The 57671-nt window shown below is 40.9% G+C and carries 41 protein-coding genes (1 of these 41 running past the window's edge); 7 read left to right on the top strand and 34 right to left on the bottom strand.

The window, feature by feature from the left end; genetic code table 11:
• On the top strand, positions 1 to 272 hold the 3' portion of the coding sequence (locus RR877_RS00205) for a hypothetical protein (protein WP_332627269.1). 55 nt of this gene lie to the left of the window's left edge; only the last 272 of its 327 coding nucleotides appear in the window; its start codon lies beyond the left edge, outside the window; its stop codon occupies positions 270 to 272.
• Between the two features lie 221 nt (positions 273 to 493).
• Positions 494 to 1252, top strand: coding sequence for a S80 family phage morphogenetic serine protease (locus tag RR877_RS00200; RefSeq protein ID WP_332627268.1), 759 nt, complete (start codon positions 494 to 496; stop codon positions 1250 to 1252).
• Between the two features lie 171 nt (positions 1253 to 1423).
• Here RR877_RS00200 and RR877_RS00195 read toward each other — a convergent pair whose 3' ends face one another.
• Together RR877_RS00195 and RR877_RS00190 are read right to left on the bottom strand one after the other, a co-directional pair.
• Positions 1424 to 1732 (bottom strand): hypothetical protein, encoded by a 309-nt coding sequence (locus RR877_RS00195; protein ID WP_332627266.1) that lies wholly within the window; start codon positions 1730 to 1732, stop codon positions 1424 to 1426.
• 13 nt (positions 1733 to 1745) lie between these two features.
• The gene (locus RR877_RS00190; protein ID WP_332627265.1) at positions 1746 to 2264 is read right to left on the bottom strand and encodes a hypothetical protein; all 519 of its coding nucleotides are present in this window, start codon (positions 2262 to 2264) and stop codon (positions 1746 to 1748) included.
• Between the two features lie 151 nt (positions 2265 to 2415).
• Here RR877_RS00190 and RR877_RS00185 point away from each other — a divergent pair, with 151 nt between their 5' ends.
• Positions 2416 to 2799, top strand: a complete 384-nt coding sequence (locus tag RR877_RS00185; protein WP_332627263.1) for a hypothetical protein — start codon at positions 2416 to 2418, stop codon at positions 2797 to 2799.
• Between the two features lie 41 nt (positions 2800 to 2840).
• Here the strand turns inward: RR877_RS00185 and RR877_RS00180 are convergent, their stop codons facing one another.
• The 15 genes from RR877_RS00180 to RR877_RS00110 all read right to left on the bottom strand — a co-directional run bounded on the left by RR877_RS00180 (position 2841) and on the right by RR877_RS00110 (position 32495).
• Positions 2841 to 3257: a hypothetical protein gene (locus RR877_RS00180; RefSeq protein WP_332627261.1), complete on the bottom strand. Its 417-nt coding sequence runs from the start codon at positions 3255 to 3257 to the stop codon at positions 2841 to 2843.
• Positions 3258 to 3259: 2 nt separating this feature from the next.
• The gene (locus tag RR877_RS00175) at positions 3260 to 3511 is read right to left on the bottom strand and encodes a hypothetical protein (protein ID WP_332627259.1); all 252 of its coding nucleotides are present in this window, start codon (positions 3509 to 3511) and stop codon (positions 3260 to 3262) included.
• 109 nt (positions 3512 to 3620) lie between these two features.
• Positions 3621 to 5006 carry a hypothetical protein gene (locus RR877_RS00170; protein WP_332627258.1) on the bottom strand — a complete coding sequence of 462 codons (1386 nt, stop codon included), beginning with the start codon at positions 5004 to 5006 and terminating at the stop codon, positions 3621 to 3623.
• Positions 5007 to 5078: 72 nt separating this feature from the next.
• On the bottom strand, positions 5079 to 6299 hold the full coding sequence (locus RR877_RS00165; protein ID WP_332627257.1) for a hypothetical protein: 1221 nt from the start codon (positions 6297 to 6299) through the stop codon (positions 5079 to 5081).
• A 3-nt stretch (positions 6300 to 6302) separates the two neighbouring features.
• Positions 6303 to 7454 (bottom strand): hypothetical protein, encoded by a 1152-nt coding sequence (locus RR877_RS00160; RefSeq protein WP_332627256.1) that lies wholly within the window; start codon positions 7452 to 7454, stop codon positions 6303 to 6305.
• A 96-nt stretch (positions 7455 to 7550) separates the two neighbouring features.
• Positions 7551 to 9056, bottom strand: a complete 1506-nt coding sequence (locus RR877_RS00155; RefSeq protein ID WP_332627255.1) for an SPRY domain-containing protein — start codon at positions 9054 to 9056, stop codon at positions 7551 to 7553.
• Between the two features lie 3 nt (positions 9057 to 9059).
• Positions 9060 to 10292, bottom strand: a complete 1233-nt coding sequence (locus RR877_RS00150) for a hypothetical protein (protein WP_332627254.1) — start codon at positions 10290 to 10292, stop codon at positions 9060 to 9062.
• Between the two features lie 3 nt (positions 10293 to 10295).
• Complete coding sequence (locus RR877_RS00145) at positions 10296 to 11462, bottom strand: hypothetical protein (protein ID WP_332627253.1); 1167 nt, start codon at positions 11460 to 11462, stop codon at positions 10296 to 10298.
• Positions 11463 to 11559: 97 nt separating this feature from the next.
• Positions 11560 to 20355, bottom strand: a complete 8796-nt coding sequence (locus RR877_RS00140) for a LamG-like jellyroll fold domain-containing protein (RefSeq protein ID WP_332627252.1) — start codon at positions 20353 to 20355, stop codon at positions 11560 to 11562.
• The gene (locus RR877_RS00135; RefSeq protein ID WP_332627250.1) at positions 20345 to 25228 is read right to left on the bottom strand and encodes an SPRY domain-containing protein; all 4884 of its coding nucleotides are present in this window, start codon (positions 25226 to 25228) and stop codon (positions 20345 to 20347) included. The genes RR877_RS00140 and RR877_RS00135 overlap by 11 nt, the downstream gene beginning before the upstream one ends.
• Positions 25229 to 25232: 4 nt before the next feature.
• The gene (locus RR877_RS00130; RefSeq protein ID WP_332627248.1) at positions 25233 to 28577 is read right to left on the bottom strand and encodes a hypothetical protein; all 3345 of its coding nucleotides are present in this window, start codon (positions 28575 to 28577) and stop codon (positions 25233 to 25235) included.
• 6 nt (positions 28578 to 28583) lie between these two features.
• Positions 28584 to 29390 (bottom strand): N-acetylmuramidase family protein, encoded by an 807-nt coding sequence (locus RR877_RS00125; protein ID WP_332627247.1) that lies wholly within the window; start codon positions 29388 to 29390, stop codon positions 28584 to 28586.
• Positions 29391 to 29442: 52 nt separating this feature from the next.
• Positions 29443 to 30318 (bottom strand): hypothetical protein, encoded by an 876-nt coding sequence (locus RR877_RS00120; protein ID WP_332627246.1) that lies wholly within the window; start codon positions 30316 to 30318, stop codon positions 29443 to 29445.
• Positions 30319 to 30327: 9 nt separating this feature from the next.
• A complete protein-coding gene (locus RR877_RS00115) occupies positions 30328 to 31626 on the bottom strand; it encodes a hypothetical protein (protein WP_332627245.1) in 1299 nt (432 codons plus the stop codon).
• The gene (locus RR877_RS00110) at positions 31623 to 32495 is read right to left on the bottom strand and encodes a hypothetical protein (protein ID WP_332627243.1); all 873 of its coding nucleotides are present in this window, start codon (positions 32493 to 32495) and stop codon (positions 31623 to 31625) included. Before RR877_RS00110 ends, RR877_RS00115 begins: the two co-directional genes overlap by 4 nt.
• Positions 32496 to 32593: 98 nt before the next feature.
• Here RR877_RS00110 and RR877_RS00105 point away from each other — a divergent pair, with 98 nt between their 5' ends.
• The 3 genes from RR877_RS00105 to RR877_RS00095 all read left to right on the top strand — a co-directional run bounded on the left by RR877_RS00105 (position 32594) and on the right by RR877_RS00095 (position 35201).
• Positions 32594 to 33151, top strand: a complete 558-nt coding sequence (locus RR877_RS00105; protein ID WP_332627241.1) for a hypothetical protein — start codon at positions 32594 to 32596, stop codon at positions 33149 to 33151.
• Positions 33148 to 34758, top strand: a complete 1611-nt coding sequence (locus RR877_RS00100; RefSeq protein ID WP_332627239.1) for a hypothetical protein — start codon at positions 33148 to 33150, stop codon at positions 34756 to 34758. Before RR877_RS00105 ends, RR877_RS00100 begins: the two co-directional genes overlap by 4 nt.
• A 71-nt stretch (positions 34759 to 34829) precedes the next feature.
• Positions 34830 to 35201 (top strand): hypothetical protein, encoded by a 372-nt coding sequence (locus RR877_RS00095; protein WP_332627237.1) that lies wholly within the window; start codon positions 34830 to 34832, stop codon positions 35199 to 35201.
• A 544-nt stretch (positions 35202 to 35745) separates the two neighbouring features.
• On the opposite strand, the gene RR877_RS00090 is transcribed toward RR877_RS00095, so the two are convergent.
• The 17 genes from RR877_RS00090 to RR877_RS00010 all read right to left on the bottom strand — a co-directional run bounded on the left by RR877_RS00090 (position 35746) and on the right by RR877_RS00010 (position 56274).
• Positions 35746 to 37332 carry a hypothetical protein gene (locus tag RR877_RS00090; protein ID WP_332627236.1) on the bottom strand — a complete coding sequence of 529 codons (1587 nt, stop codon included), beginning with the start codon at positions 37330 to 37332 and terminating at the stop codon, positions 35746 to 35748.
• A gap of 120 nt (positions 37333 to 37452) precedes the next feature.
• Entirely contained in the window at positions 37453 to 39459 is a 2007-nt protein-coding gene (locus RR877_RS00085; RefSeq protein WP_332627235.1) for a hypothetical protein, read from the bottom strand.
• A gap of 38 nt (positions 39460 to 39497) precedes the next feature.
• Entirely contained in the window at positions 39498 to 41663 is a 2166-nt protein-coding gene (locus RR877_RS00080; protein WP_332627234.1) for a hypothetical protein, read from the bottom strand.
• A gap of 475 nt (positions 41664 to 42138) precedes the next feature.
• Complete coding sequence (locus tag RR877_RS00075; RefSeq protein WP_332627233.1) at positions 42139 to 43467, bottom strand: hypothetical protein; 1329 nt, start codon at positions 43465 to 43467, stop codon at positions 42139 to 42141.
• A gap of 14 nt (positions 43468 to 43481) precedes the next feature.
• Positions 43482 to 45068: a hypothetical protein gene (locus RR877_RS00070; RefSeq protein ID WP_332627232.1), complete on the bottom strand. Its 1587-nt coding sequence runs from the start codon at positions 45066 to 45068 to the stop codon at positions 43482 to 43484.
• Positions 45069 to 45091: 23 nt separating this feature from the next.
• On the bottom strand, positions 45092 to 46669 hold the full coding sequence (locus tag RR877_RS00065; protein ID WP_332627230.1) for a hypothetical protein: 1578 nt from the start codon (positions 46667 to 46669) through the stop codon (positions 45092 to 45094).
• A 116-nt stretch (positions 46670 to 46785) separates the two neighbouring features.
• Positions 46786 to 47832, bottom strand: a complete 1047-nt coding sequence (locus tag RR877_RS00060; RefSeq protein WP_332627229.1) for a hypothetical protein — start codon at positions 47830 to 47832, stop codon at positions 46786 to 46788.
• Positions 47833 to 48061: 229 nt separating this feature from the next.
• Positions 48062 to 48922 (bottom strand): hypothetical protein, encoded by an 861-nt coding sequence (locus tag RR877_RS00055; protein WP_332627228.1) that lies wholly within the window; start codon positions 48920 to 48922, stop codon positions 48062 to 48064.
• Between the two features lie 13 nt (positions 48923 to 48935).
• On the bottom strand, positions 48936 to 50078 hold the full coding sequence (locus RR877_RS00050; protein ID WP_332627227.1) for a metallophosphoesterase: 1143 nt from the start codon (positions 50076 to 50078) through the stop codon (positions 48936 to 48938).
• On the bottom strand, positions 50071 to 50652 hold the full coding sequence (locus RR877_RS00045) for a hypothetical protein (RefSeq protein WP_332627226.1): 582 nt from the start codon (positions 50650 to 50652) through the stop codon (positions 50071 to 50073). The genes RR877_RS00050 and RR877_RS00045 overlap by 8 nt, the downstream gene beginning before the upstream one ends.
• A complete protein-coding gene (locus tag RR877_RS00040; protein ID WP_332627224.1) occupies positions 50652 to 51080 on the bottom strand; it encodes a hypothetical protein in 429 nt (142 codons plus the stop codon). Before RR877_RS00040 ends, RR877_RS00045 begins: the two co-directional genes overlap by 1 nt.
• A gap of 3 nt (positions 51081 to 51083) precedes the next feature.
• Complete coding sequence (locus RR877_RS00035) at positions 51084 to 51449, bottom strand: hypothetical protein (RefSeq protein WP_332627223.1); 366 nt, start codon at positions 51447 to 51449, stop codon at positions 51084 to 51086.
• Between the two features lie 9 nt (positions 51450 to 51458).
• Entirely contained in the window at positions 51459 to 51689 is a 231-nt protein-coding gene (locus RR877_RS00030) for a hypothetical protein (protein ID WP_332627221.1), read from the bottom strand.
• Positions 51689 to 51940, bottom strand: a complete 252-nt coding sequence (locus RR877_RS00025; RefSeq protein WP_332627219.1) for a hypothetical protein — start codon at positions 51938 to 51940, stop codon at positions 51689 to 51691. Before RR877_RS00025 ends, RR877_RS00030 begins: the two co-directional genes overlap by 1 nt.
• A 55-nt stretch (positions 51941 to 51995) precedes the next feature.
• Entirely contained in the window at positions 51996 to 52628 is a 633-nt protein-coding gene (locus RR877_RS00020) for a hypothetical protein (RefSeq protein ID WP_332627218.1), read from the bottom strand.
• 11 nt (positions 52629 to 52639) lie between these two features.
• Complete coding sequence (locus RR877_RS00015) at positions 52640 to 54091, bottom strand: hypothetical protein (protein ID WP_332627216.1); 1452 nt, start codon at positions 54089 to 54091, stop codon at positions 52640 to 52642.
• Positions 54092 to 54279: 188 nt separating this feature from the next.
• A complete protein-coding gene (locus RR877_RS00010) occupies positions 54280 to 56274 on the bottom strand; it encodes a hypothetical protein (RefSeq protein ID WP_332627215.1) in 1995 nt (664 codons plus the stop codon).
• A gap of 625 nt (positions 56275 to 56899) precedes the next feature.
• On the opposite strand from RR877_RS00010, the gene RR877_RS00005 reads away from it, so the two are divergent.
• Positions 56900 to 57661: a hypothetical protein gene (locus RR877_RS00005; RefSeq protein WP_332627213.1), complete on the top strand. Its 762-nt coding sequence runs from the start codon at positions 56900 to 56902 to the stop codon at positions 57659 to 57661.
• The last annotated feature ends 10 nt before the right edge of the window (positions 57662 to 57671 follow it).

Genomic DNA, 57671 nt, shown 5'->3' with positions numbered 1-57671 from the left:
ATGATATGGCTACGGCTTTAATCAATGATAATACCGGCGATGAATTAACATCCGCTGAATTTACCGTCACCCCTGGTACTAAGTTCACTATTACTGGTCACTCTAGGACTGGTAGTAATTGGCATGTCTACATGCAAAAGAAATTTAGTAACAACGAATGGTACAACGTACGACAAATCAACAGTGCTAACCCAATGGTAACACTGGAAGATGGTGGTACTTTCAGGTTGTTTAAACCTGCTGGTGTGGTTTGTTTGGTTGATCGTGATTAATCAAAATAAAGAAAGACTGTAGTGGTCTTTCTTTTATGACGTACTTTAAAAGTATGGTACTACGTACTTAACTAATCTTGTTTATTTAACTTGAGTTAAATAAAGTATACACACATAAAGGACCCCCTCTCCATAAGGTTCTCCCCCTTAAGTTAAGTATCTATTTTTTAACAATTAATCATGTGATCTTCGTACGTGAAAATTACAGTAGAGGTTGTATAATGGATAAGATTAGATTTACATGTACTAGACTAGCTAACACAGGTAAGAAGGGTATTATCACCCCTAATGCAGATGGTTACTACGATCTGGTTATCGGTGGTCTGAATATGTATAACTCAGCGGGTATGAAGTACACTGCTGTGAAAGACGTGTTAGACCTGTTTCAAAACAAGAGTTCTTCTTTCCGTAGAAAGATTGAGCGAGGTGCTTTACGTGGTGAGGTAGGTCATCCCAAGTTCTTACCTGGAATGAGTAAGGATCAGTTCATTGATCGTATTATGACGATTGATGAAAAGAATGTCTGCTGTCATTTCTCCGAAGTTTACTTGGACTTCGATAGCTTCAAGAATGAGGATGGTTCACCTATTATCACTATTAAGGGTTTGGTTAAACCTAGTGGTGCACAGGGTGCTTTCCTCAAGGAACAGCTTGAGAACCCTAAGGAGAACGTTTGCTTCTCTATTCGTAGCTTCACTGATGACTACTATGAAAAGGGTGTCTTGTGCCGTGATATCAAGAACATCATCACATTCGATTATGTGAATGAACCTGGTATCCATATTGCCGAGAAATTCAAGAACCCAGCTTTGGAAGATCTTCAGTTAGTCACTCTGTCTAAGAGTGACTTTGACAAGAGCCTTCAAAGACAAGTTGTTGGTGTCGGTAAGGAATCAGCTATGATGAACATGACTGAACTCTTTGCTTCTTTCGGTTGGTCTGAAAAGAAGAAGGGTTTACCAGCACATCGTAACTGGTAAAACAAAAAAAAAGACTCTCCGAAAGGGGAGTCTTTTATGATGTCTTAACCCAATACTGAGTAGAACACCATAGCAATACCGAAAGTGGCATTAGCGAGTATTAGAAATAGCAGAGGAATAGCGAATGGATTAGTGTTCTTGGTCGAATAGATTGTTCGAAGAAAAGACATTTTATTCTTTCGGCAGACGAATACCTTCCATTGAATCAATCTTTATATATCCAACAATCGTTACCTTATCTTTAGCAAAGAGTATGAGATCACCTATTTCGAGATCACTAGGTTTATATCTTGGATTAGAAGCTACTGGATCTTTGATGATCGTATCGTAGATAATTCCCTTCAATGTTCTTTCATCGATAGAGAGTAATTGACGATCAGTACGGCTACTCAAATGGAATTCACGATTACCAGGATCATACATACTGGAGCTAGTAGCTACAATGGGATCATAGTAACCAATTACATGGTTGTAGAACATATGCTTTCCTTTATTAAGCAGGTTGATAATTGTTGAAGTAGAAACGCAGAGCACGAATAGCTCGCTTTTGGCTTTGTTTCCAAAAGCAAACATTGTGACTGAATTTCAATTCATTGTCATTGATTGCAGGATTGTCTTTGAAAACATCAAATAGACTAACTACATAATCGATAGCAGGTTGCCAACCATTAACTTCAGTGAAGATAATATCTGCTGTATCTTGATCGACATTCAAGTTAGCAGCCAAGTCACTGCGTCGAATACAGTTGATTCGACGACGGATTAATTGATTACCTGGAACGATAACCAAAGTCTTGCTATAGCCGTCCTCGATATTAGTTCGAACTTGGAAACCAATATAGCCAACAGCCATGGGGAGGAAGGGTTCACCTTCTACATTCACTGCAAGATTCAAAGCAGCTTGTTGTTCATCAGATACTTTTTGATCACCCAAAAGCAAAGCAATAGCTTGTTCCCAACGAATGTCGCCAAACAGATTATCAAACAACTCTTGATTGAGTTCTTGATTCATGGTGTGTTCCTTTAAAAGTTACTATAACCTTACCAGAGCTATAGATAGGATAGATGTGTTAAATCACAAGGGTGACTCACATTAAGTATATATCGCTGAAATGTTTTTATTAGTACCTTCTGTAAACTATGATCATCACAAGGAGATTATCATGCCAATGGAAAAGGTCAGAGAAATAGAAATGATTGATAGCCATCATGTTAAAGGCTATGCTTTCAACATTGAGATCAGTGCTGTACCAGTTGATCGTTATGGAATGGCGTCTTATACGTATAACCTTACTAAATCTTACGATGGTAAACCAGGTTATCAATTCATCAAGGATCTGAATTTCCAAATTGGAGATCCTAAAATCTTCGGTGTTAACGGTGTAACCAATGAAGCTTTATTGGCTATCATGATTCATCGTCTTCAAGGTTTCCAAAATAACCCAACTGCTAATTGCTCTGAAAACCAAGAAGCAATTAACCACATGGAGCTTGCTATGGAAGCACTCTATAGTCGTACTCGAAGAATACAAGCTAGTAAACAATAAAAAAAAAGACTCTCCGTAAGGGGAGTCTTTTATGACGTTACTTAATCGTCGTAACCATGATAATGGGGATCATAACCATCGTCATCATCGACAAAACTACTAAGGAGCGCAGAGCGATGTTTCTGACAGAGATAGTAGAGACGACCACACGTCCCCTCTTCTGGATCACGCATAGGTCGTACGCCCTTAGTCTCTGCTTTGCAGTGATCGCAGTATTTCAATTCATCTTCTGAATTGTCTTTCTCTCGTTCCTCTTCAATTGCCTTGATGCAATCTTCACAATAATGGTGAACTTCAGATCCGAAAGAATCTGTCTCACCAATCATTGCAGCCACTGCTGGTTTCTCGACAGATGGTTCTGCATTAGAGCATTGGTCACAAGTATGACCTTTGATCATGTGTTCGCTGCGCAGGATACGTCCAGGAAGATAGCTATTTGGTCCAATTACATCAGCCATGATTACCCTTCGTTTGGCATTACGAGATCAACAGACCTCTTGATTTTAACATTAATAGTGGAGCCTAATTGATAGACATCTTTCTTGAATTGCTCAGAGTTAAGATAAGCTTCGAAGAGGTTTCGAAACAATTCTTTTTCTGCCTCCAGAAAATCTTTCTTATCTTTGGCGTTACCATACTTGTTACTCTTAAAGTTTCCCTCAACAGTAACGGTACTGATACTACCATGAACACCTACGGATTTCAATGACATAAATAACCTTTCATAAGTAGGATAAAGTCAAAGGGTTAACTCACTATTGTAATATATGGTTGAAACAATTTCATTGCGACATAAAAGGACAGCCCTAAGGCCGTCCTAATTATGGTTTTACGATACCTTCAAATTGAGGCATGAGTGTTGGGTATACAGGACCCATCATTACTGCGTTATAATCTTCATCTGAATCATAGGTGAAAATGAGATATGGTTTACGCATAGCGATAAACTTAAACTCATATTGACCAGATAAAGAATCTGACCATACCTGCTGCATTACTTTACCGTCAACGATACTGTATAAGACTACTCTCTTACTAGTAGGCTCTTTAGGTGGATAGTCAATGAATACCGAATTCTTGAAATATCCATAACCTGCACCAGTTTCAGTTGAATCTGACAACCTATACTTACCATAGGCTGTAACGGTTTTGTAATCGGTAGGTCTATCACCTTTTCGTTTTATCAAGGTATTATCGTTAGCCAACAATCTAAGACCAGTCTTCCTTGTTGAAATGGCATCGTACCTAATCCACCCTTTTTTACTTAGGAATAAATCAGTATTATATTCCGATGTAAGATCAGTATATTGATAAAGAGGTATTGAATTTATTCTATGTTTAAAATTTGCACCTAGATTTCTAAACTGTATATAAGGATAGAAACTAGCATTTGCATTAGATTTAGTAATATCAAACCAGTTGGTGTGAAACATACCGTTGAATACTATTTTAATCTTATTGTTATCTAAATCAATAAAGAGTCCGGCAGTCATCTCAGGCCATTGAACATTATTTGCCTGTCCAGTCCCTACAGTTTGTAAAACGCTGTAAGAACCATTGGTTATTTTCTCTAAAAGAAAACCACCAGTATTTGCACCAACTTGATAACAGTATCTTCCTGTATCAGCGAACTGATTTAGAATAGACGTAGTCTCCATTATACCGATTGGACAATTCCATCTACTACCATCACTGTTTATGAAATCAAGAACAGACACTTCAACGAAGTATTTACCAGTTTTAATAGGTTGTCTAGCTCTAGCAATATAGTTATATGCTAATGTATTGGCATTCATAGGAATGAGTTGATCCTTAAAGAAAGGATCGATTGCTACCGAAGCTATAACAAAAGGTATTGATCCGGTTTTAACACTAACATCATTCGCTTTGAAATCTGGTATAAAAATACTATCATTGAATCTAACCCAGTTACCAGAACTGGACTTTGTATCAATGGCTATTTTTCTGAAGTGATTCTGTTTTAGTGACCCACATACACAACGTATAGAATCTATATCGATCTCAGTAGCGAAATCAATGATGATCTCTAGATTCTTCAAAGATGACAATGAATACTCTATATTAGTTAACGTAGAATAATCAACACCATCGACGATGATGATTCCATCTAAAGAACCTTTACTTGGTGCAAGTCCTTTAGACACTGTGAAAGCAGGACTTAAAATAACATTGTTTTTCGATACCACGAAACCTTTAAACGATAAAAGATTCGAAGAGATCTCAATGTTATTAAATCTAAGTTGCTTAACTAACATCAGTTACCTCCAAGGGCCAGTGATGTCGTATGCTACACAAACAGGATCACCATATTCGTAGGGTCCAGAAGCACTGGATGATTTCTTAAACATAATCAACCTACCAGCCATATCGCCAGATCCTTCTTCAATGACAAGATCAGACATCCCTTCCAATGAAGTACCAGAGAAGAGAATACCAGGATACTCACCTCTGATAACTCTTTCCGTTACTGCTTTCATACGGAATAACTCTATGCCACCAATAAGAGATTGATCCATTGCAGTACCACCCCATGCTGACCAATCACAGATAGTTGCTCCATCTTGGACTCGCCCAGCAAACTCATTCATTGAATCACCGAACACATTCCCCAAGAAAGTCTTATAAATGTTATTACCAGTATTATGATAATTGACATTCAGTGTAGACTTAAGCGCCATAGAGTCACCAAAATAGGTAGAACTTATACTGTTAGGATTGGTAGTGTATGCACACATTAATACAGCAGCATTTGGATCACCAGGATAAGCCCTCAATATATCCCCACAGAACATGATCTTACCATGTTGAAGGCTATCGTAGTTGTTAACTACTTCAGTACGACACCACTGATAAAATATAGAACTACCATCACCTATGAGGAAGTTAGCCCGCGCCTCTGCCCCGGTTGTGTAAGACTTAAACCAACATGAGTATAAGTTTCCAGATTTTGGAACATGATCAATAAGTTGATCAGCACCATAATTTGCTAGATTCTCCATATTACTAGCACCCTTACATATCTTCACGAAAGCAGCGCTATCATAGTTATCGTTGACATATAACTTAAAGTTGCTATGGGAAGTCTTTGGTATATAGAGACATGTATTAACTGCTGTAGTCGGTTCCTGTTTACTCCAACCCAATGAAGCATACTTAACAAACATACTAGAAGAGAATACCTGGTCAGGTAAATCTACATTGATCTTGATGTATGAATTAGTAGACTCTATTACTCGGTATTCACCTTTTAATTGATCATCTCCTGAAATCTCAATTACTGAATATTTCAGGAATGTTTCACTGTTGGGTATTACAATGGTAGCAATTTTATTACTAATAGTAACAGAGTTAATGGTTATCTGACCGAAACCATTTACGAGTACAGCGTCAAGGAAGAGTTTCAATCTTCCTTTAACACCAGCTATTAAAGGTATCCCTCTCATCATCGAGTGATACCATTTCACAGGTAAAGTTGCCATGTCTTATCTCCACGGTCCTGTAATGTCGAAATAGTTATATATGGTCGGGTTTGTATAAGGATAGTTATCAGGAGATGATCTAGAGTATATTAGATCTTTCCCTAGATTATTATCCTTAGCTTCAATGAACGATTCAAAAGTATACCCTTGCTTATAACCCATCGCAGTTACAACACCAGGTATCTTTGTAATGCGTCGGCCATCGTCGACAAAGAAGTGTTCGGTAAGTAGAATACTATCACCATCACTATTGTAGTGAAGTGCCTCTGTGAAATACGTCCAATAGTTTGTATTTCTAAGTGTAGGAATGAACGACTGATTTACCTTAAGACCGTTTGGTGGTCTTAAGGTTGTCTTCGGGCTGTTGTTAGGATCATTGATAAATACGTTACCGTTATAATACATCGGTTGACCCTTGTCCAATTGACCGGTAAGATAGACAGCAAATAAATCAATCGTTTTTGATAATCTTACACCTTCACCAACAAAGTTCCAGCATCCGTAGTCTTTATTTAGAGCAGGTATTTGATTTAACATACTACCTTTATAGTAGAAACAATACGGATCACCAATAATACAGAAGCTATTTCTATTATCAGTATTAGCGTAGTAAGACTTTAGCCATCGATAAGTATTGTTATATGGTTTCTGATCTATTCTGCTATCAAGAGATGTTGCATTCTCACAAATACAAACTTCAGAACCTTGTGCCTGAGTGTCATCCACATAGAACATCCACTTCAGTGCGTCCACTCTACTAGGCTTATAGATACCTCTAGAGACGCCACTGAAAGGTTTAAACCATCCCATAGGGGCATACTTCACACTGACATTCGAAATCGTTATCGGACCGTCTGGTACGTCCATCTCAATAACTAATTTACCTATATCTGAAGACACTACTCGGTATTCTGTATTCAGTGCTTGGCTACTCATGTTACTGAGAGCAACCACAGCCTTAGGAATGAATTTATTCCCGTCTTGAAGAATCAAAGTTGCTTTCTTATCAAGTACATTGATACTAACAACATTGGTATCTCCAAACCCATTAACCAACACAGCATCTAATAAAGCTGTAAAGGCTCCAGGAGTACCAGACAAAAGTGGTATCCCGTGAAAGCGGTTATCGAACCACTTTATTGGTAAGTTAGCCATAATAAGTCCTCGATTGTTATATAGTACTTCCAAAGAAGTACAGCATAAGATTCACTAGCCCTGTTTTTCAGGAACTAGTGAATCTTTTTTATGACACTATAATTTTACAGTTAGATCTAAACCTACATACCTTGGCATCAAGGTAGGATAGACAGGCCCAACAACTACAGCATTAAAGTCCTCATCACTATCGTAAGTGAAGATTAAATAAGGCTGCTTCATCTTTACATTCTTGAACTCGAACTCACCAGTTAACGGATTAGACCAAGTTATCTGTTGCATCTCGTTATCATTAATGCTAAACAACATCACACGTTTACTAGTAGGTTCCTTAGGAGGGTAATCAATAAAAACAGAGTTTTTAAAGTAACCATAGCCCCATCTAGATTCATCATGTTCAGATACACGCCAGATGTACTGAGGAGAGTTGTTCTGATATTTAACATCGTTGTTTAACAGACCTCTGGCTTTCATAGTCCAAGGCCAGTCAATATAACTTCTTCTGACTTTTGTCTTAGAAGACTTTCTAGACGTAATAGCTGGCTTTCTCTTCCAACCATCGGTCGTAATGAAGTGTCTATTATTCCAGTCTGGTGTAAGATCTGTGTAGGTGTACTTATGAGGATAGTTAACACTAAATTCAGCGTTAGCGCCCATGTTCCTTGCTTGAGTTACTAAATAAAACTCTTGACCTGCTTTAGTCTTAGTAAATGTAAACCAAGCTGATTCATAGATACCATTTACCACGAACTTGATCTTGTTTGTATCGAAATCAACAAACATTCCAATAGTACATTCTGGCCAATTAACGTTATCAGCAAAACCAACACCAATTAAAGCTAGTTGTGTTTCAGCACTACCAGTCATTTGCATGATTCTATGGCCATTATTGTTTCTACTGATGTAGACACCCTTTTGACCACCAGTTGTAGCATAAGTACCATACGGTGTCTCAACTTCAAATATACCAATAGGTACTGCATAGCTAGAACTTGTAATTCTATCACTATTTAGTAAACTGATTTCTACAAAATGCTTACCAGTACTAATTTTGGTCGCATTCTTTGAAACGAAATCCCAGACTATACTACCAGTAGTTGTAGTAGCACCGTAAGTGTTTTTAATCGTGTCTGATCTATATCTGGTAATGTTCGTGTAAGTAACGAGATCCATATAGGTAGAATATCCAGATCCGACATCATTCTTATTGTAAACTGGAATAGAGCCTGGTTTATTAAACCTAAACCAATCACCAGTCAAACCTTTATAACTAATATTCAAAGCTTTAAAGTGATCTTTCTCTGTATCACCACAAACACATTGAATATTATCAAAGTCAATCTCAGTAGCGAAATCAATAATGATTTCAAAAGATCTTTTATGTACTTCAGTTCCTGAGAAAACAATACTCTCTAAAGTACTGTAATCAATGTTAGGTTTTATGATGAGTTGCTGTAAGGTTCCACTTACAGGTAGTTGTGATTTAGTTACTGTAAAATCAACATTAACTATGTTACTACCATTTTTGATAATGAAACCTTTGAAAGCTAACTTATCAGAAGAGACCAAGATGCTCTTGAATCTGAGTTGCTTAGCCTTCATTACTTATCTCCACGGTCCTGTAATGTCGAAAGCCATAACAGATGTAGCACCACTTGGTGATGAATTATCATAACTGGTGTTACCAGAAGACATGCATTTAAACATAATCAACCTACCAGCCATATCGCCAGATCCTTCTTCAATGAGCATATCGTCAACACCTCCAAAATCAAATGGAAGCGTATAAATACCAGGATATTCTCCGCGTACTACTCTCTCACTACAAGCTAGTAGTTTATTGAGTTCTAATCCAGTACCATTAACAGCCCAATCAACCCAGTTGGTTCCATATCCTGACCATGAACCAAAAAAGGGACCGTCTGGTGTTCTGAAAGCTGTATCGTTTCCTTTTTCACCACGTACATTTCCTAAGAAAGTACTGTGGCCTGCACCATCATTCCAGGAATTTAAAGTGGACATTACCTGCATAGATTGTCTTATAGAAGAACTACTTAGACTTGGTAAAGACGAGGCAGCTATCATTCCACATACTAAGAAAGCAGACAACGTATCCTCTTCCATATACCTAATAATATCGCCGCAACCTACCATCTTACCAGTGCGTAGATTATCGTAACCATTAGTACCGTTTGTCTGACCCCATTGGTAGTAAATGGTACTACCATCACCAATGAGGAAGTTGGCCGTAGTAGCTGTGTTATTAGTGTAATTCTTAGCCCAATAAGAACGATCAGTTGCACTAGTATAGATGGGAACAGAATCTATTAGTGTATTGAAATCGGCAAAGTTCGCTGGATTAGTCGCTCCTCTACAAATCCTAACGAAAGCAGCAGATCCATAGGTATCGTTTACAGCAAGATTAAAACCACTATATGAGCTTTTTGGAACATAGAGTGCCATATTAGGTTGTGCTGCCATCGTCAGCTTACTCCAACCCAATGAAGCATACTTAACATAAAAAGTACCTGTAAAGGTTTGATTTGGTATGTTAAGTGCAATCTTAATGTAAGTATTGGCTGACTCAATAACACGATGATCTCCTTTTAATTGATCATCGCCAGTAATATTAACTACAGTATACTTCTGAAACGTCTCACTGTTAGTAATGTTTAGAGTCAATATACCATCTACTACGTTAGCGGTAGTTACAGTAGTTTGTCCAAACCCATTAACCAGTACAGCATCGAGATATGTGATAAGTCTACCAACTTGTCCGTTCATTATTGGTATCCCTCTCATCATCGAGTGATACCATTTTACTTGAATATCCGCCATGTCTTATCTCCAAGGCCCCGTGATATCAAAGAAATAACCACGGTCCGATGTATTATAAGGATAGTGTGTAGTTGAGCTTCTCATGAAGATTAAATCTCTACTCATGTTGTTGTCTTTAGCTTCGCAGAAGAAATCGAAAGTATCGTAACGTCTAAAAGAATTACATGTTACAACACCAGGTATCTTAGTCATTCTTCTATCGTTACCATAAAAATAATTATCAGTAAATAATTGCACTACATTGTCGTCGGTATAGAAGTAACTGTTATCAAAACCTTGCCATGGTCCAGTGCCACCTCTCGCTGTCGTTAATATAGAAGCATCAGTCTTCGCACCACTAGCGTGACGGAGAGCATAAATTGTTCCTGTATAAGCTGCAAAGATATCGCCTACATATGAAGATAGACTACCTTTGTTTTGTTGTCCAGTCAAATATATTGCAAAAGGATCTGGTTTGTTAGAAAGTCTAACTCCCTCGCCGACAAACATAACGCAACCTTGTTGTAATGTCTCTCCTCCTGCGGAGATTTCATTAGCGTTATTCATCGATGAGCATTTGAAGTAAAAACAATACCCGTCACCAATGATAGACCAAGGACGTACAGTCGTGTTAGCGTTATAAGCCTTCATCCATCTTAGAGTATTGTTATAGGGTCTTCCAGCTATGTGGTTATCTAGTGAAGTAGCATTCTCCATAATGCGGACTTCCGCAGTTTGAGCAGTGGTATCATCTATATAGAACATCCACTTTAAAGCATCAGCAGGAGATGGTTTATAAATACCTCTGGACACCCCGCTAAACGGCTTGAACCAGCCAAGCGGTGCGTATTTAACAAGGATGTTAATATTGGTGTTCTCTAATTGTCCATCAGGTACATCTAATGTAATAGTAAGCTTACCAGTATCGGATTCATCTACACGATACTCACCATTGAGAGCTTGGTTAGTGAAACCTGTAATCTTAATGACAGATTTCTTAAAGAACTTCACTCCATCTTGTAAGATGAAGGTAGCCTTCTTATTTAAAACGTTAATTGTGACTACTTTAGTGTCACCAAATCCATTAACCAGGACTGCATCTAAAATCGTTGAAAGAGATCCTGGAGTGCCTGATAAACCAGGCAAGCCATGGAACCTCCAATCGAACCATTTCACAGGTAAAGTTGCCATTTTTCGTAACCTCTTAATTCTTCCATAATGCTTCAAAAGCACAGCATAAGATTCACTAGCCCCTACCTAAAGGGTACTAGTGAATCTTTTATGACGTTTACTTAAGTGTCAATGGTACTTTGTAACTTGTACCAGTGTAGAGTGCGACACCTCTCTTTATACGAACAGCATCTACAGTACCAATATAGCCATAGCTTCCGCCACGAGCTACACCAATGTCTGAAGTACTGGTGATATTACCAAGGTCAAATTGCATGGAAACAGTCACTCCATTACAGGAGATGAACACTGTACCACCAACTCTACAAATAGCAATATGATTAACTTTAGTAGTATCTATTGTTACTCTTTTAGTTCCTCTATTATTTAGAGAGTTCCTTATCTCTAAATATCCGTCCCCAGATATCATGATTCCTAAACCACTACCACTATTAGCATCTTGCCAATAGATTATACAATCACCGTAGTTTGCAGTAATCTTAGTAGGCTTGAGCAGGAATTCGAAAGTGAATGGGTCTTTACCGAAAGCAAAATCCGTAGGATTAGTCGGAGTTAACGCATTAGTTTCGAAAGAATTCTGAGAACATGTTAATACACCGTTACCTAATGTTCCATGGTTTACTGTCCAATTTCTTAAGCCAGTAGAGTCAACCAAAGTGGTTGTTCCAGCAGCTTCATTGAGTTGAAGTAAAGCCACTGTTGACTTATCTTCATCTTGTTCAGCTAAACTGAAAGATTTCCATGTACCACTGGACCAGCCAGTAACATTAGTGAAGTCTCTTATCTTATCCCAGACAATGTTGTCGTTACTACCAAGGAGCCTAAAGAACTTAGGACCTCGTTGGCTATGTGGACTTAATTGCGGGATCATTCTGAGTTGATCGATCTCAGTAGCTATACCGAAGTCATGGATTATCCATTGCGGTAAAGTCTGATCTGACGACGCCCAAGCATCATCACCGTTCTGAGGATCATTACTCTTTATTAAGTTACTAGCAGGATTAGCCGGATAGAAGGAACTAACACTTACCTTAGTATTCAGACTAGTGGTAAGTATTGCGTTACTTAAACCATATAAAACTCTACCAATACCTGAGTATCCGCCACCATTTTCGGTGTCGTATATTTCTAATTTGTAGTAACGATACTTTATAGGAGCCATTCTATATCTCTTATAAGTCAAGGACTTGTAAGAATCAACAGTATTGAATGTCTTCAGTAATGACCAATTAGAATTGTCATTACTTCCATGCATTTCAAACTGCTTAGGGCCTCTATCGAAGTAACCTGATTTGTTTCTACCCATGATACGAATTTCATCGAGTCTCAGAGCAGAACCAAGGTCGAACATTACCCATTGAGGATAGCTTGAATTAGAATGAGACCATGAACCTTTATCTGGATCGGTGAGATTGTTATCCACCAAGCCTTCAGGTTTCATCACCTCAGCACCGTTACTGTAATAACCTATAGCAGTTACTGGAGTTGCAGGAGTTGTTACATCCTTACCGTTTACGGTTGTTGCAAGTTCCATTTCTTGGAGTTCAGTCCAAGATACCATAGGTGAAACAATATTCATCTTGTAGTACCTAAACTGATTCCTATCAGGAGCATTAGGTAAAGAGTAAGTATTGTTGTTATACAAATGTTGGCCAATGTAAACCTTCAGGTTAGAGAGTTCACCTTGAAGTTGATAACTTCCAAGGAAATTACCGACTCGTATAGGTTTACCGATATTACCAAAATCTACCGTTAGAGTATGGAAGCCTTCTGTTTCAGCACCCTGAACAGGAGAGGAACCCCACGGGGTGAATTTATATTTAGTACCACGTTTACCATTAAGGTAGCAAGATACTTTATTCTCAGTATCTCTTTGTAATACGATAGTGTATCTAGTACCTGGCAATAACGTAGTATTGTCAGGGAACAGTAAAGTAACCTCTGAGTAACCGCTACCTCGTGTACCATAATACAATTTAATATACGCATTACCGATGCCTACAAACCACTCGTAATTTAATCCATTCGTGTTGGTAATGTTTGTAATGATTGGAGCTTGTTCAGTTCCGTTGACCGATCCAAAACCAGCAGTAAGTTTCACATCAAACTCAACAGCAAAAGGTTTGTTACCCAAATTGAATACATCTGGATAATCAAAGACTAAAGCTGAACCATTTACAAACTTAATAGAGTCAGTATCTTTACCACCGTTAGGAACTATAGAAACAGTTCCTTCAGTTGTAATAGGTAAGAAGTTTTCACTAGACTCGAAGTCCAATGAGTTACCACTTAAGAACATCTTCAAATTACTCGCTGATAGTTCTTCCTTATCTGGGAGAACAGCAGGTCTATCTAATAAATTGTAGAGTTCTTCAATTTGAGAGTCAGACAATGCTTTATTAAAAATCATTACATCTGACATATAACCCAACGCTGGATAATGGGTATAACTCGAATCACCCGATCCTGGGAACATCAGAGGATAAGTAAAGCTACTTCCTGTAGAACTAACATTTACGTTTTGTGATGATTCATACCAGATACCATTAGATAAAGCTTTATATTTACCGGCCTTGAAATCTTTCTTCCAGGCAACAAATTGCGTATCATTTATAGCCAACGCAGGTATATTTACACTACCAGCAGAAGCATCTAAATTTCCATTAAAAATGGCTCTGATTGCAGCACTACCGGCACCAGGATCAGTGAAACCATGAATACCTCTGTTTTGGGAAGTATTAGACGTTTTCTTATATAAATAAATGATTGTAAATTCTTTACCGGTCTGATCAAGACCTGATATCAATGAACCAGCTTGTGCGATTGGTACTTGTACACAAGTAGTCCCTGTCAAGAACCCCATTGATTTACTACTACCTGGCTTTAATCTGCCTCCATTGAAAACAGGAGTACCCCAAGTAATATCACCATGGAAACCATTACCACTAATGTCTCTAGCTTTAGTACCAGAATTATCATCAAGTGGCCAATAGCCAAAAGGTTGTAATTCCAGTGCACGAGATCTGAAATCTCTATTGGTAATATTATTAGTTCTAACTCTGTAATCCGCTACATCTGTAGGCGGCTGGAAGTTAGTTTTATGTCTAACGATACCCTTAGTAATTCTGAAGTACTTCAGATAACCTTGGAGACCAGTCACGTATTGTGGATAACCAGGATTGTAATTTCTACCAATCCTAAATGGTAAACCAGTATCTTGCCACCCTAAGGTATTGTCTAAAATAGAATCAAGAATACCATTAATGAATAGTCTGAAAGTCTTTCCATCAAAAGAAAACTCAACGTGATTCCATTGATTATCGACAACATTTAAACTAGACTTCATATCGAATGGAACACTCAAACCACTTTGTCTAGATAGGGTCGCTTTTCTACTATTACTACTATTGAAATCAATAGATATAAATTGATCTTGAGCACCACCATTACCGGATTGTCCAACTATTGCGTGGCCATATTGACCGGTAGCATCACTCAGGATATGTACCCAGAAGTCAATAGTAAACATCTCGTAGTTTCTAATGACAGAGTTAGCATAGATAGAGGAACTCGTTCCAGTGAACTTTGCCGAAGAGTTACCCAAAGTGGCTTTCTCTTGGCTAATAGCTGGAGTACCTTCAACGGTCCATGTGTTGCCCTTGACATCTAACAAATCGCTTTCAAATGGGAACAGTGCGTAAACGTTCTCATAGTAAGGATCGTATTTGTCAGTTGTAGTCGGTGCTGTATTTTTATATGGATGATCATTAGGAAGTAATCTAGTCAACGCATAATTGTGCGCAGCCCATCCTACTAGCTTATCCATTTCATCTGAAGATAAGGAACGATTACCTGAGATAAAGGTAGCTATATCGCCAATGAATCCATAGCTAAGGCTACTTCCATCTGGATGATTACCAAGAGCCAGGTAATGAGCACTATCTGTATCTGGTGTCATACCAGTAAGAGGTAGTGGGTATTCTTCCTTAACACCATTAAGTATCATGTAATTCTTACCACTTACAAAATCTACCATTGTCAAAGCAATGATCCAATCTGTATCTAAAGTAGTAGAATGTGTACGTCCGATCCAATCACCACTGTCGGCCACTCTGGAGCCAGTACTAAACTTGTTTCGGAAATTCATACCGTTCCAGTTAGAGCTGTAATTACTTCTTAAACCAAAACGTTCATAACCACTACTACCAGTGTAAGCACCAAAGATAATTCTATCTGTGTCACCAATGTCGACTGTAGTTTTCTTGAAGACAAGTAAACCCCACATGTAACTGGTTTTTCTAAAGATAGAATTAGCAGACCTAGTATTGTTATATAAAGCCTTACTACCATCGAATCTGATAGTACTCATGTTGTTGAGTTTATCAGGTGAAGCTATCGGTCTTCTGGCAACTACTCCGGTATCAAAGGTATGTAAGTTATTTATATCAATCCAGTTAGTGACGGTGTTGTCACCAGCAAAAGTTGCTCTGGATGAATCTAAGTAGATAACCGGTTTATTAGCCAAGCTATTCGGAGTGAAAGCTGAACTTCCAGCAGGTTTATCTGCGTCCTTGAACTCAGTATATGACTCTGTATTATAGAGAGCAACACCTTTCAAGACTCTGAAGTGTCTAATCTTACCCTTGAAATATCTATCTGTTTTAGAACCACTATTGAGAACACCTAAGACAACAGGGTCTTGAGTAGTCCAGAACATGACGTTATCAGGTACATCTATTTGTTGCGCCAGAACACCATCAATGTGGAGATATAGTTTCTTATAAGCTCTAGTAATAGAAATCTTAATATACTTATCTTTCGTGATAGGAGTTTTAACTTCACCAATCAATGAAGAGTACTCTGAACCACTACTATTTAAGTTAAAGAGGAAGTTATTGTAATTACCGGAACCAGTACTATTATTAAACATAGTGCTGAACGAACAGCGGTTATCGGTAGCGTTACGTTTATTTAACAGACCTTGGAAAGTTTGATTATTAGTAGAATCAAAGTAAACTTCATATTCCATTGTGAAAGAAGAAGCACCTAAATTCCAATCATTACTAGCAGTCGTTTGTAAATGCGAAGAACCATTGAAGATCAATTCACCATTGTTAACAACTACACCAGATACTCCCTGTGTCCAAACATTGTTACTATTGAAATCAACAATAGATCCAGATGTGGAGTTCTGTAAATCAAACCAACTTACAATGTTTTCTGGCTTAATATTGGTACTAAAGAGATCAGCACTATTGGGGACATAAATCCTCAAGCTACCCAGATAACCATTGAACAATCTATTAGTAATCGAAGTGTTGTTCAAACAACCAATCATTAGATTTTGATTACTATTGAAAAGAGTGTAATCAGCAGGTATTGCAACAGATTCCATTAATCTGTCATCTACATATAACCTGATCGTTGTACCTGATCTTACAAACTTAACTTTGTAGACCTTGTTCTTTTCCAGTCCTCTTCCTGAACATTCGACTGAGCCAGCTACGTTTACAGAACCCACTGTCGTTGTCGAAATACCAACAGACATCTTGTTGTTAAGATCGTAAGGTATTTTATCATTACCACCAGTTGAATATCCAGTAGCCAACCAAACAGAAAATGCATGTTGAGAAGAAGCATCAGCTCTTTGACTGATAATACCAGGGTAGCTACCACCATTAGTTAATGGTTCGGTAGTTGCTTTGAAATCAAACTCTATAACAAAATCTGATTTACTTAACTTAAAGATTTTATCTGCTGTAATGGACAAGTAAGAGTCAGTACCGTTAAAGTAAATAGATCTTCCTGAAGCGAAGCTTGTATCTGCCTGAATGGTTGGAGTACCATTTACAGTGAAGACGTTTCCTCGATTATCAATTAGAGTACCATTTGTGATGGTATTATTGAGATTAAGATCTAAGATATATTGAGCAATTGTCAGATTGACATTAATATTCTCAATCGTAGTACCTTTAACTGCCGTAAGTGTAATCGGATAATCACCATTCGTAACTGTACAAATACCAGTGATTTTACCGTCTGCGGACAAAGTTAAACCAGGAGGTAAAGAACCAGCTAAGATACTTACAGTGTGGCCGTTAACGCCTACGAGTGAACCCTTATAAGCTTTATTAGGCTCCACAATTGGGAACTCTGGATAAAGGTTAGCTTTATTAATCTCTGGAATGAAATCTTTGGTATAGATAGCATTACCTTGATAGAGATTAAAATTATCTATGAAACCAGTGAAAGCAGAAAACCACCCAGGATATGAATAAACAAACTGCTGACCAATTTCAAGATTCTGAGTGGAGATATTAGACCATCCTCCAGGCCAGTCAACCGCTTGTAATAAAGTACCGTTCAAAAAGAATCTCAATTTATCGAGATCGTAAGTGAAGGCAATGTGGTTTCTCTTACTAGTATCAAATGTAATAGGAACATTAACGTTCAGTGGATTGGAATGTGCTCCACTAGTAAATAATCCTAGAACATAGACTCCATTACTCTCCTGGATAGCGAAGCCTTGCTCACCGCTAGCCCCATTATAGGACTTAGAGAATAACGGCTGTCCGAAAGTAGGGGATGTTCTACTTCTACCAACGGTTGAATTGCCACCATTGAAATAGATCTCAGCTTCCATACAGAAAGCTTTGTTTGTCAATACAGCTTCTGCATTTGGAATGGATATTACGGAGTCATATGCAGTGTATGGATTTTTAAATTCCAAAGAGAGCATGGGACCGACCTCAGTCATAGTCGGTGACACTGACGTTGTGGTTATGGTATTAGAACTCTTTACAATCTTCAAACCATCAGCACTGTTAGCTGATGCTTTTATGCTGTGTGTTAAGAAGCGACTCTTAGCACTAACCATAATGTCGTATGTCAATTTAGCAGTATGGTTTAAAGTACCATTGATGTAACATTCAATAATAGTCTCACCAATACCTTCGTTAGTAACTGTTCCAGTTAAAGTACCGTTAGCAGCCAAGGAAATACCTAAAGGCAACGCACTAGTATCTTTGACTTTATAGGTTACACCCTCATAAGGCCAAGTCGTTTTAAATAATCTACGAATGTCGGTGTTGATTTGCTCAACAATACTGATATCTTGAGTAGACCATTTTGTTATCACTGGTGGAATAAAGGGTGCCCAATAATCCAACGTATAACGTGACAGTTTCATATCGAAGTAATTACCTCGATAGTTTTCAGTATTAGAATCATTACCGGCAATGTAGACACCCTTAGCTGTCACATTGAAAACGTAGTAAGATTCTAGAACGACTTTACCATTCACTAGCAAGCGCCAAGTATTATCTTTTCTAGCTAAGACGACATGGTTGTAAACATCACTATTTAACTTAATAGCCTGTGGTGTCAAAGTGGACACCCAACTACCATTTAACAAAAGGTACAGAGTAATATTTGGACCTGCGTTGTCGTAACCGTTATAGAGAATGAATGTACCAGTACCAGTATTAACGCCATGGTTAATAATTCTTCGACTGCTGACAGTACCACCATTCGCAATAGGCTTTAACCAAAAGCTATAACAGAAGTCATCATAACCTAGAGCAAAGTCATCACTTGTAAACGACAGTGTGTCACCAGCACCATCAAAGTAAGTCGCTACTAAATCTCTGAAGTTATCAGTATCTTTAACAACCTTAACGTCACCACGTCTAGTCCATTGTCTTGATTGTGTATCACCAAAAACGATATCGTTTTCAGCACCAATCATTGGAAGTTCGAACAGTCGATATGGTTTACCGATATCAATGATGTTAATTGTTACTTCATCATTAACAACACCATTCACCAATAACTCAATGGTGGTTGAAAGATTATCTGTTAAATCACTGTTACCAGTAATTCTGTTACTTCTCAGAGTCAAACCAGTAGGTAAGTAATGACCTTCCTTAACTCTGGTAGTGTAATTTCCAGCAAAGTTACATTCTACCAAGTAGTTATTTCTTTCGGTTGATTTCAAGAAATATCTAACTCTCTCGGTTAACTTATATCTCCAGATATCAGTAACCAAAGTAGGATTCATAAAGTGCGTGTTATCATACACTCTAATCTGTAAACGCTTCACTCTGCAATAGAACTTCTCAGTGTTACTATTGTTAGCACCGATATAGATTTCTCTTCTATCCATATTGAGTGTGAAAGAACCTTCTTGTTCTCTTACACCGTTGAGGAAGTAAGTCAATACACCATTCTTTCTAACTAAGAGAATATGGTTCCAGTCGTTATTAATGAGTGGATTGCTTACACTAGGAAAAATATTGGCGTAAGAAGTACTACCATTAGGACAGTATTGAAACAGAATTGTTGGTGGTACTAAGTTATTGTTTCTACAGAAGTAGAACATACCTGATGTACTATTAGGTCCTATCATTAAGATACGACCGTAGGTGTCACCAGTCCCGTTATTAATGGGTTTGAAAATGTAATCTATTTCAAAGTCTCTAGTACCAATAGCTTCTGGTAGATTAATCGTAAGTCTACCATTGACTTCATAACACTCACCATCAAAAATCCCAGGATCAGTGAGAATCTTAGTAACTGTTCCAGAGGTAGTCCAAGATAGATTATTGTTATCTACCAGTGATTTGAAATCAGTTCTATGTAATGTCCAGTCTGTGACTTTGAAAGTAAAGTCTTCTGACCCCTGGATACGGTCTTTCTTCTTACCAGCAATCGTAACATCGAAATCTCCCTTCTGAGAAAAGTTACCCTTTATCTCACCAGTTGCTTGATCGAATGTGGTTCCTGTGGGGAGGCTTCCCTTGATAATAGCAAAAGAAAAAGGACCGGGGTCCCCCAGTCCTTTAATTGTGATATTACTTTTAGAACCAACATCTTTGTTGATATTAATAGTCATCGTACGATACCTGTATTGGCCTAATTAATCCATGTTTCTCGAAAGACTTAGGTTGCTTGATAGGATCTTTATAGACTAAAGAACCATCATGGCCAACCAAAGCACGATTATAAATAAGACCATCGATGTCATTAGGAGGTAAATTAGGATCTAACTCTGGTCCTGAACCGGGCTCAGTAGTCCCACCAGATCCATCATCATATCCACATTCTCTACTATTCGTTTGGATCAATTCATTATAAGAACCGAACTCACCATCCGAATAGACTCCATATTTATCGAAGCCATCACAGTATATACTCAAGAGCGTACCAAAGGGTTTATAACCACAAATAGTGCTTCGAGGCTCCACCAGTTCATTAGTAGATCCACCCACACCATCAGCCACACGCTTCCAACGTTCAACACCCACACAGTAGTAACCTAGAATGGTTCCTGCTGCTGGTGGAGGAACGTAACCGCAAGCTGTAGAGTTTACTTCGAATATCTCACCGAAGTATCCACCGTTACCATCATGCAGTCTTCTGTAACGTGTTGTACCAGTACAGTAATAAGTATTGAATGTATATTTCTTAGTACGTCTTGTTCTTGGTGTACCCCAGCCTTTTTGATAATCAGCGGAGATTACTGTTGAAATACTCTCAGGAGTAAAGCGTACTTTTACTGTTGTACTCTTCGTAGGATCATAATTACCAAAGGCAAGATAGTAAGTATTACTTGGAGTAGGGAAAGGGAATGTATAAGCGATAACGTTTCCGTTAACAGTAACATTCATCTTCTCATTAACGTAATCGAGATAAACACCAACTACGTCTCCAACCTTTACAGGTACTTCCTTTGTCATTGGAGTTTCAACACCATTCTTGATGAATAGGTTCTTACCAATGGCCCAGCCAAAACTAGTAGCTAATCTACCAGGGGCTTGACTGTAATTAGTCTTAGTCTCTGTAATACCAATGATAGTATTAAGATCTTTGATCTCTACTTCATAGTACCACAAACCAGAGTAGTTGTTATCAGCACTAGTGATAACACCTTGAATGGTTGCAGTAACTTCATCTTCTTCAACCCACGTATCTGGTCCAGCAAAAGCTTTATCGAAATACGCAGTAGTCATCTCAGGTGGAGGAGGAGGCACATAACCACAGTCTTTATGGTTAATACCAATCAACTGATTCGTAGAGCCACCGGCTCCATCAGCCACGATAGCATATCTATCGTATCCCACACAAGTGTAGCCAAGGATAGTACCAGTAGGTGGTGTTGGGTCTGTCCAACCACACTCCCTAGCATTGTCTTTTATCTTAGCATCGTAAGTACCAAATCTGCCATCAGCATACTCACCCCATTGTTCGAATTCCTTACAATAGGTAGTAAGTAAAGTACCTCTAGCGGGTGGTGGATTCTTCAATACACCAAAGCCAGGATAATGATCAGTAGGAACTGGATACTTAAAAGCATTCTGTCCAAAGTTTGCAGACAGATAACTATCATTTACAGCATTGAACGTAAAGTACAAAGGAGTAAGTTGAGGAAGGTTGTCATAGAGAACACCAATTGGTACTCCGTTAACCCAGAACTCTATCTTACTGTTGTCTTGTAAATCAATGAGAACACTGACTACATCCTTGTCTTTTAGTTTCAATCCTTGGTTATAGAAACCTTGACTATCGTTGGTATATTTAGTACCTTCGTGTGTCCACCATGCCCAACTGTATCTATCACTACCCAACCAGTTAGCTGGATTGTAATTGACAGTACTGACACCTAAAGCAGGAGCCTTCTGAACCTCTGCTGGAATGAACACTGTAATTTCAAAATACCATTTACCGAAAATGGTGCTATATTCGGTTTGAACACCGTCACGTTTAAGTGCACTAGCATCTCTTCTACCATTAGATAAAATAACAGTACTATTACTACCAGGGATCTTCCACATGGTAGGTGTTAAGATATCTTGACCGTTTGAAGTAGGTGGAACATATCCGCAAGACGGACTATTCTCTTCAACAACGAATCTATAGTAACCACCTTTACCGTCAGCTTTGTGTTGTACTTTGGTGTAACCAGCACAGAACTCACGAAGAACAGTACCGGCAGGAATAATTGGACTACCGCAATCGACAGAGTCGTACTCAACAATTGCAATATAGAATCCACCTGCACCGTTAGAATACTTACCTAACTTAGTGTAGCCTTGGCAGTACCATTCCAGTAATTCACCGTAAGGCACATATCCACATTGTCTACTGTTAGCTTGGATAATTACGATCTTAAACTCATAATTACCAGTAGCGATCTTTTGTACTCTATCGAAGTTAATACAGTACTCATCTAAGACAGTTCCAATAGGAGGATCGGGATACCAACCACACTCTACGCTATCTATCTTTTTAAGAACACTATAGTTACCACCGTTACCGTCTGCATAGATAGTCCATAGTTCCCAGTCTTTACAGAACTCGTGTAACGGAGTGCCGCGCTTAGGATAGACTGTAGGACTAGGGCCAAAACCAGGTACATGATCTAGAACACTATTCGAGAAGATCAACTGACCAAAGTTAGCCTTTACGATACTGGAGATAGTATTGTCTTTAGTACAAGCAGCGAAACCATATTTCTTACTAACATCGGCAGGGTAGTTAAGCCCTGTCTTTATGGTGCCTATTTTTACACCATCGATATAAATACACGACTCTTGTTTCTTAAAGTCTAAGCTAATACCGATTATCTTGTTAGCGGGAATAGGATCAGAGATCTTGGTAGTACTTCCATCCTCTCGTATCACAGTACCAGTACTTGGATCGAAACCAAAGAAACCAGTAAGCAAAGGAGAGTTAAAGAAGTTGTTGTCGTTGTAGATACCGATATAGGACTTAGCATCCCATCTAGTAAATTCAACATACCAGATACCGTGATCTACGTTATGCTCGGTATAGACTTTGCCTTTGAAATCGGCCTGAGTCATTGAGACATCAAACGTAGTGTAGTTGTGTGCTTTAGTTCTATCCCAGATAGTAGGTGTGAAGTTACCTACGATGACAGGTTTTGTGTAACCGCAATCCGGTGAATTGTATTCGTGGAATTGTTCGTAGCTACCACTGTTACCGTCTGCAACCATCTTCCATCTATGAAGACCCTTACAGAAATAACTGAGAATAGTTCCTTTTGGTGGCTTAGGATCGACCCATCCACAATCAACACTATTGTCTTTTCTAGTCGTATAGGTAGAGCCTCGTCCATCAGCAAACACACTAACTAAAGTCTTACCTTCACAGTAAGTTCTAATGAGTGTATCTTTTTCTAATGGTGGATTAGGAATCTCACCGAAACCCTGATAGAAATCAGCAGGTGGAGTGTACTTGAAACCTCTGTGACCAAAGTTCACATAAGCCCAAGAATCATCTCTCGCACCAATGACAAACATCAAACGTTCTTTAGATAGATTATTGAAGACTGGACCTAAGTCCCTGCCATTTAACCATAAGCTAAAGGTAGTCTTTTCATTATCTAAAAGAACACTGATAACGTCTTTGTCTTTAACCTCTAAACGACCAACATATGCGTTCTTAACGTTGTTGGTGAACTTACGTTCTTCGACAGTTTGGTAACTCCAACCTTCTTTATCACTACCAACAATGTTATTCAGATTAGCTAATTCAGTGGCAAAGCCTAATGAGATTGCCTTGTGAACACGTTGAGGTAAATACAGTTCAACTTCGAAGTACCATTTACCATACATAGTTCTGAAACTAGTAGATGCTTGGTCTCTATTCAAACCCGTAAAGACATTACCTGTTACGTTAAGCTTTACTGAGCCGTCCTTACCGCTACCAGTGAGCTTTGTAGGTGTAACGGTAGTCGTGATAGGTCTATTACCATAACTGTCCGTACAGAGGCTGCTATCGTATCCATCAATACGCTTGGTATAGTTACCATTACCGTCGGCAATATGAGTAACTCTAGTAGTACCCGCACAGAAAGTAACTAAGACAGTACCAGCCGGTGGATAGGTGAATCCGCAATCAAAGCTATCTATCTTAATCAATTCAGTGTAAGTCCCCCCAGTACCATTGGCATACAAACCCCACAGATCCAAACCAATACAGTAGTTTCTAATCAGAGTACCGTACGGAATATCAGAAGTATCACGGATACTGACTGTGATCTTGTTATTGGTATTGATGTTAGTAGTCTCTGGCGCAGTTTGTTCAGCGAAGATAATCTCAAAACGCTTGTCTGCTGTAGTTACTACTTTGTCATCCAGTGTAGGTATCCTCAACTTAAATGTCGAGATACCTTTAGGGATCGTTATAGTCTTATTCGATCCTAAGTCAATCCAGCCAACACCACCATCAACACTCAGTTGAAGATTATTAACGTTGGTACTATTCGTAGTGATGTGTGCAATACGAATCTGAAGACTTAAGTCGTGTTGTAATGGATAGCTGAAATTACAATCAACCTCTCCAACATCCTTCTCAGCGATGATCAGGGTAGTTGGTTTGGTGAAAGTATTTACAATGAAGCTATCTCTAAAAATCAGATTGGTTCTAAATGCTGTCTCTAAAAACCAAGCTTTATTTGTAATAGGAACGACACTGACAACTACGTTACTATTACCCTCAATGATTCTCTTGAATCTTAATCTGAGGTTGACTCGGCGTTTACCTTGCGCTACCGTAAAACGCATATTAGAAGAGAGGGTAGCGTAGGTGCTACCCTCAATGCTAATAGCTGGTTCTGCATCAGTGATAGCCTCACCAAGACTATTGGTGAGGACTATCTGTAGATCCGTAGCGCTAGTAATACCCGGTGGTAGCTTGAATTTTAGTTCAACGCTATCATTACTAGGATTACTAGCTGTGGCCATTTAATTAACCTCCTGCGTTAACGTTAGCACCACCATCTTCGACATCACCTGGGACAGGTGGAATATAACCGCAATCAACACTGTTAGTTTCAATAACGGCTTCATACTTACCGAGCTTACCGTCAGCATAGATACCGACTTTATTGACACCACGGCAAACCGTGTCAAGTAAAGTACCTCTTGGAGGAATAACAGGAACCTTCACTTCACCATATGGCTCAACCGGAGTAGAATCCACATAGCAACCCGTGATGAAGTCCGTGTCACTGATACCAGCTAAATCGAATACCTTGGTCAAACCAACCGTGGATACACGTTCGATATTGTCCCAAGTATAGTTAAACTTAAAGATACCGTTACCCTTTTGATAAACCAAGATATCTCTACGGTTATCATTAAGCATCGGGATGATCTGCAAGTCAGCACTGTTGTTATTCGGAATAGTCAAAGCATGGCGAGTAACGCTATAGTTACCATCCACATCGACACGTTCGAACAGGATCACTTCCTTAGCACCCAGAACAATGTAAGGGGTGTAGAGGTCAACGTCATCAGTGTAATCCCACAGATGCGTAGAGACTCTAGGAGTGAAGTTATAAAGTGCATCACCAGAATCAGACATGTCAGAGACCACTACTGTGTCGTCTTCCTTAACTGCATACATCTTGAAGAAGTTACTATCATTCTTAACGATAGCTACATGCTTCAGACCAATGTACACTAAGTCATAATCGGCAATGGTAATCTTGAAATCAGGATCAGCAATAATGTCAGCATTCACTTGATCCATGTTAACGGATTCAGTAAATGGGGTATCTCTACTGCTGCTGTAGTTAGCCAGAGCTAACACACCGTTATCAGTGTCAGTATCCCAAGCCAGTAGTTTACGAGGACTGAAGTTACTCAGTACGTTCATACCTCTAGCGCTGTAGACAGAGTTGAATTGGATTGCTTCATCTCTAGGGTCAGCAGCATCCACTTCATACAGAACTGTATCCTTGACTTCGATCACTTCATTGAGTTCACGAGTTTCTGGATTGATCACTTGGAAACTATTAGAGTAACCAATTTCGAAGATCAACTTGTTGTTCTTGAGACTGGCTGATTTAAAGAACTCAGGCTTGAGAGCCAAGTTAGCAGTTCCATCAAACTTCTCATGTCCATCGATGTAGTAAGTCAATGTAGAAGCGTATGGCTTCCAGATCTTACCACCAACTTCAGACACATGAATCGTTCTACCGTTTTGTGACCAAACAAAGATGTTACCTTCCATCGATGCAACAACCAATGGAATCTTACCCATGTGACCGTACAGAGGATCGAAAGTACGGGCTACTAATGGTTTATTAATAGCGTCTGCAACGTACCAACCACGTTCACCAGTATCTTTCTTAGTAATGAAGCTGTAACTGATCAGATCTTTGTCTTCCTCAGTATTGTGAATAGCCGTCAGTGTATTAGTACCAGTGACATATTCCATTACCTTGATAGGTACATGTTGACCGCCAGCAGTCACCGAATGTAAGTTGTAACCGGTCTGTGCACCGCTCTTGAAGAGATGTTCAAAAGTCGGAGTAAAGTAACCAGTGGAACTTTCATTGAACTTAGATCTGAACAGACCTACTTCACCTTGGAGGATGTAGCTTGAGCGAAGACCCTTATGATCAACAGTCAAGAACTTAGGAGTAGTACCATAGCCAAGCTTAGAAGTAGTAGCAGACCACTTACTAATCCCAGCAGCCCCAATGACAGTAGCAAAAGTTTCAACACCATGATTGAAGAAACCATTCTCTGTCCTCTCGTTACTATTCATGAACAACTCGAAGTCAATTTCATTCGAATCGATTCTAGAAATGATATCAACAGCCAACATGTAGTTAGCTGATTTAACTAACTTCTGCTTATAGCCAGTGATGTCATAGTAACCATTGCGAAGAGCTTCAGGTTCAAGATCAGTCTTAGGAATGATCATGCCATCGTAAGTCTCTGCACCCAATTGATAATAAAGGGCAACTGGAGTCTTGGTTACTTCAGTAGAGAACATAGCTACCAGATCAGGAGCTGCACCATCATTGTTGTTCGAGTTAACGAACTTGATGATACCATGATCAAGTACTAAGCCATATTCCAGTCCACGAATCTTGCGATCACCAATCGGATAGAATTTAGACTCACCAGTGATGGTGTTAAATTCTTCGACGGCAGGTGGAAGCATATCAGTAGTAGGACCATTAGAGTAAGGCTCAACACCCCACACTAACATATAGACCTTAGTACCTACAGCAACCATGTCTGTAATCTTGGTGTCGTCCCAAAGACTATAACGGCTAAACTGTTCATCACCAGGGGTGAGAGGATTGATAGTCCAAGTCAAACCGTTATCGGTAGACTTCAAAACTTCAACAGCATTACCAATGTCATCGCGTTTGAGAACAAAGATATCCCCATTGGTAGTCTGTACACCACGTTTGAAGACTGGACGGTTCTTAAGAGTAGTCAGGGTAGCCTCTGGAACGCTACCAGACAGCCCCAGAGCGTTCGAAATGAATGTCCACTTCTCTCCGCCTGCATCAAGCTCTAAAACGTCTCCAAAGATGTTTAAACCACGAATAGCTTTACCGTCATTTACAGTCCAAGTACTCACAAAAGGAAGTACATCCTTGAGTTTAGCGTACTGATCTTCTGTCAATTTAGCCTTGGCACCTCTGGTGAAGATATCATCGGCGTCACTGTAGATTCTTGCACTACGTTGACGAATGTAATCGCTAGCCAAAGCCACTGAGCTATATTCAGTATAAAGCTGTCCACCAGCAGGATAAGTACTGTGAACAAAGAACACAGTCTCATTGGTGAACGGAAGATTGATAGGAGAATCGAATTCGATACTCGGATCGTTAGTACCGATGATGATCTTATCACCACCATAGAACACCAAAGACTCAGGTCTGAACTGAAGGTCTAAGAGAATATCATCTCCAGGGTTAGCAGGAGGTGCAATAATCTGTTCGTAGACATCCTCAGGCTTAATCAAAATACCATACTTGATATTGATCTTAGGCAGAACTTGAGTCAAGAACTGTTCATCAGCATAGGGAACTTTAATAGTCCCTAACTCACTGACGTGAATTCTGTTGTAATATACAGTCCTGAAACCATAATAACCAGTATGGGCTTTAGGGCCTAACTTAACATAGCTGTTATGGGTAGGATTCGGGGTGACTACAAACTCAGGCTTACCAAAGTCAAAGTCATCCAGTGTGAAGTTCTTACCATAGATGGTGTTGATGACCAATAGCAAAACGTCTTTGCCATCACCACCAGCATCAATGGTTCCTAATTCGCTGCTCATGTTTGATTAACCTTTTCTTAACAGTGTGTTATAGATGTTCATCAGATCAGTATCATAACGGTTGATCTTGTAATTAGATCCGTTGTAATACAGAGCGATCTGCTGGAAGTTCCTGCTCTTCATTGCACGATACAATGGTGGGTTGTTTGTGATGAAGTTGCAAAGTGCCTGAATGTGATATCTCTCACTCTCAGACATATCGGATACGAAATCACCAACGTTCTCGTAACCAGCCAAACCAAAGTTGAAACCCATGATCTGGAACATACCCCAACTGCAACTAATGAGTGCAGTCTCTGCATCCCAGTTCTTTGCAATATTCAGACGATCCCATTCTCTCTCACCACCCATATAAGCTTTTGAGTCTTGTGATGGATAGCAAATGTTAGGATTCTTTTTAGTCCATTCTGAAACTCTAGCTTGACCGAACTTACGGACGGCGTAACGATAGAAGATGTGACGCTCATAGAGAATCAAACATCTACCACTAGGTGTAAACCCACTAGCCTTAGCTTCCTTAATAGCCAAAGCCTTTAAGATGTTACGGTCAACACCGATTTGGTCTGCATAATCATCGATCTCTGCAACACGGATATACTTCTTACTGATGAATGGCTCCAACATGAACATAGTCACAGAGTCATACACACCAGTAGGAGTGATACCGTTGAGTTGTTGATATTGCATCAACGTTTTTCTAGAGAGTTCACCGAACTGACCATCGAAAGATAATCTAGTACCAGTTAACTCTGATAAAGCTTTTTGTAGTAACTTGACTTCTTCGCCACTACTACCTAATTGAATCATTTCCATATTAAACTCCTAAGACGGCATAATAGAGGCACCCGAAGGTGCCTCCAAGCTATCAGTTAACTAGACTGACGTAACGTTCCTTAACCTCAGCAGGAATTACTGGGTTGGTTAAGCTACGGCTTACGTCGACTGATTTCTTGACATCCTTCAAATCATTTACCGAAGCAATGATCTTGAAGAGTTGCAGATACGTATAGAAAGCCTTACGATCATCAGCGCTCAGTTGCAGAGCTTCATGGCCACGGTTGATACGAGTATCGTGGAAAGCACCGTCTGCATTCTCTTTGAAGAAGAAACGAGCCACCACCACAGCCTTGCGGAAGTCATCGGTACGACGACCAATGTTCTTGAACATGGTGTACAGACGAGTTTGCTCACGAACAATGCTAGCACTGTCCAAGGGCTTACCAGTACCCATCACTGCCAGATAAGCTTCCATGGTCTCAACAACCATCTTCTCACCAGCAGTGCCATCCTTCTTGATACGATCAATATAGATAGCCATAGCGCCTTGAGCTTGTTGCTTAGCCATCTCTTGAGGGGCTACGCTAGTCACAGGCTTTTCTTCGACCTTAGCAAGTTCAACGGGTTCCTTGGTAGGATTATGAATTGCTTGAAATTCGGCTTCGCTACGCTTACCGTCTTCAGTTCCAAGGACTTGATGTTCCACAGTCTTTTGACCATCAGTGAACGTCGTAGTAGTTTGAGCCAACAGCTCACCCTTCTCTACTTCCTTGGCAGTATCCAGTGGCTGTGCTGTTGCAGCATCGCCGTTAGGAGCATCTGTAGCCGGTTGTTGACTGGCTTGTTGTTCAGTATCAACTTTTTGTTCAGCTTGGGCTTGTCCTTGGACTTGTTCCTGAGCTGCTTGTTGGCCTTGAGCTTGTTGCTCGGCTTGTGGCTTTTGAGTGTTCTTTGGTTTCGACATAATAAATCCTTAAGTAAAACAAGTATTGAGGTCCATTTCTGCGACCCTAAGTTCTTTAGCGTGCATTGAGGACATGAAAATCCCCAAGAAGATACCGCCTAGTTCGGTAGCTGCCATTGAGGCACCAGTCTCAGTGTCGGCTAATCGTTTACCAACACAATATTCACAGAAATCTGTTTTTTCTAATTTACAGAACATCGGTGAACGTTTGTTAATTACCTTACCAAGATAAGATTTAGCATCAGCTTCATCTTGAACTTGTTTAGTACCAGTGCCTTCCATGACTCTAAGACCGACCAGACCTTTGTAGTTATCATCAGTAACCACAATCTGAATACCCATCTTAGTTCCGCAGTCACCTTTAATAATTCTGGTGTTACTAGTTGCACGGAGAATTTCCTTTGCAGAGACACCACCCAACTGTGTTTCGGAACCACGGTCAAACGAACCAGCACGAGAGACGTTATTGAAAGTAGCAAACTTATCATTTTGCCAACCCTCATAGAGAGAGTTAGTAACCAGATCAAGTTCATTACGATTACCTAAGCCAGGCTCAGCACCTTGCATCAAATAAAGCTTACGTCTAACCACTTTACGAAGCTTATTACTAATCAGGAAATCTTCGCTGGCATCGCCCTTAAGATATTCAGAGTCGTACTTAATGAGTTGATCATAGATGTTAGCAATAACCACTGGGTCATGTAACTTATCTTTATTCTCTTCAAGTAACTTCTTCTTGAGTTCCTTAATACCTGGAGGAGGTGTAAGAGCTTTCTCAGTAACACCCCAAACAGACATGTTGCTTAGCTCCGTTAGGAACTGAATACCATCTGAGTACTTAATGTACTCATCGCAGTATAAAGCTTTAGGATCTCTGTTACCATCCTTAGGTGTATCCTGGAGTATCTTAGCAATCTCTGCCTCAATCTTCTTAACAGAGATTAAACCAGTGATGAAAGGGAACTTACTTCCGAATCCATAAACCAATGAACACATGTTGAAGATACAGTTACCATAAGTAGTAACAACATCATTGTGAACGTTAGGTAAATCACCTGCTTTCAGACTAATACCGCGTCTGAAGTTAAGTAACGGTTGACCTGGAACTACATCCTCTGGATTGATACTTACCATTGCGTCAGTATCTTTATCGTAGAAGCTAATTCCAGCAGCAGTTTGAACTAAGTCAAGATGCTTTAAGTTCTTCTCATCTACATTAGTAGTAATAGAGAAGGCACTAAAGAGCCAAGACACTTCCATGTGTTTGTTGTTCTTCAGTGCTAATAGGAAATACTCTTTACGTTTCATTCTGGTTTCCTAGTCGCTTTGTAGTTTAAGAACTTACTCACTAACTGTGATACTTCAGAATCAACTTGAGTAATCTTCTTGAGATCATCAAACAAGTACTCACTATGAGTCTTGAACCCCATGATAGGATCTACAGTAGTATCTGATGAGAAGTATAAGATACCTACGATCTCAGTGACTAAGTCTTCAGGCTTTGCAAACTCTAAGTGATTTCTAATGTATTGTACATTAGTCTTGAAATCAGTATCAAGATTATGGCCACGACGGATGAGTTTAAAACAAACCAATTGATCATTAGCTGTAAACTCACGATAGAGTTTAAGATTATTGATCTGATTGAGTTGAATCTTATCATCCTTAGTTTGCTCTGGCTCTACGTCTTCCATAGCAACAGACTTAGTGTAGTGGGTATCTCTAATCTTAGTCAGTAAAGCTGCTTCGATAGATAGGATTCTAGAGAATGTCCATGAAGTATTCAAGTTACTAACAATCTCGAAGATGTTAGCAAGAGTCTCTAAAGGTTCATCTTCAGCTTCGATAGCTCGAAGGATCTGATCGTGATCCAAGTAGTACTCAACTTCCAGTAAAGTCTGGAATGTAGTTACAAGATCGTATATGTCTATCTCTTCATAAAACGATAAACCAAAGTTCTCACCTAGCGTGAATAAGAAGTTCTTAATTGTGTTTACGAATCTATCTAATGTTTCACTAGGATCGATATTATCTACAGAACCATACATCAGATTCTGTAGAGGAAATTCATGGTCATTTACGTTGTATGAGTCAAAGATAACCAATGCGTCTTTTAAACAATTACCAAGGATCTCTTGATAATTCGTTTCAATGAATTCGACGAAGTTATTTTGCATATTTTCTCAATTAAAAAAATAAATAAGAAACTCATTGTCTGAGTGACAATTATGTCCGTTCAAATGATTTAATCCAGAAACTGGTAAGGAACAGGAAAATGACAAAGAAGTCTTATGGTCGTATGCAACGTGACTTGCAAGAAGCGAAAACCAAGAGCGCTCAAAAGATGCGTGCTGACTATTTTAAAAAGAACACTGGTTGGGATGACGCAAAAGAACTCTACGATAGCAATTGCCGAATGGTGATTGGTACTGGTGAGACTATTCGCCAAGGTTATTCTGATAAGAATATCTTCAGATTCTTCAATAGTCAGGAGACTATCGAGGTCAATGCCGCCATCAACGGTATGAACAAAGACCTGCAAATGTTTGCTGATGAACTGGCTCGAATTGGTCAGCAGCATATTAGTAAGACTGGTCAAGTAACTAGTGACGACGATTTTAACTTCATCCTTGAACTTGGACAAAGTTATTCTGATTTCGCCACTCGTTTCTCGGCTGTGGTGTCGCAGAATCAAAGGTTCCTAACTGATAAGCTGGGTATTGCCCTGGGTCGCCGCCAAGAGGCTGAAGCAGCCGCCGCTCAAGCTGCTGCTCAGGATGTTAACGTGGTTACCGATGTGGAAGCCAAGCCTACTGAAGAGAAAGCACAATGAGTGAACAAGAATCCAATCAACAGCCTAGTTTGAAGAGAGAACAAGTTCAGATTAATACTGAAGTTGTTGAAACTGCTGATCCTGTAGTGAAGAAGGATGAGCACGGCACTCCAACCATGGATGCATTCTTTCAAACAGAGGAAGTAGATGGTCAAGGTGAGACCATTGACAAGACTAAGGTTAAGGAAGCTAAACCTAGAGTCACACGTAAGCCCCAGAACACTGTACTGACAGAACCTTATAGTAAGGATCTAGAAAAGTTCGATGAACGACGAGAAACTATTGCACTACCTACAGTGACTGTGGAAGAATTGTCGGATATCATCGAAGATATTCCACAAGTCAATCTGGGTTCTTCTGAAGAAGGACGTAAGTGGGTCGGTGCTCTCAATGATGGTCTTCGTCATCTGAGAATTGATGACTCTGGTCTGGAAGCTCTGGAAGATCCGAGTGCTGAATTCGGGCAAGCAGTTCACCATGACTCAGGTAAGATGCGCCCAGCATTGCAACGTGCCACTGTAGCCGGTGGTATGGTGGTCTCTGGTGAGAAAGCTATTCTCGGACTTCGTTCCAAGACTGGCCTGGGTATGATGGTTCGTAAGCCTTACTGGCACTCTGGTATCTGGCTCACTGCCAAGACGCCTCAGGAACCTGATATTCTGGAACTGCAACGTGCCATTACTACCAGTAAGGTAGAATTGGGTCGACATACTTGGGGTCTGGCATTGTCAGCCGTATCAGGTATCATTCATGAGAACTACTTTAATCTGTTGCTGGATAACTTCTATAGTACTTCAGCGAAAGAAAAAGAAGATCTTCTGGATCTGATCCTGTTGCCTGATCTGTCAACAATGGTTTGGCATCTGGCTTGTGCTGTGTATCCTAATGGATTCCAGTATAGCCGTGCTTGTACTTGCAATCCCGATAAGTGTAATCATGTTTCACAAGAACTGATTAATCCTATCAAGTTGCAATTCGTTAACCAGAAGGCACTGACACAAGAGCAAAAGAACCACATGTCTAACAAGGCATCTGGATCGATGGATTCTGATAGCATCCGTAAGTATCAGAACCAAATGCTCAGTGGTCAAAAGCGTGAACGTATCTATAAGCTCTCCAGTGGCAATGAGATCAAGATCGTCTTCAAGATTCCAACTCTTCGTGAATACTTCAACTCTACTCACAAGTGGGTTGATCGTCTGAACGAACGTGTGATCGAAGCACTGGGTATTGATAGCAGCACCAAGGATCGAAATGCTTACATCAATAAGCTCTCGGTCTCTACGATGCTCCGTCAATATTCTCACTTTATTGATTCCATCGATTACGGTGATATCATTAAGGATGCTGAAACGATTGATCAAGCACTTGATAGCCTCTCTACCGAACCAGACATCACCGAGAAGTTCTCGGAAGATATTAAGAAGTATATCAACGACATTACCATTAGTGTCATTGGTATCCCTGACTATATCTGTCCTGTTTGTAAGGGTGAGCAAAGCAAGGCTTATAGCGACGACGCACCTTTGGGTACTAGCGTTCTACCTATCGATCCTCTGATGACTTTTTTTACGCTCCACTCCCAGAAGCTGAGCCGACTGGGCTAAGTGGTCCGATAAAGAACGTAGGCTTACATGTAGATCATATTCGATTTGGTATCGATGTTGATGTCAACAACGTGGCCGGGGACTTAATAGATCGTTCACCAGCCCTGTCATCTATTGATGCGGGGCTGTTAATGAATGACTTCTATGAGTCTCATTTCGGTATCCACAACCACCTCCAAAGAGATCCTAACAGACCTATGGCTAGTGTGGGGATGTTTCAGAACGAAGCTAATGGTTATAACAGTCGTTTATATGCACTGTTTAGAAAATACCATGAGTCTAAGATACTTAAATACTTCGGTTTGAATCTTCTTGAGTTTATCAACAACCCAAGAGAGCAAATTGAATGGATGTTTAAGTTAGCTGAAGAGTTCATTAAACAAGATGCCAAGCTCGATAAGGAAGCAGCAGATGCGTTAAAGCAAGGACTGAATCCCTCTTAAACAAAAAAAAAGACTCTCCGTAAGGGGAGTCTTTTATGATAGCATTACTGCTATACTATGAACAAAAGATTTATTAACCTCTTAAGCAGAGACGATTGTATTCGAAGATACTCATACGTCTGATGTTCTTAATCCCGTTCTTGGATAAGAAGTTTGCTACTTTGTACGTGAACATTTGATAGTTCTCGCTGTAGTGGTTGATAATACTAAATCTTAAGAAGCTGTAACTTCTTAAGAGATAGGGCATATTTGGCAGGTCTTGCGACCTGCCTTTTATGTTGCCTATTTTCAAACCTGTCTATAAACTCTCCTGTAGAAGAAGCAGATTATAGCCGCGAGTGTCCAAACTCCAGTGAGTGCAAAGATACCCAAAGTGAGATACACATATGTGTTGTTGTTAGTCTTTTTATATATGTAGTCTGTCAGGAGTACAAATATGTAGACGGCTGCAATAGTAGACAATAAGAATGCAAAGATTTTCATGCTGTGTTTCCCCTCTTTAAAATAGTGACAGCATAAAGAGGAGTCCGAAGACCCCCCTTTATTATAGTTTCATACCGTATGGAAGTATCTCAAAAGACTTAGCTCTTTCCTTGAGCATTTCAACTTTATCGAAGTGGTACTTCATTTGTTTCTCCAACGAGTAGCATGTCAGATAATAGAAACGAGTCTCACCACCGATGATTTCACGAAGACGACCAAGCACCTGAATATTCTGTTGAATAGACTGGATACAGTTAGTCATGATAACATCAGTCAAACCTTTAATGTCATGTCCTGTACCACCTGATTGGATAGTAGTAACACGAATGTCAGCGTCTAACAGGTTTTCATATGGATCTTCGATCCCAGGCTCTTTAGGGTCTTTACCGATATAGCGTCTAACGTCCATATCAGGTAGTTGTTTCTTGAGAAACTCTGCAATAGCTGTACACATCTTTTTACTAGCTGCGTATACTACTGCTTTCTTACCCTTAGTGAACGTTGGTAGGAATTTGATATTCAAGATATCATAGATCATCCCACAATAGTTATTCAGTAATCCCTTATTGTTATTACTCATAATAGACTTTTCAAAGGCTATATGAGAATATGTGTTACTACCGAAGTCCTTCGTGTTGACTCTTCTCTGGAACTGGAAGTCGTACATCACTGCGAAAGACTTAGTGTACTTCTTAAGCTCACCACCATTGTAACGGTCTAGCTTTGGATAGGCTAGGTTGTACATCTTCTCCATGAATGGATCTAGATTAAGGAGTGTGGCTGATAAAGAAATACCCTTGTTTACATTGGTGTAGAGATCATGGATAAAATTGAAATGGAAGTCAATGTGGACTTCATCGATCAACCTCATACCTACACCTAGGTGTTCATAGAACTGATCTGGATCACAATCGTAGCCTGCTTCACGGCAAGCCTTAGAACCTAGTGTCTCGTAGGCTTTAAACCAATTACGGACAGTAGGTAATGATACCAAGATCACTTTAACCTTTTTAAACTCTGGCTCCTTAGCAATGCTCAGTAATCCTTTCAACTGATCACTACCTTGGACGCTCAACGTTTCTGTTTTCTTTACTTTGAAAATGTCAAAGATATCCTCTGCCCATTTCTTCATGAACAAAGGACGAACACAAATCAGAATACGCTTACCCAACTTTACAGCACAGAAGCTAGAGGTAAGAGTTTTACCTTCACCGGTTTGAATACCAATGAAGTTTTGTTTTAACACTTGATTAATGTAATAACCCGACTTAGCTGTCTGGGTCAAGAAATAATCAATGATAGGCACCTGATGCTCTCTGGGACTGTATTTGTCCAGCATCTTGATACCTGTATCGTAACCATAGTTAATAGGCATGACTTCGACATCGTAGTCGTTGACACTTAAGCCATTAACCATTAAGAAGTTAACGAAACCCGAATAAGTATTGATATGGAATCTAAACTCATTGTCGTGTTTATTAACCACCGCATAGACAGTAGGTATTGGAATACCATCTCTGTCCGTTTCTACTGTAGTGAATTCTTTGGTATATCTCAGTACTAATGAGTATTCCTTAGGATCTCTTACAAGAACCTTAAAGAAGTGACTACCAATCACTACAGTCATTTTCTTTCTAATATCGGACATCATAAATCCTTCTAAATGACTGTGTCGATCCGGTAAGATCAACTCATTATATTTAAGCCCTTTATTATATTTAGATTTTTACGACATAAAAAAGAGGCACCCGAAGGTGCCTCCTTTATGTTACCATCGTGGCAACTTATCGTCCGCTACAGCTTCCTTGGGTTTAATAAATACATCCATCACATGAGATGGACGACCCTTCCAAGAGTAGCTGCTAGGATTCTGGATAGTTGCAGCATGATCTTCGTAGCCCATTGTGCCACCCAAACCACGGCCTGCAATAGTTACCTCACTCACCCCCAATCCACGTCGGCTATTACCCTTTGGCAGATTGAAGTTTTTGTTCTGGCTATCCTGTACCATAGCTGCGTATACAATGACTTCCAACAATGCAATGTTGATATCCAAGCTATTGTTCACTGTGTTATGCAGATTGAACAACAACTCTTCAGGTGCATCATGGGTGTCACGTTGACGCAATTCAGTCTTACGACCTTCGATCAGAGATTCAATCTCCTTAGAAAGATCGGAAGCTGTTACATGAATGTCTGGCAACTTCATCAAGATCGTTTCAGGATTCCAGTCCTTTAGTTCAATAATGTAATTACCCTTGACATCGTAATCCCAACCATGTTGTTTAATAAACTCCAAGGCTTGGAACGTCAGAGAGCCAAGTCGTCTACCCATTCCAACATCCACAGGGATGCTTTCCAGAATAGAGCCATCCTTGACTATGAAGGTTACGTTGGAGATCTCACTGAAGTGTGTGATCGAGCCAAACGTTCGAACATCTTCCACCAACTGCAAGTCAGTGATACCGACGATTTCCTCTTTCGGGATAACCATCTTCAGTTCTTTACCCTTCCAATTAGGCTTAATCAAATAAGCATTGGCGAGTTTGTTTGTGACAAAGAAGCGTCCTTGATTTTGGTCAAGCTCGATACGGTCGATCAATGCTGAACCCTGATAATGCTTCAGAGACAGAATCGACTGACTAATCTTAGCCATAATGAATGCTGCCACCAAGTGACCCAGGTTGGCATTCGTCGGCACACTAGATGCCAGAGCACCATAGCAGGTGCTGCAAATACCTTTCGGATCAGGATGGAAGCATCCAGCTACAGGAGAGCGGAACTTCAGACGTTTACCAATGTATTGTTCGTCTGATTCCTTGAACTCTTGTAACTGACCAGTTTCTTCATTGAGGAAAAATTTACCTTGGAAGTAATGTGAATCCTTCTTCTTGGTCAAACGACCATGGGAGTCGTAGTTTTCACCACTGAGCTTCCAGATCAGATAGTTTTGACTACCACAGTCACCCGGATGAACACGCTCTACAATCATCGTTTGAATCTGGAGACGACGTGAGAAATACTCAGTCTTCTTCAGAGTGTCCTTGTTAAAGAACAGAGATTGAGAAGCGGGACGGGATTCAATGATAGTCTCATAGATGGTTTTAAAGCCATCCAGATAACCACGTTTAATCGGTTCCTTGAACTGATAGCTATCGATATCGGTTGTCTTACCACGAGCTACCAAACATTGCAGCAATTGCATGTGCTTGATAGAACCATCGCGGTCAGCACGAACCAATGGATTGCGATTGAGACGACCATCGGTCTTAATGATCTTCGACACTGTATCGTAAGCAGTATTAATGCTCTCGTCAGTATCCATGTCGTCCAAGACTTGACGAACCTCCATCAACTCACGGATTTCGAGATAATCCAGAATATCGAAAGATTCAACATACTCGTCCAACGAAGACAAATAGTTGTACAGGTTATTGATGTGGATGAAAGCAAGCTCACACAACTCCTCATCAAAGATAGCCGGATTCGATGCATTTTTGATTGCATGGAGATCCCACATCACAGTGTTGGTCAACTTGATGTGAGTGCCACCCTTATTACCTGACAGATAATTCCCTTGCTCATCACGCTTGAAGAGACTTGCCACATGGTGACTCTTCTTGAGTGGAAGGTAAGGGAACTTACGATGGTAGTCCCAAATGAAGGAACTGTAGATGGTTTCCTTATAGTTGGTTACCAGTTCTCCATCCTCGAAGACGAGAATGAAAGCACCACTGAGTTTCTCGATGAGTTCCTCAGTGGAGTATTGAAGCATACTTTTAGCACTGTACTTTCGTAAGTTCTGCATTTGCTTTAAGCCTTTGCCTTCTTATGTGAGTGGTAGACCAGTTTCCAACCGCTACATGCGGCCAGGTGATCAAGGAACTGGATTGGTTTAGTAGAGCCGTATTCAAACTGTTTACGATCCACCAAACATTGAACGTTGGTCGGTTTATCCGAATTGAGCGAATTGGTGATAAGCTCTTTGTGGACAATAGGATTGTTATTGCGATCCATCATTTCAGCAATGAACGGCAACGGGCAATACGCTACAAACAAACGACCGTCTGGTTCGCCAATACCCTTAATTGGTTGGTTACGGATACTATCCGAATATTTGTCTTGCTTACCGATCTGAGCCAACACACCATGGTGTTGAGTCTTAGCAGAAGCCACAGCAGACAAGTCATCACCGATCTTTTCCAATTCGATGATATACATATCGCCGAGCATGACATTCTCTTTAGTCCATACTTTCTCACCATTCATCTTGGTGATTTGGACTGGTCCCTTCAATGGTTTGAACTTCTCATTGATAATAGGGATGTTCTTGGCATACTCAGGAGAGAACTCCAGCGGTGTATACAAATACATCTTATCGATGCACGATGTCACCATATAACTCAATGCCATATCGGAATTGAACTGCTCCTGTTCGTATCGTTCATGTTGCAATGGCGCACACAAACGCAAGAACTCTAGCATGTATTCATAGCACTCCTTTACCAAACCTGGATTGGTGGTGGCCATCTGACGAATCTTGCGCTCGCCACTCCAACGCTTTTCACCGTGCTCAATGCCCAGCTTAATGCGCACTCGCTTCGCAATGTCACGAGCGGTAGCAGTTAAGAAATGTGTAATCAGACCACTCATGGTCATTCGGTTAACGAATGCCTTAGGGTCCATAATCACATCTGCACGATTACCATCTTGGTCAACTGGCATGTCTTCATCCCTACGGATACCACACACCACACCCTTACAACCACCCAGGTTAGTGATTTTGAAACCGTAGTTAGGTTTGATTTCCTTTTTAACTACGACGATAACACGGAAATGATCCAGTTGTGATTTACGATGTTGGAGAGAGATCTTTTCTTTCCCTTCCATATTCGTCATAATCAAACTCTCACGAACCGCTTGATAGAACGGTCCGCTATATGGCAGGTTGTCCTGACCATACTTCTTAACCATCTCCTTATGCAAACTCAAGATGCGACGATCAAATGCTGTATTAGCAACGATGTACTTCTCAAGCTGCTTGGTTTGTTCAGTTATTCTGTTTTGACTATCGTCATTACAGATAACCATGATGTCTTCAACTACACCGCCACCGACTACGTGTACTTTGGTGTCGAACACATGGTCGACCACACGAGTAGTGTTTACGTTCTGATCAACGAGAGACATCTCATCATCGATCTCACGCAATACCGCTAACAGTCCGTCATCACGAACACGTTCACCAATTTCTGGCAAGAACTTATAATTCTCGGCATCTCCATAAATGTTCAATGGGAATTGATCTTTACCGAACTCGATGTAGCGAGTTTCATACTTGTAAAACTTCAGCTTCTCGGCAAAGGACTCAGAAATGATAACACCGTCCTCAGATACCTCTGGGAGTGTCATCAAAGCCACAGTGGCATTGATACCAAACTTATAGCCACCTGTCTCTGAGGTAGTAGGAGTCTCCAGAAGAACTGTATCTTCTTCGATAACTTCGTCTTTACGAAGATTCTTGAGACCTTCACCCTGTTTATAGTCGAAACCAAAGTAAGGATGATAACTGAAATGCCTTCCAAGACTCATGATATCAATCGTACCGATGGTATTTCGGTCGCTGATATCTTGATAGATCACGAAAGTCTCTGGGTTTTCACGGATTGCATCCGCACCCATAGCTTGACCATACCTTGGAATCACTGCCAGAATACGACCACGCTTAGGCATAGCAACTCGGAAGTTACCTTTAGCGAATTCATACTCCAAACCAGACTGGATTTGATTTTCCTCAACACCATGGAAGACCAGCTTCTGACCCAAGTGGCTACAGAACATCTGCACACGACTTGAGGAATCATGTAGAGGGATAGGATTCATCCCAGCGATACCCAAATGGGTTCGTCTTACTTCATGAGGGAACAGCTTGGTAACATAATTACCAATCAAGAACCCTTCGTTCTGTTTATTCTCCACTGACAATCCTTTCAAAACAAGTATGGATGCATATACCACGTTAATAATATATCGCCGTATTTAATTTAAATCAAAGACAGCTATGACACTACTAAACAATATGGTTCCGCAAGGTGATTCTAGCTTTTATACTAGCAAGTATAGGCAGATGATTGAAGACCACATTATCTTTTTAAGAAATCACAAGTCTAACAGCGTTGTACCCATTGCCCCAATGGTTAGTTTCAAGTATGCCGCTGACTTTTATGGCCTGTTATTTCATCTTAAAGTCCCAATGGAGTATCATTACGCAATCCTACGCATAAATGGTCTTAGAAATCCTTCAGACTTTAGAGGTACAGAGGAATCTATCGTGGTTTGTGATACTGAGGTTGTAAAACGTTTACTCAATACACTCAAGACACAGATCAAGAAGAACACAAAATAAAAAAAGAAACATGCAGAGAGTGCCCGAAGGCACTCTCTTTATGCTGTCTTAGACGCCGCTGAATCCACCACCAAAGCTATTGCCACCAAACGGTGTGCTACGGCCTTGATTCTGGAATCCTTGGAAATTCGTCTGAGCTTGCTGACCTACGGCCAACGAGCTAAACGAAACCTTACCGTTATTGGATTGGTTCTGGTTACCAAATCCAGTCACAGGTTGGTTTTCCCATGGTGGAACAAACGCTGCCGTTTGCTGAGGTTGCTGGTTGAACGAAGTCACTGCATTGAACGACACAGTACCATTAGGGTTAACCGCTGGTTTCTGAGGTTCAGGTTGCTGTGGAGTAGGCTGAGGACGGCTGAAGTTATTACCCGCTGCATCCTTTTCTGCCGTGCTCTTGAAGTTACCCATGTTTGCAGAGTGCTCTTCACGCAGCTTCTCATCTACACGAGCATCACCTTCGTTGCCGCGTTGAGGTGGCACCAGACGAACAATCGAGGACAGGCTATCAATATCCAGCAATTCGTCCGACCATTCCATAGGAACAGACATCAGATCAGGGATACTGAACACCACCTTGTAGTTATCCACCATGTCGTTGGTAATGCTGAACAGTTTGAGGAACGTGTTCATCATCGCATCCATGAATGGAGCTACATTGGCATTGCTACCAGTGCTATAGTGTTGAGGGTTGTCCAGTCCTGGAATGACACGCTCGAACAGTTTCTTGAACAGTTCACGATCCTTCTTGGATAACTTTACACCCAGCACCACGTTGTCATCGCCAGCTTTGATCAGTTCTTCGTACAAGGTGAACTTCACAATAGCTGCACGGTGATACGTTTTATCGTTCACCACACCACCACGGGTCAGATACACCGAGACAATGGTCGAGAAGTGACCATTCTTAGCTTTGGATGCTTCCAGCAATTTCAAGAACTTGTTTGCCGAGTCCTTACCTGCTTCTGCCAGAGTTGTCAGAATATCCAACTGTTCTGGTTTGAGCAGATCGTGTTTTGCTGGGCTAGCAGCAAACACCAACAGTTCAGGCAACATGGTCGAGAGCACCCAGTTCAAACGAACCGACATCATTCGACGCAGGAAATCCACCACAGGGCTTGCTGGCTTGCTCGGATTCTCATTGAGTGGATGAATCACCAAGAATTCATTGCTATCCAAACCAACCAAGTTTTCCTTGATTGGCAACACTGCCGTCTTCTTTTTCTTGTTGTCAGTGTTATCTTCGATCATCACTGGCGATTTCTCGCCAGTTTCAGGATCAATCAAACGACTGATGACACCTTTTTCATTAGCCGACATCCATGCAGTCGACAAGATGTCTTTGTAAATCTGGATCAAACTTTTCTTTTCAGACATTTTTTCGGTTCCTTTTAAACACCGGAAGAGCCAGCGGTGAAGCCGCCATTGTTGTTGAACGTATTACCAAAACTACCGAAGGAGCCAGGTGTCTGGTTACCAGCGATTTGTTGCATGAAGCTATCAGCAGCATTTCGTGTTGTACCGACATTGGTTTCCTCAGCTACTCGTGCAGTCACAAACTTCACTGTGTCACTGATGCTATCGATAGTCCCAGTCTGATTGGTAACCGTCGGAGTGAACAGAGATTCTGCAAATGTTGGGATCAGGAAGTCCTCATTACCCAACCCATGAACATTCAAACGAATGAATGTCTCAGAGTTGACCTGACAATACACTTGCATTTCGTACACCAATTGCATGTTGGTGAACAGGCTATCCAATACCTGAGATGGCAATGCATGTGCAAACTGATCAGCGTGCATACGGGTCGTCATCGGATTGAACGACTGAGTGCTCGGATCAATATTCACACTATGGTTACCAAACATGTTGTTAGCGATGAAGCCAACAATTTGCAGGTTGAACTTATTAGCCAGAGCAGGGATACTCGTAGCCAATACAGAAGCAATCTGACCCAACATATCCGAACGGTTGTTCGTGTTAGCTGTGATCAGACCCGTACTAGGCAGGAAACGTTCACGGTCAGACAAACGGTTCAAGTGCAGACGATCCATGATGTGTGGATCGATGTTCAACAAGTCAGCCCAACGGAACGAAGTCTTGGTGGTGAAACCATCGTTGTTCGCATTGAGGTACTCCAAGAACTTATTGCCAGAGATGTACGCTTCAGATGCAGCCTTAGTGTTAGTCAACTCTGCAACTTCAGGATGATAACCGTCACCCACTGTCTCTGCATTCGTAGTCGCTGCCTCAACATAGCTGTTGAAGATGTTGGACGAATAGTAATTCGGAATGTTGTTGAAACGATTACCGAACACTGGTGTGCCCAAGGACGACTCAGTATTAGTGAAAGTCGTCGCACCATCTTGCTTGAACATGTTCGCCTTCATGGTGGTGAACACGTCAATAGGACGCTGTGAATGGAATTCCGTACCGTTGGCATTCATGTCGTTCATGTAATGCTGACGGGTCAGAATCTGATCAGAACGACCAATGAACAGTCCACCATTGGTCGAACGACCTTCTGCAATGTTGGTGATATGCAGAATGATATTCGGATCAATGCTGATATGGTTACCATTCACGTTGATGTTGTTCGTATCGGTAAAACCGGACACGATGTAGTTAATAGAACCACCAGATGACATTTGCACATCAACTGTGATACTGAACATATAACGAACAGTACCCCAACCATTGTCAATACCGATGTTGCCAGTAGCTGCACCGCTGACACCAATCATGTTATCAGAGATACTACCAACTGTATCTGGAGAGAAGCGACCCAGATCGAATCGACGCTCACTGACAATGTTCACTGCATTTTCCACGATAGACTTGGTATCGTGGTTGGCAGTATAAGGACGAAACCCTTGAGTTGCAAACTGAGTCACTTCGTTGAGTGTGACGTTACGAAAGATAACGTTGTTCACACGACGACCAAAACTATGGCTTGCGGCTTGTCCAAAGTTGTTCATACTAACTTCCTTCAAAAAATGGATTATTTCGAGTTATTCAACTCTGGTGGGATGCGGGATGCAATGTAGATCCCGTATTCAATTACATTGTTCTTGATGTTTGGTGGCATCGTCAAACGCAGTAATGTTGGATTCGCCAGATTCACCATTGCTACCTTTTCAGGTGGCAGTCTGAGAATCCACGTTTCATTTGAGAGTTCTTTTACGATAAAGTCGATAGCGCTGGTAGCGACATCGGATTCCTTACCGCTTTTGGACTTCTTCGTGAAAGGGAACAATCCCAGCAGCTTTTCTTTCAGTTCAGGTTGTACCTTACTCTTACTCTCGCTACTAGCATTGATGTAGTCTTCTTTAATGTCTGACAAGGACTGAGCCGACAGAATACCAGCCAACAGATGGTGACCTTGATTCCACAATACTGCTTGTGCGGCAGCTACGCAATTCATCTTCTCCTTTGCAAGATACTCAAAACCACGATGTGGAATAACCAAAGAACACACTTGACGAGTGATGGTCTTCTGGACTTTACTCAGAACCAACTTCGACATGTCTGGATGTGTCAGGAGTTTATAGAACTCCAGCACCAACTCAGGTGGGCACGTTGGATCGAGTTGTTTGGCTAACATCAACGGGTTACGAACCATGCGTTCGATAAACACACGATCACCAGTTGTAGTTAATTCTTTAGTTTTAATTGCTTCAAAGCGGCTAGTTTGCTGCTCTTCAGATTGGTTGTCGGAATTGTTGTCATTCTTATCACGAATCTGGCCATCAAAACTGTTACTCGAATGCTTAATCTTTTCTCGAATGTGGGTGGAGATATGCCGGATGATCGTAGGTGTATCGTCGATGAGACCACGCACATCAAACAAACAGACCTTTCGAACTACCAGCACAGCCAGGTTCCACAGTGGATAGAAATCAGCACTGATGAATTCAACGATAGCCTCTCGACTACCTTCTGGCGGCGTGATCACTCGAACATAAGTCTCAAGTTTAACCATTGCCTTGGTTTCTAGAACACCCGTCTTACTGAGCAAGTCATACGCTGATGATTCCTTGAAAGTAGTTCCGGTAGCACTGGAGAAGTTCCTGATGAACTCACCCCAGATAAAGATCATGGGTCGCAATTGCACAATCAGTACAATCAGATCAACATAATCGGACAAGATATAAGTCTTGTCTTTGGTATGGTTGCGATCATCAATTTCTGTATATTCCGTACGAATGTGTTTCGTAGACGGCAGAACAATGTCTTGTGAGTTGTATTTCAACCAGTTCGAGATACTATCGTAATTGAAGAACTGATACAAAACACCGCACTCATCAAGCAGCTTGCGTTTCGCAGGTTCGAACTCAGGAACAGTATCAAAGATGTTCTTGATATTCGAATAGATTTGGAAAATCTGATCTTGAGCCTTTTCTCCTAGAGACTCAATGTATCGGTTGATGTGTGAGAAGATCTGAGACTTCTCTGTAGTTGTTTCAAACGCCGTCCGTGTGAATGCATTCACACTAAACGGAATCTGTTGGCCCTTGTGCTCTACATAGCACTCCTTGCGTTCTGCCAGAACGACATTGGACGGGATTACGAATTGCATGGATACCCTTTCAAAGTACAATTCCATTATGATCAATATTATAATATATTGTCATAAAAAAATAGTATCAACTCGCTGATAAGGTGGTGGCCCGTAGACCACCACCTTTTATGACATTAGAATTCAATGTCACCAGTATCAGCAACTTCGTTACTGGTTTCTACGCGTCCATTGCCGCCACCGCCAAAGTTGTTTCCACCTTTGTTCCAGTTGCCGCCATTATTGCCGCCCTTATTCCAGTTACCTCCGCCACCTCCACCATTGCGGTTCTGCCAACCGCCACCACCGCCGTTATTATTACCCTTCCAACCGCCTCCGCCACCTTGGCCATTCTGCCAAGGCTTCTTCTGCCACTGGCCACCACCGCCACCACCGTTGTTGCCCTTCCAGCCACCACCGTTTTGACGATCCTTCCAGTTGTTGTTACCACCGTTGGATTTCCAACCACCGTTGCCACCAGCCGAAGGAGCACCAGATCCGAACTTCTCTTCACCAGTACCATTGACAGCATGGAGACCCATGATGGCTGACATTGCAGCAGTAACGCCAGAGACGTAACCTTCAAGCGACCAATGGTTCATCTCTTTACGAGAAGCCATCTCGCCATCACCCTTCTTCCAATTGTGCCAATCAGAAGGACCAAAGAAGAAGCGAACCGATTCACGACCATTCTCAACGATAGTCATCCAGACACAACCGTCATTGTCCACACCAACCAGAACATCGTTCATGTGTTGTGGCTTGTCAACCTTTTGACCATTGACATAGTTGTGGAAGTTCTGAAGACCCATCTTCCAACCAGCTTCCTTGGTTTTGGCAAACTTGAGCATGTTCAGCAGTGTATAGAACACTGTACCACCCAAACGAGCAGTCAGCTTACCAAAGTTGTTTTCCTTGGTACGCTCTTGAATGTTTTCATCAGCATCCACATTCATGAATGGGAAGCCAGTTGCACTGATACCAATGTTCAGACGCAATTGCTTGTCTGGGTTCTTCACGCTAGGAGCGTACATTGAGAACTGAGACAGAGTAATGTTCTTGCTCAGACGACCAGTAGGTGCTGGAGGAGTAGTTCCTTCAGCAGGCTTTGGAGGAGCATCAACAGTAGGTTGACCTGCACCAGCAGGAGGAGTAGCGGGGGTGGAGTTGTTCCAATCAGACATGTTTGTTTCCTTCGGGACTAAATACCATAGAGCCATTTTTTAGACTCCAAAAAAGTTAACCAATTATTGCTTCGAAAGTTTTACCATTACCAGTTGCTATTACACCATACTTCACATTACCACGATAATAAGTAGCAACTACCGTATTTCTCGGAATCATGAATCTCATATAGCCTAACCTTTGTGATGTTATACACATTATGAAACTGGTTTGTAAAAAGTACAATTTTTACAGCATTTTCAAGATTTCGTTTCTTGCAAAATGATCCTTGATAGTACTAAGATCAGAGCGAACCTTAGGCATGGAAGTTGCGTAATTCCATTTATGTTGCTCTGCTACTTCTTGAATCACACGACGTACCTTAAAATGGAAAGGTACGATCAAGTCATTGTCACCAAAGAACTTAATCAGTGATTCATTGAAAGGTATCATCATTAGCTCTTTACCATTGAAGTACTTGGTGTACCAGGTATTGAATTTCTTTAGAACCCCGGTGTGAGATTCCAATAGTTCTAATGATCTAAACCTTTTTGCAGACAAGAGATCAACTGCGTAGTGAGTTATCATCAACGCATTGATTCTTTCATCTGGAAAGATAATTACATCGAACTCTTTAATATCGAGTTCACGAGTTTCTCTAACTCTTCGTAGGAGTTTATTGAGTGATTCGTCTAGTAAGTTCTGGTAGAATTTCTGTTTATCGGTGTTTGGTATACGACGTAATGCTCCCTTGAACTCTTTCTCCAATCCCTTGTAGCTACAGATATAGTAAATGACCCTAGTCTTCCCTTGTGACTGTTCATTCACTAATTCAAGGATCTGGGACATCTCGCTAGCTAACACATCCACACAATCCCTAGAAACCGTGTCGGAGACACGATCCCTAGGAATTGCTGTGAACATATTTCTAAAGAGAGTACCCACATTAATCCAAAGTTCATTATAGTCAGTAATGTTAACTTGTTGCGGTATCTGTCTGTCGGGATCAATTGGAGCGTCAGGACCTTCAAACAAACTTTCGAATGCAAGAGAGGTCCCGACTGAAAAAGGGAAAGCTGACACATCGCGTTCATAAACTGGACTGGTCATTTTCCTTATTCCTTTACTTAATTCGTTGAATTACTTCCATAACATAGTTAGAAGTTGTTGGATCAATCATCATACTAGCAAGTTCTGCTTGAACGACTTCCACAATATTAGTCTTGTCGACTCGTATTGCTTTCCATTCTTGCAACTCTGGCTGAGCATCAATGATCTTTTCCTGAGCTTCTTGTTCTAGGTCACGCTTTAATGTGCTCCATTTAATCAAAGGAGCTAGTCTCATAACCTCTTCCATATTGGAGAAGATAGGACTGAACTTCTCTGCTTCAACACGAGCATATTCACCATCACTTAAGATTTCTATCTCTTGTGCAATTTTAATTAGTGCTTGATCTAATTCTAAACCAAGGCAATTAATGGTGATGTATTTCTTGGCTCTGGGGTTTGGAATGAAGGTGAACCAGTCATCTGATACATTCCCACGAAGATTAATCTCCGCCATTAAGAAACCCTTAGGTTCCTCCTCCCCGTGTGCCATTCTATCGAAACTACCTTGCGCCAAAATGCGATCATAGACACTATGGGTGTGGATATGTCCCACAAAGATATAGTGCTCTACAATATTTAAGTAGTTGGAGTTCTTGTGAGTAGCTGGACTCTTCTCACTAATAAATTCAGGTAACTGATGCTGAAATTGACCATGCATAACAGCAAAATCAACTTTACTCAGTCCCTTAGCTTCCATTAGTTCCTGCAATTCAGCCCATGTTACTGAAGAATCTGGATTCAAGTTATCTGGAACGAATAAGACATTCATATCCCAATCCTTGAAGTATTCAATACTCAAGGTATCAGCATAATGAAGTTTACAGTTAGAATGCATAGCCCTGGCAGTAGATACCCAGAGTTCATTCTGATCACGGTCATGTGATTTTGTACCAGCAAGAACCAACAGAGTAATATCTTTACGCTCACATTGCCTGATAACATAAGACATCCAAACGATAATGCTCGTCAAATGCTCATTGTTAACTTCAAGTAAACGATCAAACAAATCTCCAGCTATGATGAGAACATCAATATTCTCAAACAGTTTGTTTTTGTCGAATGCATCGTAGAGACCAGCCAGAATCTCAGGTGTTGTGGTTCTGTTGGCCCCTAGATGGACATCACTAAAAGAAGCTATTCTTAGTTTATTAGTCATCTACGTCTTCTAAGTCGTCATCTGTTAATGTACTAGGTTTCCCAGTACCACCTACAGAATTTCCGCTAGAAGTATTATCATCATTTTTTGATGGATAACGTCGGAAGATCTCAATCCAACGCTCTTCTTCCTTAGTCAAGACATGGCCTTTGATACGCATTGCATCAAACTTCTTGACCAGATTGTTTTCCAAGTACTGCTTAGCTCTAATAGGATTGGAAGATCCCATCTGATTAGCAATACTAATTAGATCCTTAAAGCTACCACTAGTGTCAGCCTTAGTAGGATCAAACATCTTGGTGTAACTATAGCTAGGTGTAGTGAACAGAATGTTGCCACGTTCGTCAATGATATTGACTTCACCTTGAGGATGTCTAGCTATTGTGAACCACTTAGTTCTAAACTCTTCAGCCAACAGAGGATCTTTGATATCACCTTTGAACAATGGTAGAAAGAATTCAACAAACAATGTCTCAGGTAAGCGCGGTAGAAGTACACGTTCTACATCTTCCTGATCCTTGAAGCGACTCAAGACATCTGCTGCCGCAGCGTCGATGCTATTGTTAGTAGCCATTATTCAACATCCTCTGTATCTTTAAGAACACCAGTATTATTCAGATGAGTATAGCGATCAAACAATGATCCCTTTACCGTTACTACGTCGGAGAGATCAAACTTTTTACCGTCTGGAGTCTCAAATGTCATAGTAATAGTCACAGTCTGCTTACTAGCACTGCCAGTATCATCTGTAACCGTAGCTGTAGTTTGAGTGTTGAGGAAGTACTTATTAAAGTACCTGGTCAACTCTTCAACCAAATCACTCTCCAGTCCCTTCTGATTATTCAGATTCTTTTGTAGAATGTAAGTAAACGAATGGACATCATTGGGAAAGAGATTCGATTGAGAATACTCAGCAGCATAGAAATGAGCTAGCAGTTTATCTGCTTTCTCTAAAGGGCTAGTGATCCAGCCCTTTACACTTAAATCAGGTACATTAGGCATTTTTTAGAACTTATCTCTGAAAGAATGATGAAGTGGTCTTCTAGGTTTCTTTTTATGATTAGATGATATTTCTTTATATAGATCATCACATACTTTATCATAAAGTGAAGATAAGCATTCGTAAACACCGCCTTTACCATCAGTCCGAATTTCGTATTTAGAGTTATCTATACAGAATTCTCTAACTACTAAATCCGCTTGAGGATAACGACCAGTTATGTCAACGATAACTGGTAATAACTCAACACTACCGTACTCGATAGGTTCTTCCTCGTCATCGTCTACCATATCTCGTTTGGAGATATAGGTTACAAAAACGATTATGAGTGCCAGCAAAGAAAAAAAGAATAAAACCTTAAGCCAAAGCATTGTATTCTCCTATGTTGTATAGTATCCGCCGTCTCCACCAACTATACGGTCAGAGGATCGATTGATTACTACAACATCTTTAACATTTCCACGTTGGAGGATAGAGATGAAGTTTTCCTTCTCTACGTATTTCGTTTTCTTGAAAAAACGTCTGTAAGCTAATTCCGCAAGGAGAGCAACCAAGAGAGCTGCGAATGCGAAAATAGCAAACACTTTAATGAATGCGTAAACACCTGCCATTATTTAGACTCCTTTTTAAAGTAGAATCCACCCTTACCATTGGTGTAGATCTCATAGAAATGAGTATCGCAGAAAACTGCACCAACATAAATATCTTTCTCGGTTGTATCCAAACGAGCAAGTTCAGTAGGATGTAGTTGAGATTTCAAATATGCTTTGAACTGGCTATCGGATCTCCACTTCATAAGAGGGAGAGCGATTAGCACTACAACAAGAACAATCGAATAGGCCAAGGTTTGATCTGAATCCATTTTTATTATCCAAGCAAAAAGGACACCCCGAAGGGTGTCCTATTATGCGATCCTATTACAGATCGCCGTTCCAACCATCAGACGGGTCTTTGCCACCCGCTGCCAAGAACTCACGCATCATTGCACGAGAGTCCACAATACAGAACTTCTGTTCAGAGGTGAGCACATTCTGTTCAGGATTTTCATGAACATTTCTGTTATGTTGATACTGAACCCAAAATGTATTACCTTGATCATCATTCTGCACGATACCTGTCATCGAGTCACGATAATCAGGATGATGTTCAGTTGCAAGATGTGGGAAAGGATCTGTGTAAGTATCCTTGTAACCGTGCATCCGTTGTTCTTTTGCACGTTCACGTACCACAGGATCAGTCATGAGATACTTCTGCATCTCCGTTCCTGCAACTTGTAGATCTTCCAACGTAACCAAACGACTAATCACGTTTGCACGCAAGAAGCCACGTACCTTATTAACGGCTGCTGTGGCCTTATTAATAATAGTACTCGCATCCAAAGCTTCTACTACTTTGATCGCAGCACTGAGAAACCCTTCCGAGAATCCACTAGCTGATCCCATATTAGACAGATTGCGAATCTGACTAGCGTAGTAGTTTTGTGTTTGAACATCCGGCATTCCGAATGCAAGCGCACTCGCTACCGCATATCCACCACCTATTGTAGCCATTAGCTATCCTTTCAAAGAGCGAATTCTTCCATCGCGGCTGTTGGCTGTGACGTAACAACTTCCTTAAACCAATTACCTGTGTTAGACACAACAGTCTTGGCCATACTAGGATGGTCATTGATCTGTCTTGGTGTATTGGGGTCAAGGATGTTTCGATGAGGGCAAAGAGCACGACTCATCTCAGCCATGAAGTTGTCCATCATGATTTGTGCACCCATTGCATCACCATCAAAGTCGGCATTGAACGCTCTCACGATGAGAATACTCATCGAGATAGTTGGATCGTTCACATCCGTCTTCACACGAGTGATACGTACACGTTGAATACTACCCATACCCAATGTTGGGTTACGGCAGAAAGTTACTGGAATCCCTTTCTCTGGAGATTCATTAATCAACTCCAAGAAGATATCATTCAACTCTTCGTCATACAGTGATGCATGTCTATTGAGCTTTTCATTGATTTGGTTAAGGGTATAACCTCGTCGCTCTAGCTTATTCTGCAAGAACGTACGGAAAGCACCCATTGCCACGATCCATGGGACATGAATTTCATCGTACTTGTGAGGTCTAGTGATAGATGTAATCACAGCACGGAAACTATGGTGAGAACGTGACCCATAGAAGTGTTTACGAAACAGACCAGTTTTCTTTGCAACGTGATCTCGGAAATACTGTTCAGTGAATTCCGCGATTGCCGCTACTGTTTTAGCCGTTCTGTTTTCTCTGACCCATAGCTTAGGCTTAATCAGAGAACAATCAATCGATGTAATCGTGTTGATTGCATTAATAGCAGAGAAGATGACAGGCTCTGCAAATCGGTCGAAGTCAGTATTCTCAATAACCAACAACGCCCTATTTGGAAATGGCAGATATCGGCTAAAGATCTTATCTCGAAACATCTGAATGAATCCAACCAGTTCATCCTTGTTCTGTTTCTTTTTGTAGGTCGGTATCTGAAGCATCAACTCCAGAATCTGATCGAAGTTATTAATGAAGTTGTTGTAACCTCGCTTAATACCCATCGCCAGGATCAGCTTTGCTTCCGACGGTTCACGACTGTTAGACGCATAGTTGGTATTAGTCAACCACTGAATAACGTCGAACCCACCCTTCTTGAAGAACTTCGTAAGCATAGTCCAGACCATCGGGTTAACAAAACCCGTGACTTCTTCTGGAACTCGTGCCCACAAGATAGATTCAATCTTATCCTCAAGACGATGAGAGCAATAGCTCAGACAATCCTTACAGTACTCATCTTTTCGATCAGCACCATGGATGTTACCGCAGTCACATCGTGGAACACTATCCATAACGTCACTGTTATACTTGGTCATGATCTTACCAAGTATGAGATCCTTCTCCTCTTGAGTATCAGTTTTGAAATCATTTACGATGATGGGGTCTCTTTGTAGATTCCTGAATTCCTCATCGTTGTTAACCAGATCCAAACTAATCGTCATTGACATCCTTTCAAAATTGGCAATAGTAAATATCAAGTACTTACTAATAGATTAGTTCCTGAGTTTAATAATACATTTCTTATTACTTACTCACCTTAATAATATATTGTTCAAATCTCTTTAAAGCAAAAAAAGGAACAACATAAAAAGAGGATGCCCAAAGGCACCCTCTCTCTACTTAGTCCAGATTACTGGAAGCGGCTGCTGAAGCCACCGAACTGACCAAAGTTCTGATCGAAACCTTGGGCATTACCACGACCTTGGAACACACCGTCGAAGCTGGATGCACGAGCACCAGAGACGCCGTTGAAGTCGAAGGTAGCACGTTGTTGCAGGTTCACGTTGTTTGCGTAAGGCGTCACGAAGGACATCTCGAAACCGTTTTGTGCAGCAGCGTGACCCAGAGCCACGATCACGTTCGGGTTGATGAAGCTACGAGCGCCCCAACCAGTCAGAACGTAGTTCTTACCACCCAGCACATCAGTGATGATGCTCAGACGTTCGTCCAGCAGCACTTCCGAGTTGTCCTTGGAAGGAACCCAGGTACGTGCCCAACGATCACCGACGGATGGGTCAGAGACACCCAGACGATTCATGACAGCCAGCAGATCAACATCAGCCAGATCACGGATCTCATCGCGTTCACCGTAGTAGTAACCAGTGTGGTAAGGCACTGCATCACCCAGCCACAGATCACCACCGCCCAGCTTCTGGAAGAAGGTCTCGAAGTGACCATTGGTCATTTCGTTCAGAGCGTTGTAGATCACTTGCGTGCTTGGCTTGCTGTGCTTGGCCGAATCCAGGAAACGGTCCATGTACCACGATTCAGCACCCAGGATAGGCATATCCAGAGCCCATTGCAGTTCAGGACGCACAATGGCACCCAGGTACTGCATGAAGCTTTCCTGCGTGAAGCTATCTTCGATAGTGTTCACAGGAGCGCCGTACTTGCTGGTCGATTGCTGACCACCCAGAGGCAGATTGCCTTCGATGTTCAGAGCACCCACATCACGGAAGTTCATGCGGTTCTTGTTCTCTTCACGACGGCTTTCGCTCCAGTTGCTCACCAGAGAATTCACCCATTCGTTTTGCTTACCGACGATACCGGCAGTCAGCAGCATCAGAAGCTGAGCTTCGATGACACCAGCCACAGGGGTCTTCAGCGAACGGATGATGAACGCAGGGGTGTACTTTTGGGTAGGCGTTTGTTGTTGGCCGAATTGACCGAACATGCCACCTTGCTGCACAGGTGCAACAGGGTTCCAGAAGAAGTCCACGAAACCAGTCATGGTGCCCAGTTCACGCTTTGCGCGCAGCTTACCGTTCAGAGACTGACGGTTCACGTTTGCGCGCTTGGTGTTTTCGTTCAGGGTGATCACCACGTCTGAACGTTGGGGCAGACCAACCGAGTCCTTCACATGGCGGCTGCTGTAGGAGACGTTTGCTGCGATGTACTTGTCATCGCTAGGCTTGGTCAGAACCAGCTTACCAGTCATGCGGCTCTTGGCGATTTCGGTCACCAGAGAGTGAGACACGTTACGGATCATGCGTGCGAATGCTTCCTTGTCTTCGAGGTCGAAGTTACGAGGAATCACGGTCACACCAGCGATCAGAGGCTGATTGCTTGGGTCCAGACCGTTGGCTTCGTTGATGACCTTGTTCACGGTTTCGTGATAGTCGTCATCCCAGACAGACGAAGTCATCACAGGCACCGAGATGGTGCGAGTGGGTTGACCAGCATGGCCTTGGATGGTCACGTTCATCGGATCTTCCTGAGGGGAAGTTCCTTCCAGAATCATGACGTGTGCCAGCATACCCATACGAGGGTATTCGGCATCGACTGCGGTCAGCACGACTGCCGACGCATGAACTTGATTCGCTTCACGATCAACGGGCAGAACACCGAACTTCACCACCTTGTGGCGTTGTTCCATGATCTTGATGTCAGCTTCGGTCTTCTCCATCAGCTTGGCGACCATGTCACCAGTGGAGCCACCCAGCAAGCTGTTGCTGTTATCCAGATCGAAGATATCAGAGATACCGTCGAAACCGGTGGTTTGCTGAGCAGCCTGAGCGGCAGCACCAGCTTGGAATTGAGGATTGTTATTGCTTTGCATTTGATCTGCCACACCTTTCAGTTGGTCTTGCATCGATTCGCCGCCGTTGCCTTTTTGAACTGCCATTTTCGTTTACTCTTTCTAGAAAGTTGATTGAAGCGAGTTTACTTACTGTATCCTCACATGAATGATATATTGCCGTTATTTTTTCAAAACGAACTTTTTTTCGCAGTGTTAAGCTCGTTAGTGGTCATAGGGCAACATAGTAGGGATAACTCTGTCCCGGTTGTTGTTCGGGGCAGTTACTTAGTTAAGCTACATAATATACAGGTGTAAACAGTAAAAATTACATTATAGCAATCTTTTCTAAATCGTATGTTAAATTAACTCTTTGCAGTTCACACTTAGAAAATGAGAAGAGATGCAGACTATCTTCAATAACCTAACTAATATTAGTACGGGTATTAGTTCATATCCTGATTGGAAGTATTTGAGATCTGGTCTGAATAGGAATCTGAAGACAACCATCGATTACTATCAGAATAGAAGATTCGCTGTCAAGGGTAACCACTTGATCGCTAGAATCCTTACTTCTATAAGTGTCTCGTTCGACAGAGACATAGAACAACTCTACAACTTGATAGAAGCAAAAGCCTTACAGATAGGAATGCATTTCAAGTTATCTAGCTCAGTATATAAAGGTGATATCTTTAATGGCGTCTTCTACGGAGAAGGCACTAAAGAGATCATCATGGTTACTAATGACTTCGTGAACCCTTACGAGATTGAAAAAGATTGGAAGAACGTTCAAGCAGTCAAAGTAGTATCACATCCTAAAAGTGATCTTAGTTTGTTGTTACCTAATGGTAAGGCATACTCAGATGAAGGTGGATTAGCTTGTATAGAGATTAATCTACCAGCCTTAGTAGTTCAGTATAGATGTTTCGTAAAAGAGCAATACGAGCGTATTAAGGACAGTTTAACAGCATCACCTACAAGTGTCTTTGTACACATGTATGTGTTGCCTAATATGCTGTACAGTCATCTGGATCATTGTATATTTAATCGAGTCTATAATCTCGCTATGGGCGCTCCTATGGGAGAGCCACAGTTTAGACATCCGTTTACTTTAATCAATTACGATAAGAAAGTAGACAATTGTCTAGAAGAGATTGTAGACTATGTAAAACAAACCGATTTAGACTTTAACACGATTCTTAGGACATTCCCATGTGTTACTAAGATGAACTTTAAAGAATTACTTAGATTACCAGAGCAAGCTCCTACAAGGCAGATTGCTGGCTCTGAGTTCTTAGCACGTTTGAAAGCTATTGACTTCCTTATCAATATCAATCCTAACAACGGTAAAACTAAGAATGCAGATACAATCAATTATATCAATCGATTGATTAAACGTAATGAACGTGATTCCATTTTAGATCAAGTGTTAGTCAATACAGAGTTCGCTTCAGTCAAAACACAGTTGATGCTTCTGTCTATGAAGATCAAATAAACAAAAAAAA

It is taken from the genome of Aurantimicrobium sp. (assembly GCF_036667855.1).
GTDB lineage: Bacteria > Actinomycetota > Actinomycetes > Actinomycetales > Microbacteriaceae > Aurantimicrobium.
This window is presented reverse-complemented; position numbering and strand designations above follow the sequence as displayed.

Coding starts and splice junctions, on each gene's coding strand:
- RR877_RS00020 (WP_332627218.1), bottom strand. CDS start 52,628: ATGGCTACAATAGGTGGTGGATATGCGGTAGCGAGTGCGCTTGCATTC.
- RR877_RS00120 (WP_332627246.1), bottom strand. CDS start 30,318: ATGTCGAAACCAAAGAACACTCAAAAGCCACAAGCCGAGCAACAAGCT.
- RR877_RS00005 (WP_332627213.1), top strand. CDS start 56,900: ATGGTTACTAATGACTTCGTGAACCCTTACGAGATTGAAAAAGATTGG.
- RR877_RS00145 (WP_332627253.1), bottom strand. CDS start 11,462: ATGGCAACTTTACCTGTGAAATGGTTCGATTGGAGGTTCCATGGCTTG.
- RR877_RS00060 (WP_332627229.1), bottom strand. CDS start 47,832: ATGTCTGATTGGAACAACTCCACCCCCGCTACTCCTCCTGCTGGTGCA.
- RR877_RS00045 (WP_332627226.1), bottom strand. CDS start 50,652: ATGGCTACTAACAATAGCATCGACGCTGCGGCAGCAGATGTCTTGAGT.
- RR877_RS00055 (WP_332627228.1), bottom strand. CDS start 48,922: ATGACCAGTCCAGTTTATGAACGCGATGTGTCAGCTTTCCCTTTTTCA.
- RR877_RS00065 (WP_332627230.1), bottom strand. CDS start 46,669: ATGCAATTCGTAATCCCGTCCAATGTCGTTCTGGCAGAACGCAAGGAG.
- RR877_RS00175 (WP_332627259.1), bottom strand. CDS start 3,511: ATGTCATTGAAATCCGTAGGTGTTCATGGTAGTATCAGTACCGTTACT.
- RR877_RS00125 (WP_332627247.1), bottom strand. CDS start 29,390: ATGGAAATGATTCAATTAGGTAGTAGTGGCGAAGAAGTCAAGTTACTA.
- RR877_RS00140 (WP_332627252.1), bottom strand. CDS start 20,355: ATGACTATTAATATCAACAAAGATGTTGGTTCTAAAAGTAATATCACA.
- RR877_RS00035 (WP_332627223.1), bottom strand. CDS start 51,449: ATGCTTTGGCTTAAGGTTTTATTCTTTTTTTCTTTGCTGGCACTCATA.
- RR877_RS00025 (WP_332627219.1), bottom strand. CDS start 51,940: ATGGATTCAGATCAAACCTTGGCCTATTCGATTGTTCTTGTTGTAGTG.
- RR877_RS00110 (WP_332627243.1), bottom strand. CDS start 32,495: ATGCAAAATAACTTCGTCGAATTCATTGAAACGAATTATCAAGAGATC.
- RR877_RS00185 (WP_332627263.1), top strand. CDS start 2,416: ATGCCAATGGAAAAGGTCAGAGAAATAGAAATGATTGATAGCCATCAT.
- RR877_RS00180 (WP_332627261.1), bottom strand. CDS start 3,257: ATGGCTGATGTAATTGGACCAAATAGCTATCTTCCTGGACGTATCCTG.
- RR877_RS00115 (WP_332627245.1), bottom strand. CDS start 31,626: ATGAAACGTAAAGAGTATTTCCTATTAGCACTGAAGAACAACAAACAC.
- RR877_RS00050 (WP_332627227.1), bottom strand. CDS start 50,078: ATGACTAATAAACTAAGAATAGCTTCTTTTAGTGATGTCCATCTAGGG.
- RR877_RS00085 (WP_332627235.1), bottom strand. CDS start 39,459: ATGCTTCAATACTCCACTGAGGAACTCATCGAGAAACTCAGTGGTGCT.
- RR877_RS00105 (WP_332627241.1), top strand. CDS start 32,594: ATGACAAAGAAGTCTTATGGTCGTATGCAACGTGACTTGCAAGAAGCG.
- RR877_RS00135 (WP_332627250.1), bottom strand. CDS start 25,228: ATGGCCACAGCTAGTAATCCTAGTAATGATAGCGTTGAACTAAAATTC.
- RR877_RS00040 (WP_332627224.1), bottom strand. CDS start 51,080: ATGCCTAATGTACCTGATTTAAGTGTAAAGGGCTGGATCACTAGCCCT.
- RR877_RS00190 (WP_332627265.1), bottom strand. CDS start 2,264: ATGAATCAAGAACTCAATCAAGAGTTGTTTGATAATCTGTTTGGCGAC.
- RR877_RS00070 (WP_332627232.1), bottom strand. CDS start 45,068: ATGAACAACTTTGGACAAGCCGCAAGCCATAGTTTTGGTCGTCGTGTG.
- RR877_RS00155 (WP_332627255.1), bottom strand. CDS start 9,056: ATGAAGGCTAAGCAACTCAGATTCAAGAGCATCTTGGTCTCTTCTGAT.
- RR877_RS00195 (WP_332627266.1), bottom strand. CDS start 1,732: ATGTTCTACAACCATGTAATTGGTTACTATGATCCCATTGTAGCTACT.
- RR877_RS00010 (WP_332627215.1), bottom strand. CDS start 56,274: ATGGCAGTTCAAAAAGGCAACGGCGGCGAATCGATGCAAGACCAACTG.
- RR877_RS00100 (WP_332627239.1), top strand. CDS start 33,148: ATGAGTGAACAAGAATCCAATCAACAGCCTAGTTTGAAGAGAGAACAA.
- RR877_RS00090 (WP_332627236.1), bottom strand. CDS start 37,332: ATGTCCGATATTAGAAAGAAAATGACTGTAGTGATTGGTAGTCACTTC.
- RR877_RS00200 (WP_332627268.1), top strand. CDS start 494: ATGGATAAGATTAGATTTACATGTACTAGACTAGCTAACACAGGTAAG.
- RR877_RS00165 (WP_332627257.1), bottom strand. CDS start 6,299: ATGGCAACTTTACCTGTGAAATGGTATCACTCGATGATGAGAGGGATA.
- RR877_RS00150 (WP_332627254.1), bottom strand. CDS start 10,292: ATGGCGGATATTCAAGTAAAATGGTATCACTCGATGATGAGAGGGATA.
- RR877_RS00015 (WP_332627216.1), bottom strand. CDS start 54,091: ATGACGATTAGTTTGGATCTGGTTAACAACGATGAGGAATTCAGGAAT.
- RR877_RS00075 (WP_332627233.1), bottom strand. CDS start 43,467: ATGTCTGAAAAGAAAAGTTTGATCCAGATTTACAAAGACATCTTGTCG.
- RR877_RS00030 (WP_332627221.1), bottom strand. CDS start 51,689: ATGGCAGGTGTTTACGCATTCATTAAAGTGTTTGCTATTTTCGCATTC.
- RR877_RS00160 (WP_332627256.1), bottom strand. CDS start 7,454: ATGGCTAACTTACCAATAAAGTGGTTCGATAACCGCTTTCACGGGATA.
- RR877_RS00130 (WP_332627248.1), bottom strand. CDS start 28,577: ATGAGCAGCGAATTAGGAACCATTGATGCTGGTGGTGATGGCAAAGAC.